The sequence below is a fragment of the Metaplanococcus flavidus genome, assembly GCF_042675885.1.
Taxonomy (GTDB): Bacteria; Bacillota; Bacilli; order Bacillales_A; family Planococcaceae; genus Planococcus; species Planococcus flavidus.
Genome location: NZ_JBHTKI010000019.1, coordinates 1 through 55,875, shown reverse-complemented (window position 1 = coordinate 55,875; position 55,875 = coordinate 1). Strand labels below are relative to the sequence as shown.

Genomic DNA, 55,875 nt, shown 5'->3' with positions numbered 1-55,875 from the left:
CCATAAATTCAAAACTGGCCATAGCGCTTTCGGATTCTTCCGTTACTTCCTCCACTTTTTCCGGTGCCAATTCAAGAAAACTTTCCACCTGCGTTTGAACCGTCGGCCCGAAGAAATAAAAAGCGGATGATAGAATGATTGCGATTACGGTAAAGACAATGGTGATTCCTGCCAGTTTTGGCACATACCGGCTCAACAACTGTACAAACGGACGCAGCAAGTAATAAAACAGCCCGCCTATTAAAATGGGTGCAAATAATGTAGTAATAATGACTTTGAACGGCCACAATGCATAATCGATTTTCCCCAGAAAAAATACGATGATCAAAATCAATATTGCAGCTGTAGCATATTCAAAAAATGGCTTTCTGATCCACAAACGGTGTCTCTCCTCTCATTAAATAAGTCCGGCAAAAAGAGCGAAAGCAAGACTTCTCTCAACTTCCGCTCCAAGAATTTGTTCCTTATTTATCTTTATCCAATTCGTCCAGATCTCTGTGCGTTTGGGGGAATGCATTGGCCTGCCATTCATCGCGGTATGCTGAATCCAGTTGAGTCAACCCTTTTTCTGCAGAATCTACATCCGCTTCGACACTTTCACGCTGGTCTATTTCTTTGCTGTTATGCATATCCACGTCTTTCGCCAAAGCTTCTTTTTTCGCTTTTTCCTGGTAGGCTTTATAGACAAATATTCCGGCAACCGCCGCAAAAGCACTGCTCCATACTGTAATCATTGATGATTTCTTCATCGAATCCCTCCAAAATAGAAACTAATTTAACGTCATATAGTTTTGTATACCCTTAAAATAACTTTTTAACTAGAAATAATTAAGATTTTTCGTACCGACACTCATCCCTTCATTTCACGAAGCGCATTTTCTTCTGCCGGAATACGGACAAACAGCAGCAATAATGCGTTTGCTACCGTAAATACCAATGCCGTTCGCCAGGCACCGAAAATCATGGGCAGAGAAGCGATTTCAAGTGCCACCACCATATAATTCGGATGAGGCAGCCAGCGGTAAGGCCCTTTTTCTACCTTGTCAGCTCCGGGCAGCACTAATATTTTGGTGTTCCAAAATCGACCGAGCGAAGCCAATGCCCAGACACGTAAAATCTGTGCCACTACAAAAATTACTAAGAATATCCACCATACGCTGCTTCCGCCGATATCAAAATACAGCACCTCGGCAAGCAGTGCAACAAAGAACATGATGTGAAGAAGAACAATCCATTTATAATGTCCGGCTCCTGATTCGACGGCTCCTGCTTTTCGCATGAGTTTTTCGTTTCTTTTGGCATATGCCATTTCCGCCAGCCTCTGCAGGATGACAAAGAGGAAAAGAAGGTAAAAGAATAACCTCATCCGCTCTTCTCCCTCCATTCCAGCCACAGCATCTCTGAACTGAATCCGGGGCCAAGAGCAGTCAATAATCCTTGCTCACCTTCGTTTGGCTGTTGTTCCATGAACTCTTTCAATACATACAGCACTGTCGGAGAAGACATATTACCGAAATCCCTTAATACATTCCTCGGAATTTCTGTCTCTTCGCTTCCCATGGCCAATGATTTTTCATAAGCAGCCAGCACTTTTTTTCCTCCTGGATGAGCAATGAAGTGCTTAATGTCCTCGGTTTTTTTATCCAATTTCCTTAGAAATTGATCAAGATTCGGCTTCAGCCAACTTTCAATTATTCGAGGGATGTCACGCGAAAAAATAACATGCAGCCCTTCATCCTTAACATCCCATCCCATTACGTCTTCCGAATCAGCCATTAAGGTCGATTGAGTTTCATGAACAAAAAAACCTGTATCATCTCCATCAGCATCTTCCCCGGTAACAAGTGCACATGCCGAGCCATCCGAGAACAGAGAAGTACCGATCAAGTTACTTTTGGAAATATCTGAGCGCTGAAAAGTCAGGCTGCATAATTCCAGACACAGTACCAGTACCTTTGCCTCCGGATAAGCTTTGCAATAATCGTGAGCGCGGCTGAGACCCGCAGCTCCGCCTGCACAACCAAGACCCCAGATCGGCAGCCGTTTGATATGCGGCGGCATTCTCAATTCATTCATGATCCGCGCGTCTATCGTCGGCGTTGACATGCCGGAACTTGATACAAAGATGAACGCATCCACTTCATCTTTATGCGTTGCCGTCTCCTTCAGGCAACGGTCAACTGCACGGCTGCCCATGCTGACGGCTTGTTCTATATACAACTTATTTTTTTCTTCCAATCCCCGTTCTTCTTCAAACCATTCGAGCGGTGCTGCGAAATACCGGCCTTCAATCTGTCCATTGCCGAAGACCCTCAACAGCCGTTCAATATCATCAAAATGGTCGCCGAATAAATTCCTGACGACTTGTACAATTTCATTCTGATCCACATGGTAAGGTGCATTTTCTGTAACGACTTTTCGGATAACGGACATTGCATTAACTCCTTTCCCTGGTCTGAGCCTTTAAAAAGCCATCCTTTTCATGCAGGAAGGCTTTCTGAGTTGTTATAAACGATTTCTGTCAGTTTGCACATCAAATTAAGTAAGAATGTAAAATACCTTTTCACTTCGGTTCAAACTTGCCGGATCGTTTCTAGCTGTGCCAGCAATTTTTTTGCAACGCCGGAAGCAGACGCCGGATTCTGTCCGGTCACCAGCCGTCCGGAGACGACCGTGCAGGGAGCCATAGGCACAGAAGCTTTTTTATAAAGTCCGCCGCGTTCTTTCAATACTTGTTCAAGTGAAAACGGAATATGCCTGAACATTCCCAGCGATTTCTCTTCCATATCCGAAAATCCGGTTATGACATGTCCGGAAATCAACAGCCTGCTGTTTGACAGCCGCACATTCTGTAAGCCGCTCGGTCCGTGGCAGACAGCTGAGACGTAGCCGCCCTGTTCATAAATATCCCGCGTCAATTTCTGCAGTTCCTCATTATCCGGAAAATCCATCATCGTCCCGTGCCCGCCTGTAAAGTAAATCGCGGCATAGTCTTCAGCGTTCACTTGTTCAGGGACCAATGGCTTTTTCAGCTGTACCATAAAGTCATCATCCATATAATATTCCCGTGTCTGCTTATGCGTGACAGCCGCAATCAGGCTCCTCGGATCGATTGGCACTCTGTCTGGTGCAGTACTGACAATATCCACCGCGTACCGGTCTTTTACTTCATGGTAAAAATCCGTAAGTTCCCTGAGCCACAGCCCTGTCTTCTTGCCTTTTTCCCCAAGCCTCGAGTTATTCGTCACAACGATTAAAATTTTATCCATGCCAATCCCCTTTCAAATAAAAAGCATGTTTTTACCATTATTCCCCTTTGAAAGAAGTTTACTCCTCAGCTGAAAATGAAAAACGATGGAACAGCCTTTTTCCGGCCATCTCCATCGTTTAATTTCCAATTATTTTTTCAATCAGTTCCAGCAGATTCGCCGTGAATTTTTCATTGTCCTCCGGCTTGCGCTTTTTCGGACCTTTCATCCTGCCGCCGCCCTGCCGGATTTTTTTTGCGATATGCCGGCCGTGCAGCAGCTGATCAATATTTTCTGCTGAATATAACCGGCCGTTCTGGTCAATTGGATAGCCCTGCTTAGCCAGCACCATCGCGGCCAATCCGTAATCCTGCGTAACGACAATGTCTCCTTTTTTCACACGGTTGACCAGCACAAAATCGACAGCATCCGGTCCTTTGGAAACAGTGACGGTTTCCGCGCCTTCGCGGTACATTTCGTGGGACGTGTCGCATAACAGTACCACTTCCAATTGAAACTTGCGGGCTGCAGCGATTGTCTGGTCCACTACCGGACAGCCATCTGCGTCTATCAACACTTTTACCATCAGCTCTCTTTCCCTCCCGCCATTTCATCGACCAGCAATTCTGCCGCCCGCCGGTATAGATTGCTCATATGGACAAGTGATGCGATAAGCAGCACTTTTTCAATTTCTTCCCGGTCATCTCCGAACGCCGTTGAATCGGCTTGCACTTTATTCACTTGCTGCTCCAGGTTCTCTTTAAAGAGTTCGCCGTTATATCGCTGGACTTCCAAATAGCTTTCATAAAAGCTGCTGAGATCCAGTTCTTTTTGCGCCGCCTTGTCATTGATGCCGGCCAGCACCCTTTTTACATCATTGATCGACAAGGAACTTTTCATCTGATAGATCAGGCTGATTAACATGACATGATTGCGGGAATATTTCTTATTGCTGACCGGATAGAACAATTTCCCTTTTGCGTAATTATTGATCATTGTTTTGGTCAGAATCTTTTCATCGGGATTTCTCTTCATCTCTGAAAATCCTGTATCGAATAATTGAATGACCTGATCGACATACAAATCAATTTTCGGAATCTCTTCAACCGAAATCTGCTTTTCCAAAGCCATCCTGTCGATAATCTTTTGGGCACGCGTCATGTGGGAACCCCTCCTCATTAAAACTATTGTTTTAATTTTATACCATGATCACAAATTAACCAAGCTTGACTAGGTGAATAACTATCTATATTATATTAAGTAGTTTCAATAACTACATAACACAGAGGAGATATTAAAATGAATTTATACTTCAGAGAACCCTTTAATGCTATATCCCACTTGATTGGAGCCGTTCTATCCATCGCCGCTCTTTTCGCAATGGTCCTCAAAGCGAGCTCTGAAGGATTATCGACGCTTCATATATTGTCCGTCATCATTTTCGGCGCCAGCTTGATCAGTTTATATACTGCTTCAACCGTCTACCATTCTGTAAAAGGAAAACCCGAAACCATCGCATTCCTCAGAAAACTGGATCATTCGATGATTTTTCTGCTGATTGCCGGCTCTTATGCCCCGTTTTGCCTGATTGCACTCGACGGTACACTTGGCTGGACAGTGTTCATCCTGGTGGCAGCTCTCGGAATCAGCGGCATCCTCTTTAAAATGGTCTGGTTCCATTCACCGCGCTGGCTTTCCACGGCCATCTACATCATCATGGGGTGGATTATCGTGTTCGCCGTCGTGCCGCTCGCTGAAAATCTTGCGGCAGTCGGCTTGTCGCTGCTGGTCGGTGGAGGCATCATGTATACTGTTGGCGGCATCATTTATGGCCTCAAGCCGAATTTCCTGTCTTTCAAATATGCCGGCTTCCATGAGATTTTTCACATATTCATCCTGCTCGGCAGTCTGTGCCATTTTCTCGCGGTCTATATTTATGTACTGTGAAGCTCCCTATTACAGTAAAACACGAAAAAACCAGCGGCTATTTTTATATAGCGGCTGGCTTTTTTCTTTATTTACGCCAGCGTTTCCAAGGCGCGCATGAGGTTGGCATGAACTTTGATGTCTTTGAAATCGATGCCGAGCGTGATGGCCGTTTGGGCGATTTCCGGTCGGATGCCGGACAGCACCGACTTGACGCCGATGATTTTCAAAGACGACATTACCTGAAAAATCTGCTGTGCCACCATCGTATCGATGATGGCCACTGCGGATAAGTCAATATAAAGTGTATGCAGTTGCTGGTTGGTGCTTTCTTCAAGGGCTGTTTCCAAAATGATTTTGGCGCGGTGCGTGTCGATGTCCCCGACCAAAGGGAGGATGCCCACCCCTTTTTTTATCGGTATGACAGGACTGCTGAGTTCATAAATCATCTGCTTCTGGTTTTCAATCATTCGCTGGTCAGCTTCGTAATGACGGAGAGCAAACCGTTCGATAATGTAATCGAATGAGTTATTCAACACTTCAGCCCAATTCAGGGCATCCTCGCTGTTCGCATCATTTTCCTTGAGGAAATATTTACGCACATAGCCCCAGTAGATCCCACGGAACACACGAATCTGTGAAATCACTTCATGCAACGGCACCGCCTGTCGGGCCCGTGCAGTCGCAATCGTTTCAACCCAGTTTTCCAGCGCTCCAAGAAACTCTTCTTCTTCTTCGCTGATAAATACTGAAGTCACAGCTTCTATAAATGCAGTATTCTGGTGCTTCAACTGCTCTGCAATTTGGGGTGACACATTGCTGGAGTACATGGAGCCGTCTTTCTTTTCCCGGCTGGCCAGCCACTCTTCTGTCATCATCTCTTTATTTTCCATTAAATAATTGTATAGTTCGGTACTTTTTTGTCCCATGAAAATGAAAGCTCCTTTTGATTGCATTCTATCTAACAAGTATAATGCATATTCCCCATTAAATAAATCTTTTCCCGGTTCAGCCTTTACCAGTATCGATTGTTCTGGAAGTGATCCATTTATAATAAATTCCAGTCAGCAGAATAAAAACCGCAAGGAACATATACAGTCCTGAATAACCAAGGAATCCGGCCATCACACCAAGTGAAGCCGCGCCGATGGCAATGCCGCTGTCATAAAACGCGAAAAACGTACCGGTCGCGTAACCGCTCCTGTGCTTTTCCGCAGCCTGAATCGCCAATGTCTGAAAGCTCGGCAGCAAAGTGCCATAGCCCAAGCCGATCAGCGCCCCTGAAAGCAGAAGCATCCATGATGACCCTGTGAAACTGAGCAGCAATAAGCCGAGAGCGAAAATAATCATCGAAGGAATGATGACATAATCCGGTCCCTTTCCATCGAAGATTCTTCCTGTAAATGGCCGGACCAGAAGCATCGCTACGGCATAGACCACAAAGAAAAAGCTGGCTGTCTGCAACAGGCCGAGTGATTCGGCATAGACGGAGATAAATGTGATGATGCTCGCATAAGCGAACGAAATCAAAAAGCCGACACTGGCAATAGGCATGCTTTTCGTTTCCAAAAAATTGCTGATGGAGAGTTTTCGGCGGACCGCTGCTTCCTTTGGAAACTGTTCCACCTGGACGAATAGCACGCAGATAAAACCGATTACCATGATTACACTGAAAACGATGAAAATCGTTTGTGAAGCTGCAAGCGGCTGCATAGTAAGAGCGATGAATGGACCGGCAACGACGGCCAGGTTCATCGCAATCGCATAATACCCCATTCCTTCCCCGCGCCGCGCCGGTGGAATGATGTCAGCGGCAATTGCTCCCGCTACTGTAGTGACCAGACTGAACCAGATTCCGTGGAAAAAACGCAGCAGCAACAGCATCGTCAGGCTTCCTACGAAAATGTAGAGGATAGTGCTGAACGTAAACATCAGCACAGAAAAGACAAGCACCTGTTTATTGCCGAATTTATCAAGGATCATGCCGGCAGCAAAACGCATAATGATGGCACTCACCAGGAATACGGAAGTTGCCAGCCCCCCTTCGGTCACGGTACCGTTCAAATCTTCCATTACATGGAGCGGAATATATGTCAGCAACGCATAAAATACGGTGAAAATAAAAAATGTGCTGATGGATATATTGATGAAACTTTTTGTCCAAATAGGGCTTTTCTCAACCATTCATTACATCCTTTTCATCGCGGGACGGTGATTTGATCTTTCTAAGCAATCCCTTCAATTGTTCCTGCTCTTCTTTGGTCAAATCCGACAGCATCGCATTTTCGCGCTCAATGATCCGTTCTTCGATTTCCGCAACTTTCGATTCTGCCTTTGGCGTCAAACAGACGATGCGCTGGCGCTTATCCGGACCTTCTTTTCTCCCGGCCCAGCCGCTTTCTTCCAGTTTTGCCAAAGTTCTTGTCACTGTTGGCGCCTCCACGTTCAGATATTGCCAAATCTCTTTTTGCGTCATAGGCCCGAATTGTTTCAGGCAAAACAAAATTGACCATTGTGAGCTGTATAATTCAAATTCCTTCAGAACTTCATTGGCTTCTTTGACAGCCAAACGGGATTTCTGATGAATTTCATGAAACAATAAAATCTTCATGCAAAACGCTCCTCCAAATTACTTACCTAAGTAAGTATATGGATCTTGCCTTGGAAAGTAAAGATTCGGCAGATCAATTGATGAAAGAACATTCGCTCATGCGAATGTTCCCGGGATGGTTTTCGCCTTGCGAAAACCATCCGCTGTTGTGGGGGAATTTGATCGAAATAGTCGTTGCGAAGGCTTTTAAGATGCTGGAATTTCCATTTTTTTGGATATACTGTCCGTTGTGGTGGAAATACTGTCCGGAATCATCCAAATACTATCCGGAACAGCCAAAATACTATCCGCAAACGAAATATACTATCCGCAACAAATTCCCCGACAAAAAACCGAAGATAAGCAATTCTATCTCCGGTTGGGTCAAGTTCTATGCTGTTGCGTTAAATGATAATCCCGTTCTTCTTCGCATCAAACATCAATTCTTCACGGAATTTCGGATGGGCGATGCTGATCAGGCGCTTCGCCCGTTCAGATATGGAGACACCGTGCAACCTGGCCATGCCATATTCCGTAACGATATTGTCGACGTCATTTTTGCCTGTAGTGACGACCGATCCCGGTGCCAGATTCAGCTTGATGCGGGACAGGGTGTCACCTTTGGCAGTAGATGGCATGCAGATATAGCCTTTTCCATTTTCGGCAAAACGGACGCCTCTGGAAAAATCGACTTGTCCGCCGCTCGACGAATAGTATTTTCCGCCAACAGTTTCAGATGCGCATTGGCCGAAAAGATCCACTTCCGTCGTTGCATTGATCGAAACGATGTTTTTCTCCTTTGCGATTTCCCGCGGGTCATTGACTGTACTGACCGGCAGGAATTCTACGACCGGGTTATTGTCGAGAAAATCATAGAGCTTTTTGGATCCATAGGCGAAAGTTGCAATCACTTTGCCCCGGTTCGTGTATTTTCGGGTGCCGTCGACCGCTCCGGCTTTAATCAGATCCACCACGCCGTCCGGCAGCATTTCTGTGTGGATGCCGAGGTGGCGATGGTCTTTCAACATGCTGATGACTGCGTTGGGCACCGAGCCGATGCCAATCTGCAGCGTGTCGCCATCCTTGATGTCTTCAATAATCGAAGAAGCGATCAATAAATCTTTGTCGCTGATTTCTCCACCTTTTTCTTCGGACAACGGTGCGTGATGCTCCACGAAGCCAGCAATTTGGCTGATGTGAATGTGGTTATGGCCGTATGTTCTCGGCATATTTTCATTCACTTCGAGAATAAAGGGAACTTCCCCGACAAACTCAGCCACATAATCAGCCTGGGTGCCGAACGTGAAATAACCGTGCTCATCCATCGGAGAAGCCACTGTCATAATCATCGACATTTTTGTCGTCTTTTTCAACATGCGAGGAATTTCATGGAAATTATTCGGCACCAATTCCATCTTCGCCTGTTGGTAGACTTTTCGCGTCGCGCCACTCAGAAAATATGAAACGTGCTTTAATTGTTCCAGTTCGCCTTTGATATAGCTGCGTTCGCGCAGAGCCAGCATCTGATGAATTTTAACGTCCTGCAACTGATCCGCTCCTTCTTCCAATATATCCAGCAATTTGACCGGTTCACCATTGGCAATCGGAATGATGATATCCGCGCCTTTGTCGATTAACCCTATAAGCTCTTCAGGATTCAATTTCTTTGTCATGCTCTTCACTCCCGTTTTGTCTGTTACCAATCACCTTATCATATATATTGCCTCGTCCCGTATTTGCAAACTTCCCGCGAAATTCACTCTTTTCTGGCAATAAAGAATAGCGATAGCGAGAGATGGGCCGCTGGAGTCTGGACAATAGAAAAGCGNAGAGATGGGCCGCTGGAGTCTGGACAATAGAAAAGCGACAGCGCCCGTTCAGCTCTGAAAGGCATAAGACGGATCAGCGGCGCGGCGTCCTTTGCCGCAAAGCTGAGCTGGCTTATGACCCGAAGAGATGGGCCGCTGGAGTCTGGACAATAAAAAAACGCAGACTATTGTCCGCGTTCCTGTTTGTTTTTTCTCACCGTGTAAAAAATGCCCCCCAGACCGAATGCCACCATCAATCCCCAGAGAAACAGCAGGACATAAGAGCTGGTGCCCGCGCCATTATTCAGGATTGAGTAGAGTTGCAGCAGAAAGAATGCGAGACTGAAAAAAGCGATCATGCCGAAATACAGCAATCTGGATCTGTAACTGAATTTATTCATAGCCAGAACTCCTTTCAATCAAACAAGTGTCAGCGAAAATATTGGATTGTTTTATATATGGTATACCCGAATTTATTTTCTGTACTACTCAAATTCACGTTTCGTCATGGTTTTTACGTTTTCTTATTTTATATGGAAGCTGGTTTTGCTGAAACCTTCCTTCGATTTTCTGACTTCCAGAATCGCCGGTATGGCTGCCTTCAGTTCCTGCACATGCGAGATGACGCCGATCATGCGGCCAGACCGTTGAAGATCGATCAGCGTTTCAATCGATTTGTTCAAGGATTCTTCATCGAGTGAGCCGAACCCTTCATCGATGAACATCGTGTCGATCGAAACATTGCCCTGGAAACTCTGGATGACGTCCGCCATGCCGAGTGCCAGGCATAGCGAGGCATTAAATTTTTCGCCACCCGACAAAGTTTTGACGTCGCGGGTCTGTCCCGTATAAGAATCATAGACGTCAAGGCCGAGGCCGCTTTGTTTGCCTCTCGCTTCCTGACGGTCGCTGCGTATCAAATAGAATTGGCCGTTCGACAGATTCCTCAGCCGCTCATTGGCTGCTTGGATAATCTGTTCGAGATATTCGATCTGCAGGTAACGTTCAAAGGAAATTTTCAGGCTGTTCTGCCCGCGGATCATGTCGTGGAGATCCGCCACACGGTTTAATTGTGCTTCTGCTTCGGCCGCGCCTTCCACAGCCTCTTTAATCTGGACAATCAATGCTTCGCCTTTTGCAAAGCATTCCTTCGAATGGTTCCATTGCGACAGCGCCTGTTCGTAATCCGTCTTCAATTGTTCCAGTTCCGTTTCCACCAGGGACAGATCTTCGTTTTTTCGGCCGGCAAGAAGTTCAGCCAATTCGCTGATCTGCTGTTTGAGCGTGTGGCGGTCCTGGTTGAAACGCGTGATTTGCTGTTTCAGTTCTTCTAATTCGGAGTCGCGCATTTTGGCCCGTTGATAAGCGTCTTCGGTTTCGAATTCTGATTTCTCCAGTGCTTCCCGGAATTCCAACTCCGCTTTTTGGCGTTTGACGGTCACTTCATCTGCAGCCGTTTTGGAATGCTGCAAGGCCATAGCCGCTGACGCCAAACGTTCTTTCGCTTCCTGGAATTGCTCCTGCGCTAAGGCCCATGCTCTTTCCAAACCATCTCTTTTGGTGATGGCCTGCCGAATCTCTTGCTCCAAAACAGCAAGCACTCGCAGCTCTTCCGGAATCGACTCCAGTTTTTCGGCCAGCACCGCCTGCGCCGACTCGAAAGCGGATTTCCTGTCAGTCATTTCGGTCAGCAGGAGCGCACGGCTTTGCTCTGATTCTTCCGTTTTCTTCACCAAATCCGTAAGCTTCACTTTGGCTTTGCGAAGTTGCGCTTTCCAGCTCTGCAAAGTCTGGACGTCTTCTTTCAGCTGTGTTTTCAGCTTCTCCAGGACAGCAACTTCTTTCTCGGCATCGCCTTCTGCAACTCCCTGTTCTGCCGCTTCTGCCTGTTTTCGTTTCCATTGATCTTCCAGCGAAACAAGGCGGGCGGCCGCATTGCGGTAATGGACGTCAAGCGTGTCCAGACGTGATTTCTCCTGGTCGAGCTGCTCTTTGGAAACAGCCGGCTCCGCCGCCCCCTGCTGTTTCAGCGGATGTTCATGGCTGCCGCATACCGGGCAAGCTTCGCCGTCGCTCAATTGCTCAGCCAACAGATGCGCCTGGTTAGCAAACCAGCCCTCTTCGATCTCTTTATACACAGCCAATGCATTTGCATAGGCCGTTTCTTTCTGTGCTGCCTCATTTTTCTGGCTGTCCATTTCCAGTTGCATGGCCACCAAATCTCCGGCAACACGCAAACGGTTCTCTGCCACCCGCAGTTCTTCGGGTTTATTGTCAAAGCTTTCCGTCTGTTGTTCCAGACCAGCCACTTCTTGGGCAACTGTCTGTTTTGCTGCTTTTTGGGCAGCCAGTTCCTTTTCTTTCGCTTGAAAACGCTGGTCCGCTTCCTGGGCCGATCTGTTTAAAACGGCCAATTCTTTTTCTTTCGCAGCCAATTCCTGCACCTGCGGCAATAAATGCTGCAGGCGAATCACGTGATCCTGGGCAGCCGACCGCTCGCCACTGCGCGCTTGTTGTTCCAAAAATTTCTCTTCAGCCTGCTGCTTCGCCCGTTCGGCCAGCTGTTCTTCTTCTGTCGCCAGTTGGAGTAATTTGTGTTTTTCGGTTTCATTTGCCTGAAGTTCCCGGAAAAGCTTCTCGATATTGGCAATAAATCCTGCCCGCTCGGCCTGTTGCACTGCTTTTTCTTTTTCAGCGATGGCCGGCAGCTGTTCCGTCACAGCGTTGTAACGCTGTTCTTTTTCCAACTTCTCATCAAAACGGCCGTTCCACTTTTTCGCTTCGTGGTAGCCTTCCCATTTTTTATTATGCTTATTATAGAAAGCATCGTAGCGGATATGGTCATCGTCAATTTTTTCTTTATAAAATGCCGTTTCCAGTTGGAGTGCCGCCAGGATCTGATGAATATTGCGCTGTTCTCTGCCCAGCACTTCGAATAATTCCGATTCCCGCTCAGGTAACGCGGCGATGTCCTGGATGCGGCTGTTCAGCACCTGCTCTTCCAACCCGTAAGCATCTTTTGCCGCGTCGCGCTTTTGCTTCAGCCGTTCACTGATCATTTTATACGGCTCGGTTTTGAAGATGCGGCGCAAGATCTCTTCCTTATTATCTGTTTCAGACGTCAGTAACTTCCGGAATTCCCCTTGCGGCAGCATAACAATCTGGCTGAACTGATTTTGTGTCAGCCCCAGAATTTCTTCGACGCGCTGATTGATTTCCGAGACGATCTGCCGTTCGACACACGGCTTTTCGCCGTCTTCATGGATTTCGAAAAATTCATAGCGTTCTCCTGTAGGGCTTTTATTGCCTTTTTTGATGTGGGACATCTGACGAAGAATCCGGTACATCTGATTATGTATCTCAAATTCCATTTCGACACAGGTATGAACGGCATCATCCGCAAAATCACTGCGCAGGTTACGGGTTTCACTGCGGTCCGAACCGCTTGCCGCACCGTACAGTGCAAACGAAATGCCGTCAAAAATCGTCGTCTTGCCGGAACCCGTGCTGCCCGAAATCACGAACAGCCGATTTTCCCGCAGATCATTAAAATCGATTTCTTCCGTTTCTTTATAAGGTCCGAATGCCGTTAGCTTCAGTTTTAAAGGTCTCATGCTTTCACCTCTTCCTTCTCAGCAGGCTCTTCCTGCAGGAACTCCTGCAGCACTTCTTCGAAAATCGCCGCCGTTTCCTCCGTCGCTCCTTCGCCCTTCACTTCTTCATAAAACGCATGGAATAAAGAAAGTGAATCCATTTTACGTCGTGACTGCCCGTTGCCATCAGTCTTTTCACGAATGAAATTCTTCCGTTCGACATGCATCGCGTTCGGGTAGACGGAACGGACTTTCTCCATCGGAAACAGCACGGGTGCATCGTCAAGCAAGGTCACGAACACAAAGTCCTCGCTGATTTCATGACGGAGAATGTCGTCAATCGTCCCTTCGACTCTGCGCATATTGCGGCGCGGTTCCAATAACCTTTTTTCAACTGTCACTTCTCCAGCACTATCCAAATCAATCACAAGATATCCTTTTTGATGATTCTCTTCTGAAATCGAATATTTCAGCGGCGATCCCGCATAACGGATTGTTTCATTCCGCACAAAATGGGCTTTGTGCAAATGCCCGAGTGCCGAGTAATGAAAATCTTCCAAATGTGCGGCGCTGACATGTTCCGCTCCGCCAATCGCCAGCGGACGCTCCGAGTCGCTCGTGTTTTCTTCCTGTTCGCCGTATGAAGTAACAAACGCATGGCCAACGAACACATGGCGCGCTGCCGGATCCCACTTCGCTTTGATGCCATCGGTAATCGCTCCTAATGCATCGTCATGTGTGCGGATTGCCGGGTCATCGAAAATATAGCGCACCATTGACGGATCGGTATAAGGCACGAGGTGGAAATGAACTTCGCCGTGTTCATCCGCGAGCACGACCGGCTGCGGATCTTTCCGGACGTGGCCCGCGATGTGGATTCCCTTGTCCTTCATTAGGCGGCTGCCGAAATTCAGGCGTCCCGGACTGTCGTGGTTACCGGCAACTGCGAGTACCGGCGTCTCGAGTTCAAGGACGATCTTAGCCAGCAATTCATCGAGCAAATTGACAGCGTCTGTCGGCGGCACTGCGCGGTCGTAAAGATCACCGGCGATAATCACCGCATCCGGCTTTTCCGTTTTGATGGCATCTATAAATTGCTGCAGTGCGTAACGCTGTTCTTCTGTCATGTAAATCCCCTGGATGAGCTTCCCTAAATGCCAGTCGGCTGTGTGAAAAATTTTCATGGTTTTGCTCCTCTCCCTGTTTCAAAAAGAATATATGTTCGTTCCATTATACACGATTCTATTCAGTTGTTTTAGAGGGTAATTTGATTTATAATAAGAACAAACGTTCTATTTGTTATTATTTCCTTACTCGATATTCCGCAAAACAGCTTCGCTTGCCTGGGGGCTCGCGCTGAGCTAACTCGGTCTCGTTTCACTTCGTCCGAGTGGATCTCAGCACTTCGCTTGCTCCCCTGGGCGTCTTCGCTGTTTTGCTCCATATCTTAGAAAGTCGATCCACCAAAGTTAATCACCCAGCGATGGCGCGGCTCAAGGACGGGGCGAAGCAATAAGACGAGTGATTTTCTCGGCTTATTGCGGGAGGCAAGGTGCGCCATGAATTTGCGGCGCCTCCTTTGCGACGAGCAGTGCGCAGGAGCATAATCTTTGCACTGTCCAAAGCGCCGAAGCGTTGTGTGAAAGTAGATTTTAAAACCATTATAAGACCTAGGGAGGGAATAGACATGAAAGCACAGATCCTGAAAGCTTTTAAGCATCAGCAGCTTGTCGATATGATGTATATGGCGAATGATGGAAGCATCAGCAAACGCCGGGTGAAGATTTTGAAAGTGAGCGGCGAGTCGTTTCAGGCATATTGTTTTTTGCGGAAGGAAAAGCGGACATTCAAAATGGAGAATGTGCTTTCAGCCTATCCCGTCATCAAAAAAGAGCGCATGATTGTCTGATTCCAAACCTTTTTTCAAAATATGATACACTGGAAGAAATGGGTTTTGGAGGGTGAATCATGAGACTGACCGTTTATCTTGCAGGAGAAATTCACAGTACGTGGCGCGACGAAATTAAAAAGAAATCCCTGGCACTTGATTTGCCGGTCGATTTTGTCGGACCGATGGAAAATCATGACCGTTCAGACAGTATCGGCGAAGAGATTCTCGGCGAACAGCCGGGTGCGGTATACAAGGACGCCGCCGCTTCAAGCTTCAATAATTTACGGACGAGTGTGCTGATGCATAAGGCCGATCTGGTCATCGCCTTATTCGGCGAACAATACAAGCAGTGGAATACAGCGATGGATGCCAGTGCGGCACTTGCAGTCGGCAAACCGGTCATCATCATCCGTCCGGAAAAGCTGCATCATCCGCTGAAAGAACTGTCCGCTAAAGCGAATGCGACGGTGGAAACGTGCGACCAGGCGATCAAAGCCTTGTCCTATATTTTCGAATAAGATATCCAAGAAATTTAAAATGGAGAAAAGTTGCTCTTGCCCGAGCTTCTTTTCTCCATTTTTATTTGAGTCGATACTCTTCAATGATGGCTTGGACTGGTGCAAATCGGGTATAGGTAGTTAAATATTCCATCAAAGAGGAATCCCTATTGCGAGAAAGGAGAATTCGATGACGATGAATCCCCCAAGCTCGTCATCCTTCGGGAATACGGGCAACCAGGTTTTATACAGCCGGCGGAATTTTTGGACTGGAATTTTATTCGGTATCGGCTTGATGGCTTTTATTGATGAAGTGGTGTTTCACCAATTATTGCAATGGCATCATTTTTATGATCTGTCGACAACCAGCATCGGAATTTTCTCCGATGGCTTATTGAATTCCTTCGCCTGGTTTGCAGCGATATTCTCACTTTTCCTGGTTGCCGACCTTCGCAGGAGAAATGCGTTCTGGCCAAAAAGATGGATTGGTGCTGTCTTTTTGGGAGCCGGCATGTTCCAGCTTTTTGACGGGTTAATTAACCATAAAGTATTAAATCTTCACCAGATCAGATACGGCGTCGATCTGCTGCCTTACGATTTGGCTTGGAACATCGGCGCTGTGATTCTTATATTGATTGGTCTGTTCATCTTGTCGCAGACCCGTAAGCAAAAGAAAGCGGGCAACAGCCATGCATGAGCATCCCTCTGTACAGAATGCAGGCGAATTCCTGCCGTTTTTTCTGTTCGTGGTATTTCTGGCCGTTGCTCCCTATATCGCTGCTGTTTTCCGAAGCAATCAAAAATACAGCGATTGGCCGCTGTACCGAATCGTATTTTGGTGCCTCGGCGCAATCAGCGCAGCAGCAGCCATTACTGGTCCGCTGGCGGAACAGGCCCATGTGGATTTCCGGATGCACATGGCGATCCACCTTCTTCTCGGCATGCTCGCGCCACTCCTGATCGCTATTTCATGTCCGATGACATTATTGTTGAGGACAGTGAGCATATCTGCTGCCAGAAAGATGACTGCTTTGCTGAAAAGCTGGCCTCTCCGTTTTTTGAGCAATCCGACAACAGCAGCCACGCTCAATATCGGCGGATTGTACGTACTTTATATGACGGATCTATTTCATTTGATGCACGAGTCACCTCTTCTTTATGCATTGATTCACCTGCACATCTTCCTGGCCGGCTATCTATTTACGATTTCCATTGTTTACTTCGATGTGACCCCGCATCGCCACAGCTATTTATATCGTTCCGTTGTGCTGATACTTGCTTTGGCGGCGCACAAGATCCTGGCGAAGATGCTTTACGTGAATCCTCCGGAAGGTGTTTCGCGAGCTGAAGGTGAAACGGGCAGCATGCTGATGTATTACGGCGGTGATGTGATCGATGCATTTCTGATTTTCTTACTGTGTTATCACTGGTACAAATCGACAGCTCCGCGCCGTATACCCGCAGCTTGAAACTTTTACACTCTCCACCCTTCTTCGATAGTCCGCCGCGAATAAAAAATTGAGGTGTATGGATGATGGGATTAGAACTCGGGATATTGCTATTCTTAATTTTGCTCAATGCTCTTTTTGCTGCGTCTGAAATTGCTTTGATTTCCTTAAATGACCGCAAGATAAATAGAATGGCCGACGAAGGCCATAAAAAAGCCCGGCTGATCAGCGAGATGCTATCGGAACCCAGCCAGTTTTTAGCGACCATTCAAATCGGCATCACCTTTGCCGGATTCCTGGCCAGCGCTTTTGCTGCAGACAGTTTTGCCGATGAACTCTCTCTTTATGTGCAACAAACAGCGATACCGATTTCAGCAGATGTAGTCCACGTAACTTCCCTTGTGGTGGTCACTATTATCCTTTCGTACTTCACACTTGTTTTCGGTGAACTCGTTCCTAAGCGACTCGCGCTGCAAAAAGCGGAAGCGATTTCCATGATGATGATTCAGCCGTTGCGTTTTCTGGCAAAGATCACGAGCCCTCTTGTCAAACTATTATCCGTATCCACCAATGCCGTTATCCGCATCTTCGGGATCGATCCAAATAAAGAAGACCCTGACGAAGCCGAAGAAGAAATCCGGTTGATACTGGATCTTGGGAAAGAAAAAGGCACCATCAAAAAAATGGAGCAATTCATCATTACGAAAGTTTTTGAGTTCAATGATAAATATGCAAAAGAAATTATGGTCCACCGCACGGATATGGTTGCCATTTCCACTGCCCAGAGTCCGGAAGAGATCATCCGAATTGTAAAAGAGCATCCTTTCTCGAAATTCCCTATCTATAAAGAGGATGCAGATCATATTATCGGCACTTTGAATATAAAGGATTTGTTCCGTTACAGGGAAGATGAAAAACCAGAAAACTTCAATATCCATGACATCATCCGGAAACCGCATTTTGTTTTTGAGAAGGAAAAGATAGATAAAATCTTTCTGGAAATGCAAGATATGAATATCCACTTGGCAATCGTTCTGGATGAGTTTGGCGGCACATCGGGTCTGATAACGCTGGAGGACCTGATTGAAGAGCTGGTCGGTGAGATTAAAAGTGAGTATGGAACAGAATAAAAGATTTTCGTTTTTCTTAATGAATGATAATTAGAGTGTTTCTGCTTGTTCAATCGAACTTTCTGTCCTCACAGAGAATTGATCATCGGGATACCTGTTTCCTCATTATGCGGGTACAGGCAGAAATCGCCCGCCTGAGAGGAACTGCCCTTCCGACAGCGATATATGAAAAAGAAGCCTGTAAGATCAAAATATGATTCTTATCGAATCATTTTAACAAACGAAATCATCGGCAAATATTTCCTCCTAAAATAAATTATTTGAATATTCAGATATAAAAAAGGTATTTCTACTGTTTTGCAGAAGTACTTCTTTAATATACGATTAAAATCTGAGGAGGAATAAGAATGACTTTGGAATACAAACAGATTCTGGTGGCGATTGACGGTTCAAAAGAAGCGCAGTGGGCATTTAAAAAATCGATTGAAATCGCCAAACGAAATAAAGCCGCGCTGAATTTAATCCATGTAGTGGATACCCGTTCCTATACAGCCATGACCAAACGCGTACCGGCTGATGATGATGCAATTTTTGCGGATGGGAAAAAGATTCTTGAAAAATACAAAGAGGAAGCGCAAACAGGCGGCCCCTCGGAGGTAAATGTATTTGTCGTTCCCGGTTTGCCTAAAAAGGTCATCGCCCATGACTATGCCAAAAAGCTGGATACCGACTTGATCATTTGTGGCGCCCAAGGTCTGAATGCTTTTCAAAAATTCCTCATGGGCAGCGTATCTCAACATATTGTAAGCAACAGCCCTTGTGATGTGTTGGTTGTCCGCAGAGATCTCGACATGATCAATGAAGATAACGAAAGTGGTGCCCACCCAGAGCCCATGTGATGAAGTTTTCAAGTTACTGCCAAAATTCCACAGAAAGCCCAGTCCGCTTTGCTTCAGTCGGACTGGGCTTTTCTGGTTCTTCTTAATTTTGATTGTTGTGAGTCAATTAAACCGAAGCTTTTAGATATAGAGTGCTCAGCTTTGTTTTTCATTCTGTATTATTGCTGCTTCCGATAACATATCATATGTTAACTAGACTTTTTCATAACTGAATTTCTATTGATTCTTCGGAAACTAACCTTTGAATAAGGAACTGTTTAGCTTGTTACATAAAATTCAGTAGAATCTTTTGAAACTACAGTCCCGACCTGTTTGCCTTCAACGATTCTCTTCATTTCTCCTTGTTTATCAAAGTTAAAGATATTGACTGCTATATCGAATTCTTTTGCCAGGAGAAGTGCAGACTGATCCATGACTTTGATGTTTTCTTTTAAGATATCGTCATAGTTCAAAGTGCGGTACATTTTCGCATTAGCATGCTGATTCGGGTCATAATCAAACACGCCATCCACCCCTTGCTTTGCGACAAAGATAGCATCACAATCCGTCTCAATCGCCCGCTGTACACTTGGATAATCAGTCGTTACGAACGGCTGCCCATTCCCTCCACCAAAAATAACGATAGATCCTTTCTCCAAATGCCGTTTCGCTCGCAACTGAATATATGGTTCAGCAACAGATGGAACCGGTATGGACGTCATGACCCTGATTTCCTTATCTGTTTTACTTTTCAAGACTCCTCGCAGCATTAAGCTGTTCATGATTGTCCCTAATGTCCCGATGTTATCGGCCTCTACTCGGTCAATGTTCCATTTTTCCGCTAAACCCCCGCGGAAAATATTACCGCCACCTATCACAAGTGCCACTTCAATCTCCATACTCGTTATTGAAAGAATTTCATCGGCTATATGCTCCAGTTTCTGGTGATCAAAACTTCCCCCCTCTTTACTAGCTAATGCACCACCACTTAATTTGATTAGTACTCGTTTGATTGTTTTCATAAACAAATCCCTTCAATTATATTCATGATTAATTTCGCCTATCGATTCTATTTAATTGCTATACTCATTATAAGGATGACAAGACTTAATAAAAACTGACACTTCTGAACAGAAGTGTCACCTTTTGAGGTGAAAAATGAATCAACTTTTATTAAAGGTATGGCAAGCCTTGCCAGATGGAGAAGTTAAACAAGTAGAAATCGCTCAAATCCTTAACTTGTCTAAGAGGCAAACCAAACGATGGCTGGAACGGTGGGATGATGAGAAATGGTTAAGCTATCAACCAGGAATAGGACGAGGTAGGAAAACCAGAATAAAGTGGTTAGAAAATGTAGAAGAAGTATTTGTGGATACCCTCATTCCCATGTTTTTGGACAATCCATTACAAGATATGGTTGAATACCTGGATTGGGAATGGTCAGAATCCGCAAGAAAAAGATTAGAGAAACAATTTTCAAGAAGATTAGGGGATCAGACTGTCTCTAATCATCGCTTTATTTTTCCAATGAAATATCCTTTTTTAACCTTTCACCCATTGCAAGCGATCGATTTAAACAGCGTTCACATTTGTGATAATTTATACAACCGACTTTTCACCGTAACTGAAGAAGGCAAAGTTCGAGGTGAACTGGTTCAATCTTGGGAAATTTCAAATCGGAAAATCCTTCTATTTTTAAAGAATCACGTAAAATTTCATGATGGATCCACATTGAACAGTACTGATGTCATGGATTGTCTAACACCCTTTTTTAACCATCCACACTATCAAGGCATGGCTTCACAAGTTATTTCAGTTCTAGCTCCTCATCCATTGGTTGTAGAAATCGAGTTAAATGCTCCTTGTTCATACTTATTGCATCTATTGAGTATTACTCAAGCGAGCATTTACAAAGTGAAAAATGACAACACAATAGGAACAGGTCCATTTTATGTAGAAGTTTCGGAGAAAAAATTAACCAGGATAAAGGCTCATGAAGATTACTACCGAGAACGTCCTTCTATAGATACCATCGATTTTCTTAAAGTAAATTCCGACACAGAACTAATTTATCGGACCAATACAAGTGAACTGGTGAGTGATCCACAAAAAATAACAAGTGAATCTGGATTTGGGGCATTAGTCTTCAATCTTTTTCGGGATTCTGATATCCAAGAAAAAGAGGTGCGAGAATATATCCATTATCTTGTGAGAAATGGGATTGATTCATTGCTAGACATTGTAAAAAATTCCACAGAGAATAACCGAGGGTTTTTACTGAATGAAAGTATTTCCTATAAAGTGAAAAAAGCAACACTCCCTCCCCTTAATCAACACTTGATTTTGGCAACAAGCCGCTTCACGTTAGGCTTGGCAGAACGGCTAAAAGAAATACTAGAAGCTGGCGGGGTGTCAGTAGATTTAATAATGATGGAGCATGAGAAGTATGTAAGTGTAAAGACCAGAGAGTTGGAGGCTGATTTATTCATCAGTCGAGAACACTTCTCTCTTGACCAAAATCTTTCTTTTTATCAATATTTTAAAGCAGGGTATTCACAGATTTCAGACCTTATGGAGAAAAATGAAATAGTTACAGAAGTTTTATCATCATACGCTGAGACACCTGTAGAAAGTTGGCTTCCACTGCATTTAGAGATTGAAAGAGAAGTCATTTCGAATTCCTGGCTGATTCCTTTATATTTCAACCAACGTAAAATTGCTTATCCACCTGAACTGATGGGAATCAGAACAAAGAATTACGGCTATGCCGATTACTCGACGCTATGGATTAAGCCTAAGTATTAAAAATGTAGGTATCTTCTATCTTTGTGAAAGATAGAAGATACCTACATTACTGTTCATGCATTAAATTAAGTGCTTCCGATAAACTCATGATATGTAAACCAAATGGCGAAAATATTAATCAGGAAAATCTATATACAATATCTGGGCTGTAACTTCTTCAAAATCAAGTTAAGTTCATTTTTTAAAAATTCCTACAAAGACCCCTCCTTTAAATTTATCTCTCGTACACTTTCATCCAAATTTATATGAGTTACAACAATCGTTTAATGTTTTCGCAACTACTCAAAACTTAGGGCTGCTATTTCCTTATTTTTTTCTTTCTTTTTACGTCTGAATCTTTCGACCCCAAATTTAGTGAAGAATATAACTCCAAAAGGGACCCAAAAATAATTTCAATAAGTAGAAACATCAGTTACTACTGAAATCTAAATTGGTCGGCTGTGCCGGAAGATTTTCCTCTGAAAGCATGTTCGTTGTAGGAACTTTGTCCGTCACGACTTCAAAACGGAAGCCATCCGCCCAAACTTTCCCCTTCCCGATCAGTAGGACACCGAAATGGATAGAAGCACTATCTTCTGGTACATCTAAAACCAGTGAGTAATGGTTCCAGTCTGTCGTCCCTTGAATGGATCGATTATCCATATTATCGAACTGGACTGTGTCACCATTACCATTATCAATCCGAAGCCAAGCTCCGCATTTACTCGCATCTTCTGTTTTTAGGAAGCATGACAGCTTCAATCGCTCCCCTTTATACTCATGGGCTTGGAATCCTTGCATCATTGTAGCGAATTGCTGTTCATTTGCATCTCCCTTTGCATATAGCAATCCTGATTGTGTTCCTGTATGGCAGACAGTTGAATCTGGAACTAGTCCATATAATTCCGGATTAGACCCACTTAAACTCCAACCTTTAATCTGTTCACTTGTATTCATCTTTTTCTCCTCCTCACTCATTTTTACAATCTTCATCAGTTTTCGGTATTTTCCCGGCGGTACGGCGTATACTTCCTTAAAAGATCTGGTAAATGCCTCCTGGGATTGAAAATGAAATAGAAAAGCAATCGTCAATATCGTTTCGTCGCTATGTAATAGAAGTATTGCAGCCATCGTCAATCGACGCAGACGAATGTATTCACCAATCGACTTACCCGTCTCTTCCTTAAAAATACGAAGTAAATGGAACTTTGAATAACCAATCACAGCCGGGAACGTATTGAGTTGAATTTCTTCCGTCAAGTTACCTTCAATATAGGAAATGGTTTTCTGTGTAACTTCACTATACTGCATTCTGTTCACCTCAAAATCATCATATCGCATACAATAGGCATTTTTTTGATTGTTCTTGCTAACATTATAAATCCTTTGATTGATCTATTTAAATTTCTTTGATCTAATTACAAGCGATTCATTAAGAACTGGAAGGTTTCTCCCTTATTTACCTCAAGCATATCACTCAATGACATAAAGCTGTTTTTGATTCCTGTAAAACATTACGATAGAAAAAAAACCGTTCGTAAAAGTACACTTCTGCGAACAAAAAAGAAAAACTGAGCAACTAACTAACAAGTTGCTCAGATTTTGCTTCGATCTGTTCAGATATGCATCTAGAAGATTCAATGCCTGCTATAATTCTTCCTTTTTTTTCTCCCTGTACTTCTTCACTTTTGAAATCGTTCCGCACGCTCTTCCGTGTGGACTCTTCGCATTCATGCTGCACCATTTTTTGGTCGCGCTTTTTGACTGGTCAAAAAATGCCCATTTACAGTCCGGACAAATCTTGATCCTATGGAATGATTTGGCTTGAATCAGTTGTAAAACATCAACTAGCACCTGATTGATTAAGCTATCGGTTTTGGAGTAAAACCTTACTTCAGCAGCCGCCCCCTCCCCATTTTCTTTGATGGTGAAATCAAGGTCCCTTTCGCTTATCCAGGTATTGATTTCCTCCTTTTTACTTACTTCGATTGCGCTTCTGAGTCCCGTTCGGAAATTTAGAATCTCTTCCAATAAATCGTCGCTTTGTCGATCCGGATAAACTGCGTTCATAAAGTGGGCGAGATCTGTGGTTTTCTCTAAATGCTCCTTTGGCGTTCGTTCTTTATTCGGTATTTCCCATGTATTTAAGAAGGACACCACGCGTTCAGCTGTCTCCATATTGTAACCACCTATTCATTTTACTGGTTGCTTTTCTTTCCAGTATAGCATATGATGACAATAATTAAGTAACCTTCTAAAATTTTAGATGGTTACAAGAGGGGCGTGCACCTAATGAGAACTTCGTTATCCATTTTATTATTATCAGCTTTTTTAATGAATTTGGCCGGATTCGCCGTTATTTCATTTTTGGCTGTTTACCTATCCAATACGTTGCATTACTCGGCAGCTCAGACCGGGACAATATTGTCTATCATGATTTTATCTTCAAGAGGGCTTCCGTTGCTCACAGGCATCTTAGGTGATAAATATGGTTATAAGAAACTGATGGGCGTGGGATTAGTAACGAGAGGAACAGGGTTTATCCTGTTGGCATTTGCACCGTCCTTTTTCTGGACAGCTATCGCAGCCCTTTTAGTAGGGATAGGTACGGCTTGCTACGAACCTTCCGCGTTGGCCTTTTTCTCGTCAGAACCACATGAAAAGAAACGGAAAGAAGCCTTTACCTATCTCAACTTCGCCTTAAATGGCGGGGCAATTGTCGGTCCCTTGCTTGGCGGATTACTCTTATTGTTCGATCCTCGGTACCCTTTTCTGATCAGCGGCTTGGTTTTTTTCTTTCTCTTCTTCATCCAATTGTCCATGATCCAGGAAAAACGCACGCCTAATCTAATTCAACGGTCGATTCGGTCGGATCTTAGCCAGTTATTTTCAAACAAGTCTTATTTATATTACTGTTTCTCAATGATTTTCTTCTGGTTTATGTTTGCGCAATTAACCGTAGCTATCCCCTTACATATGTTCGTTATTTCAAAAAGTGAAAGTCTTGTCGCCTTGACGATTACCGTAAACGCTTTATCGGGTCTTTTGCTTATGTTGCTGTTCCGGAAACTTTTTCTCTCCGTTCATTCTTTCCGATTGATAAAGGTAGGAATGCTTGTAATGGCAAGTTCATTTCTTTTCATCAGCTTTAGCAGCTCCCCTTACTGGCTTCTTGTGTGCATTGTCGTATTCACAATCGGGGAAACGCTTGTATTGCCGTCTTCCGATATTGCCATTTCGGAGTTTACAAACGGAAATTCTCCTGGAATATACTATGGTTTCTTTGAGCTTTCGTTTGCATTAGGTGCTACGTTGGGCAATTACACAGGGGCTTATTTTATAAATGATTCTTCGACGACCTTTTGGCCATGGACAATATTCTTTATCATCGGACTAGTTGGTTCTATTTTGGTTGGCAGACTCAAGGTGCTCGAACGAACAAAGGAACTGTCGGAACACTTTCAGCACCAATCCTAAAATATAGGTGCCGTTGCATAATAGATCTCTTGCGCAGCATCCCTTTTCAAACCGTTCGTAAAAGTACACTTATATGAATGAAAAAAGGAAGAGACTTTCTATAAAGTCTCTTCCCTACCGATAATTCCTCATATGTAAATCAAAATTATAACTAAGCTTGTGGTTTGAAACTTTAGAGTAAACCCTTTTGAATGTATCTTTTTCTCTAACATTATTAACTTCATTTAACTTTCTGACGTGATCAATATGGGGGCCTGCCAACCACTATATGGGGTTTAACAACGATCAACGATTCACTTTGCCATTTCAGTTCCCCAAAAATCTGGAGTATGCATTTGCTTCTCCTTCCACCAGTAGTTTATTTACAATTCGTATCCCTTCCCATAATAGCCTTCACTGTACAATCGAAATCCTTCGACGCGATGAACGCCCTTTAACAACGCTGTTTTTTTCCGGCTGGGTATCTTTTTTGGAGTTTTTCCTGCTAAAACACAGCCTCATAGTTTTGAGCATGAATCTGTTCAAGTGAACGGTCTACTAGCTCCAGAATAATATCCTTTGCGAAAGGAGAAAATTCTAGTAAAAAGGGTATCGCATATAAATGAATAAGTTGCTTGAATTCCTCAAACTTCGCTTCAGTAAATTCTAAGAGAAAAAATGAGTGGAATCCATAAAATACAGGTAGTAAATCGGGAAACATTTGCTCAACAACCGGACCAGCATGTTAAAAGGTTAAATAGAGCCACCAATAAATCGGTGGTTTTTAAATATATTAAAACGTAAAGTTAACTTTACTTATAGTTAACTTTACTTTACTATAAGTCAAGTAAGGTTAACTAAGGAGGAGGACATAGTGAGTGAAAATAAGGTTTTATCAAATCGCATACGCATTTTAAGGGCTGAAAAAAAAATGACGCAAAAGGAATTAGCTGAAAAGGTTGGCGTTAGTAGGCAAACTATTATTTCCACAGAAAAAGGAAATTACACGCCATCATTAATTTTGGGGTTTGATATAGCTAATGTATTTAACGTAAGAGTTGATGAAGTTTTTCAATATGAAAAAATAAAGGAGGACTTATAATGTCTGTCTTAATGGAAACAAGTATTTTAGTATATTTCTTGATTTTTATGGCATCTGTTTTTTATAGTTTAAAATTTCAATTTGGAAAGGAAAGTAAGGATGAACGAGGTAAAGGGATATTAAATACTTCATACGCATTTGCTTATCCGATAATTATTTTTGGTTGGTTGTTTATTACATTAACAGATGAATATATGAATCCCTTTTCTTTAGGGGACTATAAAATAGCTATGTTGTTTTTATTGTCTGGGACAAATATTATTCATGCAATTATTCTATTTAGTTTAAAAAAGTTCTTTTGATGTCTCAATAATAGGGTGTGAATGTGAATAAATTTTATTTACCTTGTTGAAGTAAAAAGGTGCTTTAGTAAAAAGCGGACATCAAAATAGAATGGGCTTGGAGATACATTTCCAAGCCCATTTTTATATGCATTTATTTTTAAAAACATAGTCTGGAAGTTTAGCTTGTCTGCGGTTTTCCATGTTCCATGAACGCTTGCCAAGATAAGCATTCGCTTTTACTTCCGATAGACTCATGATATGTAAACCTCAAATTAGAAACGGATGGATCCTTCATATGAAGCTTAAATAAGACAACTTATATCCTTATTAAACCAAAGCCTTTCAAGACTATCACTTAAAGTAGAGACAAGTACGTTGGTTTCAATACATTGACTAAGGGATTACGATGCAAACGCTACATCCTTATCTTCTCGCTTTGATTTTTTCGCGAACTGTTCCACCAACTTGATTTTCACTTCTTGAAAACCTTTCCGTTTAATACCTTTCGCTGCGCTTGAATCGCCTGAATGATTAAATTGATTCGTTCCACAGTATCTTATACGATTAACGAAAATTATATCCTTTATTTTTTTAGTTTATTATAAAATTCTACTAATTGTTTCTTAACTAAAAGTAGATTTTTTGATAGAAACATTTTCTGGATATTGCTCTTCAATATCTTGTAGATTATACAACATTGATTTTAGTAGTGTTTGAGCTTCTACACTAGTTTCAAGTGTATCAGGTAAATACATTTTAATTAAACCATCCTCTTTCTCTATTTCTACTTCTTTATTGCATATTCTTATAATGGAGTTGATAGTTCCGATTGTTAAAGTTGAAATGCTCGCACAGACAATATCCTCGCCGTAGTTTGAGAATAAGGCGTGTCCTTCGACCGTAAATCCTTTAATATTTATATTATGAAATACAAATTCTACTAGTATCAAATCAAATCTCCGACTTTCGATGAATTTTTTTGAGGTTCATAACAAATTAGATGAAATGACCTTATGTATAATATTAACAAAGATTACCACCAATCCGATGGAAAATAAATTGCGGAATCCTACTTCTCAATTTTCTTCAAAGCTTTCGTAAAAGTACACTTCTGTAAACAAAAAAGAGAAGAGACTTCAAATGAAACTCCTTCTCTTGATAGGTATTGATATGTAAAATATGCACTACACACCGACTCTAAAGCCATATCGAATAGTCTTTTGAATGTATCATTTTTTTAACGATTTCAATTTCTCTTCGTCTTTTGTTCAAGTCAATGAAATGGAGGTTCTGAATGTAACTTAATTATACTTAAGTTACATTCGCATTCTTTTCTTGTAAATTCTTAAAAGTCAAACTATTTCCAAAAAAAATATTTTTAAGAATTATGTGTATTTTAAAAAAATATTTAATTTACTATATTTACAAATTATACAAGTTATACAAGTTATAGTAACTTAATTATAACAAATGGAGGAGGGTGAAAATGTACAAAAAGATTTTAATATTATTATTGGCAATAGTTACCTCGTTTGCTACAGTCAGTGCTGCTTCTGCTTCAACAGTCGGCATTAATTCTGTTACACCGGGCGATGGAGGGAATGGGTATCCGTACAAAGGAGCTAAAAAGACAGAAACCATCTACGTTACAGCAAGTAATCTAATGACAGTGGGGGGTTTGCCAGCTGCTGGGCAAGCTGTTAGTGGTGCTAAAATTAAAGAAGCTGCTATCAAAAAACTCGGGAGATCTCATCCCTATATCTTAGCGGCTTCGGGACTCTCATTCCTGACAGGAGCTTACGCTTCATTGACAGGTTATACAGGATACAGAATATCACTTACTTACACATATCAAGTAAATGAAAGAGTTTTTGATGGAACTCATTGGGTCAATTACACTGGTTGGGGAGTCCCTAGACATTCGGTTACACGTTATTGATAAAAGAGCAGCAGAACAGGTGGTATCACCTGTTCTGCTGCTCTTTTGAATATTTAAAAGAAATAAAGTACAAAACAAAAGCTAGGGCTCCGGAAATCATTATTAAAGCATTAGACCTTTCTTCTGAAGCGACAAAGAATAGGTTGTATAATAAATAAATAAAAATAATTGCTCCTATTATTCTGATAATAGTCCTCATCGTAAAGCCTCCTCTATGTCTTTTTCAATATAACTTATTTTTAAATTTTATAACAATTAATGGTTTCTGGAAAGAATGATTTCTTTTCAGAGAAGAGCGTTTAATATCGAGCTTTGATTTGAACTAAAAATCCAGTAATATTCTTTGATTTCCCTAGTCCTATGGTGTAATAGTCATCTCCCATGCGCTCGTTGTAAGAAGAAGCAACCCCCCACCGTCGCCATCCTCTCTCACTTTCTTATTCTTTCCTTTTACTGAGTAATCATTTGAATGTAACTTAACTGCACATAAGTTACATTCAAAACCTAGTCTTTGCCCCAAAACTTCCGTTTGGATTTTGCCGGGGCTTTTTTCAATTCGTCGAGATCGGTTTGCAGCTGCTGGACGATGGCCAAAAGCTGTTCTTCTCGTTCCTGGCTCTTTTCTAGTTCAGTTTTCATGTCCGCAAGTACTTCGGTATGATCTACGGGATTTGGCAACTGATTTTTTGGCTGCTGTTCCATGAGTTGCTGCAGGTCGCGGATTTTTGATTCTGCCCCATAAGCAACTCGACAATCTGATTAAGGGATTGCGGAGCAACCACCAAATCAGTATCCATCCGTTTTACTTCTCCCCCGAACCTTTCCAGCAACTTGGCCTCTACTTCTTCAAAGTCCGTCCGTTTGATTCCCTTCGCTCGCTGTCTACTCATTGAAATGACGGCTCATATCAGAAAAAACTAGTGAGTTTTCGTTTTATTCGCTACGAAAACTACTTCAAGTACACTATTCATCAGGTTAATTCTACTTTCCCATTCCACTATCTCTGACGACCTATTGCAGGAAGCATTCAAATTATCATCGTAACGCAAGCCATTAACTCTAATAGAACCTAATAGCGAATCTGTTTGAAAAACTAACAGCGGCCACTCCGCATCCGTCATAGAATAGGAATCATTTGTATGTTTATTTATCACCTGAAGCGCATCCCGACTCATGCCAGCAGATCCAGCCGTGATATCGACATCAAAATTACAAAATGTCGAAAAAACGCTATTTGCTACTTGCTCCGTTTTTTTCCATGAAGTTGGATGTGTATCAAAAGCATAGTCTGTCCTACCAATAATGATGTAGTCAGCATTCGATGCAAACAGACTCTCCTTTAAGGCGATTAATTCACTTGGATGATAGGTAGCCCAAGTCAAAAGCCGGTCCAAATCGCAATAATGAAAATGAGTGTTTTCGCTCACTTCGATCGCGATTTTCAATGCACTTCTCCTGGCGTGAGCCACCCCTTTTTTCTCGATTTTAAAAACCTTAAAATCCAAATCCATTAGACTTTTCTCTACTTGAGAATCTGTAACATTACTAATCACTGCAATTTTTTCTAGATAGCTTTGTTCTATAGTTTCTTGGGATTCGTATATTTTCCTGATAAATAATGGATCGTGGGATGGTTTATGCATAATGGTCACTAAAGTCAGTTCACTGATTCTCATATGATTTTTACCTCCAAAGAAATTTATATAAGGAGAGAATTTGCATTATTTATAACTTTAAAAGCATGCCCCAGCACCTTCCCCTTTATCTATAATTGATGATATGTAAAACTAAATTCACTATTGTATTAATCCGAATAACGAGCCACTATGGACTATTCCTTGCCACACTCTAAACACCTGCGATCACTGTCATTCTCCCCATAAATCCTAAGTTCTTTTTCTCGTCCACAAACCTGGCAGCTTTCGAAATAGATCTGCGGTAAAATTCCCGCAGTTGCTAACGGAGCCCACTCATTTTCATATAGCTTTTTCGTCATCCCGTAATCAATCAGAATCAGTTTTCCATCTTGATCCAATCCATAGTTGCCACTGTCAAGAAGATCAAAGCCGTCGTATTTTTTATCTATTTCTTCTATTACCTCTCTCAGTTCATTTGTCGAACGGTCATCGGTTTCAAGTTCGATATTATACGTTTCGCCATTCTTTAGAGGCAATGGCTCATAAAAGGGTTGAATAGACAGTTTTTCGTCTGTATGTAATACAGGCGCTAAATATTGGGTCATTCCTTTTAGATTCAAATCACGGAACATTTCTTGTTCTTTTATGCTTTGCAAGTGCCCTATTTTATGCAAATTCTTTTTAACGACTAAATTTTTGTATCTATAAACTTTTCTTGTAGATCCTATTCCTATGAAGTTTTGACTGGTCATTATTTCTGATACTTTACTTATTACTTCTTCGATTTGATTCATCTGATTTTATTCCCTCCTTGCTCAATTCAAAAATTTATTTTATAAATAAGAATATTTTGATTTTATTAATTTTAACATAATTTCCCTTTACTTATTTTCAACAATAAAAAATAAGTTTTATAATAACCGTTCGTAAAAGTACACTTTTACGAACGCCCCAAAAGCACCCAAAAAATCATAAAATGAACGTTCGCAAATGTGTCAAAGCACTTTACGAACGTTCATTTTATTCCATACACCTTTACGAACGGTTTTCTGCAAAAAAAAAGCCCCGAAGGACTTTTTTTCTAGACTCCAGCCGCCCAGCTCTTCGTGCATAAGCCAACTCGCTGATCTGTCTTATACCTTTCAGAGCTTAACGGGCGCTATCGCTTTTCTCAGTAATACCAGCTTCCGACAATCGGGTAGCTGAAATACTCGTCGTTCAGGGCGGAAATGATTCCGAGAATCGGAATAACTACGGCGACGATGCCCAACACGATCAACAGCGGAATACCGATCAATATGATGACGAGCAAGCTTGAAACGAAAAGCAGTACCCCCATCACGAGTTGGAACAGCAAAGCCTGGATCGACAAACGTTTGACGTCTTTGTCTTCTGAAATCAGGAATACGATAAACGGCACAAGAAACGGAGCAAAAAACGCACTGGCGTGGACGAGGACTTTCAAGCCTTTGGTTTCCATCATGCATTACCTCCAGTATTGGTAGTTCTTATACTCCTTAATACGGATGAACTGCAGCCAGGTTTCAGATTATTGGTTGATCCGTAAAATTACTTTGCCGAATTGCTTGGCACCTTTCAAATAATCGAACGCTTCCTGCGCTTCTTCCAGTTCGAAAACTTTGCCGACAACCGGATGCATCTCATATTGCTCCATATGGTTGAGCAATTCACGCAATTCGTCACGGCTTCCCATCGTTGAGCCGAAGAGCTGATACTGGCCATAGAAGAATTTCCGCAAATTGAAATCGACGACATCATCGGTCGTGGCACCGAAAGTGACGATGCGGCCGCCTTTTTTCACGATATCCAATGTACGGTTGAATGTCGCTGCCCCGACGCTGTCAATGGCAAGATCGACCGTTTCGTTTTCCAACTTTTTTACCCAATCACTGTCAGTCGCAATAGCCAAATCGGCGCCGAGTTCTTTGGCATGCGCCAATTTGTCTTCGCTTCTCGATGTAACAATCACCCGGGCACCAATATTTTTCGCAAACTGAATCAGGAAAGTGGCGACTCCGCTCCCCGCTCCCGGGATGAACAGCGTATCTCCTTTTTTAACCTGCCCTTTTGTAAACAATGCCCGATAGCCGGTCATAGCCGGCAGCGCCAGGCCGCCCGCTTCTTCCCACGTCAGATGCGGCAGCTTCTTTTCGACCTGTTCGGCAGACAAAGCGATTTTTTCTGCAAATGTGCCATGATCCGGCATGCCCAGAATATCGAATTCCGGCGGCGGCGCGTCACTATTGGCAAACCAGCGGAGCGCCGGATTGATGATGACTTCGTCTCCGACCGAAACATTCGTAACGCCTTCCCCCACTGATTCCACTATTCCTGCGCCGTCAGAACCGATGATGAGCGGTTCGGGTTTATTGCCATGGCGCTTTAATAGATTCAAGTCGCGATGGTTGATGCCCGCAGCTTTCAACGCCACTACCACTTCGCCTTTTTGCGCCGTTGGTTCTGGCATATCCGTTATTTTCAGTTCTCCTTGTTCAATCACAAATGCTCTCACGCTATTCCTCCTTCAAAATTTTCACTGAATAATTTCAATTGATCCATACTGATAATGTCCTGCGAAAACAGTGGAATGTATATCAGCTGCTGTTTCGGGAATGTTTCCTTGATCAATTCCATGTATTTCTTTTCGTGTTTTTTGCGTTCCATCAAAAAGTCGCCGTCCGCCTCTTCCGGCAGCACTTTATTGATAATCAGCGTTTTGACATGCAAATGGTATTGATGCAGCAATTCCAGCGCTTTTTTTGTCTCCAGGATCGGCAGGCGTTCCGGATTCAATACAAAAATAAAACCGGTCTCGTCTTCATTCAATAAAATATCGCGCGCTTTTGAAAACCGCTCCTGGCGCTCCCGCAGCACATCGTAAATTGGATCTTCGCGCGGTTCACCATCATTCAGATGCGCCGAATAATTTTCGTTCGTCTTGCGCCGCTTATCAAGCAGTCCTTCAATCCAGACACCCATCAATTCGGGCAGCGTCAAGAGGCGGATTGTGTGGCCGGTCGGCGCTGTATCAAAAACCAGTTTATCGAAATTCTGGCGCTCTTCCAAAATGATGTGGATGAGCTTATCAAACAGGGCCGCTTCGTCCGCACCCGGAGAAGCTTTCGCCGTATCGAGCTGGCGGTTCACTTCCTCCATCATGCTTGTATGAACCGTTCCTTTGATATTGTCTTTTACGCCTTTGATGTATTTTTCGGTTTCTATTTCGGGATCAATTTCAAGTGCATACAGATTCTTGGCAATTTCTGTCGTATTGCCCCCGATTTGCTGATTGAAGATATCGCCAACGTTATGCGCCGGATCTGTCGAAATCAGCAAAGTTTTAAAGCCGCTGTCAGCGGATTTCGAGGCGATGGCGGCGGCCGACGTCGATTTGCCGACGCCGCCTTTGCCCCCCACAAAAATGATGCTTTTTGATAAGACGTCCATTCATATTCCTCTTTTCATTGAAATCAGCAGCAGCGGATTCCGGATAGCGGTGATTTTTCCATGCCCATACGCAAATGCCAGTCGTGGAACTCCTCGATCATATAAGGATACAGTTCGAGCGTGTAGTAATAGGCGGGATTGGGGATTCCCAGCATTTCCGAATAAAGCATCAGCAGAAACAAATCATCTTCTGCCCGCAGCTCCCGCGCGATTTCCGTTTTATGCGGATGTTCCAGCACTGCTTCGTACCATTTAACCAGTTTTACCAGATTGTCGTATACCGGCATTTTTAACACCTCACTTATTAATAAGAAATGCGACAGTGCCCGTTAAGCTCTGCAAGGCATAAGGCAGACCAGCGAAGTGGCCTTGGCCGCCCAGCTGGACTGACTTATGACCCGAAGAGCTGGGCCACTGGAGTCTGGACAATAAAATGCGAAAGGGATCACATTTAGTATGATCCCTTTTTCGCGAATATTCTATTTATTAGTCTTCGAGATTTGCTGGATTGTCTTTACTGGCCAGAACCTGGATAGCTGTAATAATGATCCATAAGGCGAAGACAAAGATGATCGCTCCGAACACGAACAGCAGCATATTGGGAGCTGCAGCGTACCATGCCCATTGCAGGAACACCTGCTGGAACATCGCCCAAAGCGTCATGAACATCAGGAAGATCATCGGTATGATGGTGATCGTGTAGTTTCTGCCAAGTTTTCTGAGCCAAATGGAGACCAGCAGCAAACTGATTCCTGCCAGCAGCTGATTCGCTGTTCCGAATAACGGCCATAGCAGGTATCCACCGGAACCGAAACCATTCGGGCCTTCAGGAATCAATACAAGTGCAGCACTCGCTACAACAGCAATTGTAGTGGCAACATGTTTTTTCTCCAATGCTGGAATCTTATACTCAGCACCCAGTTCCGAGATGATATAGCGCATCAAGCGGACAGACGTATCAAGTGTTGTTGCCGCAAAGGATACAACAATAACCGAAACGATTGTTGAAGCGACGGCAGTAGGAATCAATAAGCCAGTAGCCAATTGGGACGCACCTTGGATAAATGACCCAAGACCGGATCCACTTGAAGCAGCAAAACTGCTGTAAGTGGCCAGGAATGCCTCGCGGTCAGGGAAAAATGTGATAACGGCAATAATCGAAATCAATGCCAGGATTCCTTCCCCGATCAATGTAAACATAGACCATCAACACGATAATCCAGATAAAGAACGCTGTCGAAATCGCCCCGAGACCGAACAGGCCGGCAGCATCTTCTCCGCCCATATAGCGAACAAGGTCAATTTGAAGAAATTCGTATTGGCTTGAGAAAATCGCAGCACCATACATAATTACCAAAGCGATTAGAGAAGGCACAAGCATTTTAATGTTCTTCTTGTACACGGCATAACCGATCCAGATTGCAAGCGGAATCTGGATAAATACCGGAATGACACTTGCCGGGAACGAGATGAACAAGTTCGCGATAACCCAGGCAAACACGGCATTAACCATAAGCACAAGAATCAGAATGATGAATAGAAATAAAATTTTCCCGCGTTGCCCGATCAAACGGTGAGCAAGCGTTCCGACCGATTGTCCTTTGTTGCGGACAGACAGGACAAGTGTCCCGAAGTCATGCACGCCGGCAGCAAAAACTGTACCGAAGACTACTCATAATACGGCAGGCAGCCAGCCCCAATAGACGGCAATGGCTGGTCCAAGAATCGGAGCAGCTCCGGCTACGGATGTAAAATGGTGACCCCACAAGATAAACTTATTGGTCGGAACAAAGTCGACATCGTCTTTAAATTTATGGGCGGGTGTTACATAATTCGGATCCAGACGGAAAATTTTCTCTGCTACAAATTTAGAATAAAAGCGGTAACCTAGCGCAAAGATGAAAAGTCCGATGGCGGCAAGAGCATTCAAATCTCTCAACTCCTTTTCTTTCTATAATAGGCAAGCGCTTTTGTGCTTGCCCATTAATAATAGATTAATGAAATAATTTTTTAAATGTTCCGTCAATTAAAAGTGAAGTGAATTATTTACAGTTTTTTCGTAAAGCTTCAATTTGGTGTAAACCGTTTCAAGAACAGGAACTGCAACTTCCAGTTCATGCGCTTTTTCCAGCAGATAGCCTTGCAGATGGTCCGCCTCAATCGGAACGGATTTTTCGGCATCGCGCTGCATCGAAGATTTCATCCCTTCTCCCATACTGTTGAGCTTATCCAATAGTTTTTCGGAGATACCGGGTTCAACTGGCGCACCGAATTTCAACATCACTTCTTCAAGTTCTTTCAGCAATGCTGCAATGGTCCGCTGACCGGATTCGAGTTGCCGGATGGGACCGATTGGCTGTTCGAACAAGGTGGTGATGCCGGACATTGTGGTGATGAACAGGTATTTATGCCACATCTCCTGTTCAATGTTACCGCTCAAAACAAAATCCGCTTTTGTCCCATCAAAAGACTTTTGGAGGCGCTTGATCCTGTCGATGGATTCACCGCTGCGTTCGCCGTATACCAGCTGATTCATCGGACTTGCCTGGACAATCGCCCCTTTTTCGTCGAGGGTCGCTTCCACAAAACACAAACCGCCGATGACTGATTGCTCACCGAAAGCTTCAACCAATTGATCGACATGCGCTATTCCATTCAGCAGGGGCAGCACCATCGTCTCTTTTCCGACAAATGGACGCACATCTTCGATAGCTCCTGCGAGCTGATAAGACTTTGTTGACAGCAACACCACGTCATATTCCTGCGCCTTGCTGTTTTTAGTGATCAATGGCGGTGTCAGCCGGCAATCGCCATTTACGCTTTCAATGTTCAAGCCGGTTGATTCGAGTTCTTTCTTTCTTCTGTCGCGTACAAGAAACGTGACATCTTCACCTTTTTCAAGCAGACGGCCGCCAAAATAGCCGCCGATTGCCCCAGCACCTACGACTAGTATCTTCATTGCTGTCCCCTCCTTTGGAGTAACTCTTTATTTTAAAACTCTCACCTATCGTTATAAATCATTGTTAATTCTATGGTTTCAACACCAATTTCCCGATTGTCTTGCGGCTTTGCAGCATGCGATGAACTTCAGCGGCATCCGAAAGCGGATAGCTTCCGCCGATTGTCAGCTTCAAATCACCACTTGCCATATAACCGAGTAATTCTTTAAAGCTTTGTTGGAACAGCTCCGGTTTTCGCATGATCTGTGGCAGGAAAAAACCGATGACCGATTGATTCTTTCTCATTAACTGGCCTGGATGAAACTCTGCCTGTTCTCCGCTGGCGGCACCAAAAATTACGAGTCGGCCAAATGGAGCCAGGCATTTCAAGGTTTTATTGAATACTTCCCCGCCGACCATTTCCAGTGCCAGGTCGACGCCTTTGTTATCGGTGATGTTTTTCACTTCATCGACCCAACCCTCTTTCGAATAATCCACCAAATGTGTAGCGCCCATCGCTTTGGCGTGTTCCAGCTTCTCAGCGGAGCTGGCCGTCGCAATGATTTTCCCGGCACCAAATATTTTTGCGAGTTGAACGGCAATCGCACCGACACCGCCTGCTGCCGCATGGATCAGCACCGTTTCACCTTTTTCCAGGCGGCCCATCGTTGTCAAAACGTGATATGCGCTCAAACCCTGCAATGGCAACGCCACAGCCTGTTCAAAATCAACGTCGTCTGGAACAGGGATTAAGACATTCTCATCAACCGTCACAAAATCCGCGTAAGCGCCGGATTCGATTAGTGCCGACACCCGCATCCCTACTCCAAATCGCTTCACATTGCTGCCAATTTCAGCGATGACGCCTGCCACTTCCGAGCCCGGAACATATGGCAACGGGGTCGGCACGACATATTGGCCTTCACGCCGGGCTGTATCCGCGTAATTGACGCCAACCGCCTTCACTTCCACAAGCACTTCGTTGTCACCGGGTGTCGGCCGTTCTTCTTCTGTATATTTAAGAACCTCCGGCCCACCGTATTGTTCGAATTTGATTACTTTCATCATTTTTCCCCCTAGCTAATATAATGTTCTGCTTCCAGCACTGCTGCCGCTATTCTCCGTTTTGTCGCATTGCTTTCTTCCGCGTGGAGGCGGTTCAGTTCATTGCTGATAAGAGACATGCTGTCTTTTAACGCACGTCCCCCTGAAATTCCCTGCAGCATTTTCCGGGCAGACATTTCGACATGCAGCAATGCATCATCCAGCAGCGCTTTCGTCAAATCGACTTTCAGCGTTTCTTTTTCTTCCCCATTTTTATCGAGGGCTTTCTGTGTCCTCAGCACTGCCGATTCTGCCGCGTACAGCTGGATGCCGATGTCCGCCAGTTTCATCAATGTTTCCTGCTGTTCCGCCAATTTTTCTCCGAATGCCTCGAACGCCATACCGGCAGACAACAGGAAAACACGGCGGATTGCATGAACCGCTTCTATTTCCCGGGAAATAATTCCGATGGACCCGACTTTCGGGTTGTTGATTTCGGCGACTGCCTGCGCAATAAACTCCCCTAACGGCAGACTCCCTTTCCCTGCCTTTTTCAGTAATCCACCGGGTATCAGCAATCGATTCACTTCGTTGGTGCCTTCAAAAATGCGGTTGATGCGCGAATCCCGGTACATCTGTTCAACTTTATAATCTTTGATGTAGCCGTAGCCACCATGCAATTGCAAGGCTTCATCCGCAATAAAGTCGAGCGTCTCCGAACCGTGGACTTTGCAGACGGCGCATTCTGTTGCGTATTCCATCAGCCTCTTCGCGATCAGTGCATGGTCTTCGCTGGAGTATAAACCGCCAAGTGCATCTTCCAGATAGCCGGCTGTCCGGTATTGCAGCGACTCCGATTCATAGATACGGACCGCCATCAACGCCAATTTCTCCTGTGTCGCCGGAAAATCCGCAATAGCTTTTCCAAATTGCTTCCGCTCTTTCGTATAGGCCACAGCCAGATGAAGCCCATATTTTGCAGCTCCCATGCAGGCAGACCCCAAATTAAATCGGCCCAGGTTCAGAACGTTCAAAGCGATGACGTGCCCTTTGCCGACTGATCCCAACAAGTTTTCCACCGGCACTTCGCAATTGTCGAAATTGACCGTGCGCGTAGACGAACCTTTGATGCCCATCTTTTCTTCTTCGGCGCCAAGTGACAGTCCCGGAAAATCCTTTTCCACAATAAAAGCCGTAAAAGCTTTGCCGTCCACTTTTGCATAGACGATGAAGGTATCCGAAAAGGCCGCATTGGTGATGAACATTTTACTGCCGTTGAGTAAATAATGGGTGCCTTCCCCGTTCAGCACCGCTGTCGTTCTGGCTGAAAGTGCATCAGAGCCTGCTTCCGGTTCTGTCAGGCAATAGGCACCGATAAATTCACCGGATGCCAGTTTCGGCAAATAATATTCTTTTTGCGCCGGTGTGCCGAAATACGTAATTGGCAGCGTCGCAATGCAGGTATGATTGGAATGCGCGACACCATAGCCGCCGGCGGATCCCAGTTTTTCACCAACGATGCCTTTACTGATTTTATCGAGGCCCAGACCGCCGTATTTCTCGGGTACACTATGAGCCAGCAAGCCAAGATCTCCTGCTTTTTGCATGAGTTCTCTGACCAGCGTGAAATCCTGTTGTTCGATTTTTTCATTGTTCGGCCGGATCTCCGTTTCCAGAAAACGCTTGGCCGTTTTGCCGATCAACCGGTGTTCGTCACTGAGGTCTTCCGGTGTAAACACATTCTCCGGGTCAGCCGGCTGATAAAAGAAGCCCGCGCCCGGATAGCTTAAAGTTTCATTATTCATTGGCTATCGTCTCCTTCACCAGATGTTTTTCAAGCACGCTGCGGAGATGATCCGGAATTTTTTCGGATTTCTGCTCCTTAAAGTCAAAGTACACGGCACTTGCTTCACCGTTTGCGATCAGTTCGCCATTTTCCGCGTCTTCAATCCGGTGGACAATCGTAAAACTGGATCGCCCGAGTTTCAATACTTCAGAAACCACTTTCAATTTTTGGTTGTAATAACCCTGCCGCACAAAATCGCATTTAGCGGAAGCCATGATGACTTTCCAATCTTCCAAATCCGCACCAAATCCCAAGTCAATGAAAAAGTCGGTACGTGCTTCCTCCAGATAAATGAAATAACTGATATTGCTGATATGCCCGAGTGCATCCGTTTCGCAAAAACGCACTTTCACATTTGTTTCATAAGCCATTTTTCCACCTCATTCTTCATTTCGTGTATGGATTCCGTCCAATACAATGCTGCTGTAGATTTCAGCAAGTTCGTCTGCTGTCAGTTCACCTTTCGCATTGAACCATTGATAGGTCCAATTGGTGATGCCGAGCACCGCGAGTGCCGTTATATCCGGACGCAATTGCTTCCGGAATTCACCGCTTTCCGCCCCGTGCCGAAGGATTTCTTCTATATTATGACGGAATTGCTCGCGCCTTTTCTTGATATCGGTCGCGTTGTCTTCAGTCAGATGCCGCATTTCACGAAAAAATACTTTGCCGCTGTCGCCGTTTCTCGCGATATCGGAAATGAGCAAATGGATGACGCTTTTAAGCTTGTCCTTTTGGCTCCCACCGCTGTCGATGATTCTTCGCTGACGCTGCAGCAAGTCATCGATGTATTCTTTATGGATTTCCATCAGCAATTGTTCTTTGCTGCTGTAATAATAATAGAAAGTGCCTTTCGTGACATTCAATGCTTCGACGATGTCCTGAATCGACGTTTCGCTGAAGCCTTTCCTCTCGAACAGGCCGATGCTTCGCTCTTTGATCCTGTCTTTCATTGCCATACCTCGCGTTTCCTAAAGAGTATGCATGCCTCCGTCAACGACGACCACATCCCCTGTAATATAATCTGATGCTTTGGAAGCCAGGAATAAAGCGGCCCCTTTTAAATCTTCATCGCTGCCGAAGCGATTTAACGGCGTTTGTTTCAAAAATTGCTCCCGGCCGCGTTCAATGAGAACCTCAGACATTTTCGTCGGGAAGAATCCCGGTGCAAGGGCGTTGACGTTAATATTATGCTGTCCCCATTTTGCAGCAAGATCTTTCGTAAAGGTGATGACTGCGCCTTTGCTCGTGTTGTAGCCGATGGTGTCCATCAAGTCGGGATGGATGCCCCCGAGTCCGGCGACAGATGAGATATTGATGATTTTTCCGCTCTTTTGTTTGATCATCACCTGGCCGACAGCCCGGCTCATCAGAAATGTTCCGGTCACGTTGACATTCATCACTTTCTGCCAGGCCTCGAGCGGCATTTTTTCCGCAGGTGCTCCCCAGGTAGCTCCTGAATTATTGACCAAAATATCCACTGTGCCGAACTCTTCCACCGTTTTTCGGACTACGTTTTCCACGTCCTGTTCGTTTGTTACATCACATTTCATGGCAAGAGCTTTGACCCCAAGCTCTTTCAATAGTTCCGCTGTTTCTTCACACGCTTCCAGCTTTCTTGAGCAGACGACGACGTTGGCACCCGCTTCCGCAAAGCCTTGTGCGATTTGAGCCCCCAGTCCACGGCCTCCGCCGGTGACAATTGCGGTCTTTCCTTCCAGTTTAAAAAGATCCATTACATGCATATTAGTCCCCTCCAGTTATTTAGTTTCAACATACCTACCAGTTGGTATGTTCAGAATACTTAAACTTCATTCTACCTTTGTGATTTGGCTATTGCAATAGAGAAAAGCGACAGTGAAAGATGGCCCAAACTTTTCGGGCCCATCTTTTGCGACGAAGCAGCGCAGCGATGCAACGCACTTTCATGTTTCGAAGCTAGCGAAGCGGTGCAGAAACAGGAGCAGCCTTTATCTCGATTAGCTGATCTGGCTTATGACCCGAAGAGTTGGGCGGCTGGAGTCTAGACAAAGAACAGCGACAACTCCCTTGTTCCATAAAAAGCCCCGGTGATTGTTGAATCACCGGGGCACCGAAATTATTTATCATCTTTTTTCTTTTCATCTTTTTCCTTTTCGTCGTTTTCCTGTCGCTGTTCTTCTCCAGCTTTGTCAGCTTTTTTAAAGTCTTCACTGTAATGGACTTCCTGAGCACTTTTTAACCCGTTATTGTCATCTGTCAGCTTTTCATGCGGTTGTTTGTTGTCTGCCATTACGATCCTCTCCTTTACTTATCGATTAATTTTATTTACACCATTCTTTTTCCCGTCATGTGAACAGCTAAACATCTAAGAAGGGAGGCAGTTTTGAAGCTCCAGCAAATCGATATTCCCACCGGAAAGGACGACGCCGATTTTCTGATTTCCTTCTCCCGCCTTGCCGGAAAGAACTGCGGCAACTGCAACGGCTGCGGATGGTTCGATCAGCTGTTTCGTGCGTTCAATCACGAATTGCATCGCGTATTTGATTTCTTCTTCCGTTACCAATACGATACCGTCAATATATTGCTTAAGGATCGGAAATGTCAGGTCGCCCGGCTGTGAGGTGCGGAGACCATCGGCGATTGAAGAGCTGCCCGCAACTGCAGTGATCTTTCCGGATTCCAGGGAAAGAAAAGTGTCATTGCCCGCTTCCGGCTCTACACCGATGATTTTCACTTGCGGTTTTATTGTTTTGACTGCTGTCAGGATGCCACTGATCAAGCCGCCACCTCCTACCGGCACGACAATTACATCGATGTCCGGCAATTGTTCCAGAATTTCGAGGCCGACTGTGCCTTGCCCGGCAATGATGTCGGGATGGTCATAAGGCGGGATGTAGACTCCGCTGTTGTCCTTTGCCAATTGTTTGGCTCGCGGGATGCGGTCGGCGGAAGTGAAACCGCAATATTCGATTCGCCCGCCATAAGCTTCGATGGCAGCGACTTTTACACGATTTGCGTCTTCCGGTACGACAATAATAGCCGGTATTCCCAATTTGCCGGCAATATACGCGACTGCCTGTCCGTGATTGCCGGACGAGGCTGCGGTTACGAACCGGGCTCCTTCACGTTCCGCTTTTATCACCGCATTGGCTGCGCCTCTGATTTTAAACGAGCCCGTTTTCTGCAAATGCTCAGATTTCAAATAGATCTGCCGGTCGGCTTGTTCATTTAATAGTTCGGAAACCAATATCGGCGTCTCGTGAATCAGTCCATTGATTTCCTTGCGGGCTTTTTTGATATCCTGTAAATTCACCATCTGCTTCACTCCTCTTTGCCTGACATTTTATCATAATAGTTTCTTTTTGTTTGATTATTCCGTCAATAAAATGCAGGTACTTTGTTCTGAGTATTAAAGGAAGAAGGAGTGAGGTAAACTGGAGATACGAAAATTTAGCAGCAAGAGGTGAGAAGATTGTTGAAACGATTGGTGGTCACCGGTTATAAGCAGCATGAACTGGGCATTTTCGATGATAAGAATCCTGGAGTCGGATTCATAAAAAAAGCGTTGGAAAACCGATTCCGAGCTTTGATTGACGAAGGTCTCGAGTGGATCATCGTCAGCGGCCAGCTGGGTGTGGAAACGTGGGCGGCTGAAGTTGCCATTGAAATGAAAGAGGAGTTTCCGAATTTGAAGTTTGCGCTGCTCACCCCTTTCCTCGAGCAGGAGAATAGATGGAATGAAGCAAATCAGGAAAAGTACAAGGAAATCATCCGGCAGGCAGATTTCCACCGAAGCCTGACTAACCGGCCATATGAGGCTCCCTGGCAATTCATTGAGAAAAATAAGTTTTTCCTGCGAAATTCTGACGGCATCCTGATCGTCTATGACGAGGAAACCGATGGGTCGCCGAAATTCATCAAGAAAGAAGCGGAACAATATGCGGAAAAGGCGGACTATCAAGTGATGCTCATCACAGCTGACGACTTGCGGGTCGTCACTGAAGAAGAGCAGTATGCCAGCTGGGAATAAGGTATGCATAAATCAGGACGGACAGGGTATGGATGTAGGGAGATAATAAATTCGGAGGTGCAGCAAAATGGAAGAACCGACAAATGCAATAATTCAAAGTTCACTCGATGCGCTATTGGAAGATGAAAGTTTTCTGCCATCACTGACAGAACAGATGCGGCAGCAGGCTTTCAATTCACTCAGCTCCATTCTATCAACACCGAATAAAGTCCATAAATCCTATTTGCGTGTCCCACTCGACGACGGCAAAGTGGTACGCATCCCTTCATATCGCATTCAGCATAATGATGCGCTTGGGCCTTATAAAGGAGGCATCCGTTTTCACGAAAGCGTCAATGAAGAAGAAGTCATGAACCTGGCATTCCTGATGACGCTGAAAAACGCGCTTCACAATGTGCCGTTCGGCGGAGGCAAAGGCGGAATTGTCATCAACCCCAGAAATTATTCCGAAAAGGAATTGAATATGATTTCACGGAAATATGTACGCTATTTCGCGGATGTCATCGGACCGGACAAAGACATTCCTGCCCCTGATGTGGGATCCGGTGAACGGGAAATGGATTGGATGATGGCAGAATTCAAGAAAATCCATCACGGCACTCCATACCTTGGCAGTTTTACCGGTAAATCGGTCGCCAATGGCGGTTCTTTGGGAAGACGCGAAGCCACCGGCAAAGGCGTGTATTTTTCATTCCGTTATATGGTCCACGATTTCCTGAAAGAAAAAGAGGAATTATTGTCCTCTACTGATAATGTTTTTGCCAAAACGACATTGGCCGCGGCACACCGTCCCCTGAAAGTGGCCGTGCAGGGCTTCGGCAATGTCGGTTCCGTGACTGCACATGAAGCGTATAAATGCCCACTGGTCGACAATACAGTGGTGGCTGTCAGCGACCGTAACGTAACGTTATACAATGAAGACGGTTTGAATATCCCTGCGTTGATTGGATTCTCCTCGAAGAATATGGGAGATCTTCCGACAACCGAAGAACAATTGGCGGAAGCCGGCGCGAAAGCTGAAATCCGCGGACGTGATGAACTGCTGACACTCGATGTGGATGTATTATTCCTGGCGGCGCTGGAAAACCAGCTGCACGAAGGCAATATGGAGGACATCAAAGCACAGATCATTGTAGAAGGGGCAAACGCTCCGACGACACAAGAAGCGGATAAATATTTAAGTGATAAAGGCGTCGTCATCATTCCGGATATCCTAGCCAACGCCGGCGGGGTTATCGTTTCGTATTTCGAATGGCTGCAAGGCCGCGAAACCCGTTACGATTCAGAAGATGAGATTTATCAGAAACTCGTAGCACAGATGAAGAAAACGTTCGATATGATTCTGCCGCAATTTTACGGCGATCCGTTCCCGCTCCGTCAAAATTGCTATATCCACTCGGTGTCACGAATATCGAATGTGCTTTATAAGCAAGGGAAGCTTTATTAATCAGAAATGCGACGGCGTCCGCTAAGCTCTGTAAGACAAGAGAAGCTGTTTTGCGGAATATCGGTTACGACTTTTCTTTCTTAACAAGCTAAAAAAACGCTGGAGTCCATTCGGACTTCAGCGTTTTTGTTGTTTTTCCATGTTTCTTCTTTGGTAGGAAACCGCGTATGCCGGGTTGCGGAATTGCAGAATGGGGTCATCCGTGCATTCGATGCCTTCCGGCAGAACCGTGGGATCAAACAGCAAGTCTTCCGCTTCGTCAGTCTTTTTTCTCAGCTGCAATCGTCCGATTTCCACTTTCTCCCGGTCATCCGGCCAATCTTTTGTCGGGTCACCAACGGGATCGCCCGCTTCTCCGATTACCGCAACCAGCCGAAATCCAAGCTTTCCTTTAAGTACCCGTTCTTCAAGCTCTTTTTCGAAATCCCCTTTTTCCACAGAAGCTGCTTGAGCCGGAGTCAGCGATTCCACACCGGCTTCCGGTTGCCATTGAAACTTTACAGGCTGGCGCTTGCCAACTCCATTGACCAGGTAAAAGGCGTGGATGGCATGATAAAGTCCCGTCGCAAAGCTCGCCGGACTCTGCATTTTCCGGATGATGCGGATCGATGCCCGGCTTTCCGGATATTTGATGAATAGCGTAATGAGATCCCACAGCCGCGGCCGTCCCTTTTTAAATGATTTCGCAATGTCCAGCATTTCCGTAAAAACTTCAGGTGTGCGCGTAAAGAATATGGGTGATGTGACACCGACGCTGTTCATTACTTGCCCATCCGGAAGTTTGAATTGCACCGCCATGCCTTTGACCGGCGATAAATTATCCGTCCAAAAAGGATCGGGCGAACTATGCGAGAAACGGACGATGGCTTCCGTCGTGCCTTCTCTGAAATGCGGAGCAACCGTCCAGGCCTTTCCTTCGCCGGTCGCTGTGAACACTGCATCATAGCCTGTCCCTCTCGAATGCGCTCGACGGTAGGTCGGGTGTTCCCCAAAAGTTTTCTCGATTTTATTGACTGCGGTTTCAGCAAGTTTTTCCTGTGCCATCCAATCACCTCACGCTATTTATTTATTAATCTTCTCTTTCTATACCCTTATTGAATATTTTTAAAGATAAAGGGAATACACTTATATAGAGGAAAAAGGAGGCAGAAATTATGGATATCAAACATGATAACAATAAATTCTTTGTTGAAAGAGACTCAGAGGAAATGGCTTCACTCGCTTATACGCCGAATGGCGATGTGCTGACAGTGGACCATACCGAAGTATCACCCGAACTGTCCGGACAGGGCGTTGGCAAGCAATTAGTGAGCGAAGTTGTGCAGTATGCCCGCAATGAAGGCAAAACAATCGATGCACAATGTCCATTTGCACGTGGCGTTATCGATAAAACTCCGGAATTCCAGGATGTACTGAAGAATTAAAACCAAAAGCATATCCGTAAAAACGGGTATGCTTTTTTCCGCTCCTTGTCGCTTTGCCACCCGTTCATTCTTTGTTGAAAGGAAGTGCAGGCATGGATATTACACTGGAAGAGGCAATCCGTAAATTCGCACAGCCCGTTAATAACCAGGATGATTTGGCTCCACTGATTGAAGCCATCGGCGATGCAAAGATTGTTTTATTGGGGGAATCCACCCACGGAACTTCTGAATTTTATCGGTGGCGCGCGGACCTCTCCAAACAGCTGATCAACGAAAAAGGGTTTTCGCTGATCGCGGTAGAAGGCGACTGGCCCTCTGCTTATCCCGTACACCGATATATCAATAATTATGATGCAACAAGTGAAAACGCCCGGAATGTCCTGGCACAATCATTTACCCGCTGGCCAACCTGGATGTGGGCCAATGAAGAAGTTGCTGAATTTGTTGAATGGCTGAAGCAGTATAATGCTTCAGAAAATAAACAGACCGGATTTTACGGAATAGATGTTTATAGCTTGTGGGAGTCGATGGATGAAGTCATTCGCTACCTGAATGATGTGGATCCAGCCGGCGGTGACGCGGAATTGGCAAGGCAGGCTTTTTCCTGTTTCGATCCGAGCAATCGGAATCCGGAAAAATATGCCGCTTCTTATGCAACTTTTTCGGCATCGTGCATCGATGAAGTCACCAGATTATTGGCTTCGATACGAAGCAACGCCGACCTTTATTCGAATAAAGAAGAAGCGGACCTTAATCTCCAAATCAATTCGCTGGTTGCGAAAAACGCAGAACAATATTACCGGGCGATGATTCAAAGTGGTGCAGAGTCCTGGAACGTCCGCGACCGGCATATGGCTGAAACCGTAAATGAATTGCGAAAATACCACGGTCCGGAGGCCCGCATTATCATCTGGGAGCATAATACGCATATCGGGGATGCCCGTGCCACGGATATGAAAGACGACAAAATGATCAATATCGGGCAATTGCTGCGTGAGCAGAATGCACCTGAAGATGTATATGCAATCGGTTTCGGCTCTTATGAAGGGACTGTCATCGCCGCGGAATCGTGGGAGGCGCCGTCTGAAGAAATGCACTTGCCTCCAGGTGAAAAGAACTCATGGGAAGATTTGCTTCATAAGACCGGCGCCTATGATAAATTGCTGGTATTCGATGACAGCAATCGCCACATGTTCGATCGTTGGGTCGGACACCGCGCAGTCGGCGTCGTCTACAATCCTGAGCATGAATCGTATGGCAATTACGTGCCCTCAATGATCTCGCAGCGTTATGATGCCTTCCTGTTCTTCGACCGCACAAAAGCATTGAAGCCATTATAGAAAGCAAAAAGCCAGTAAAGGAATAACTCCTTCGCTGGCTTTATTGAATAAATTAAATTTAACGGAACTCGCCGTCCACGACATTATAAAGGAAATTCCAGTTGTCCGCTTTGTACAGTTCATGGAAAGTCAGGCGGTCGCCGTTGCCGAGTGTAACTTCGTCACTTGAGATTGCCACTACCATAGCAGTCGAAGCATCATCCAAATTCAGATACACATCGCCGATGGATGGGCGGATGGCGTCGCGCTCACGGATTTTATCAATCAATTCCTGATCGGATTCCAGCTGCGCAGCATCGACTTTTGACTTATCAAAATAAGCGATGTCTCTGCTGCCTTCCGCTTCACCTGATTCCATCACAAAGAATTCTCTGAATTTCACTGTATTCTGTCTGGTAGTCAGCACATTCTTGCCTTCCACGGATTCCACTTTTTCAAATTCATTGAGGGAATAATGATCCATGTAATCCGGGTCGGGCTTGCTGATGAGGATATAACCGCCTTCTTCCGGCGGTATATCGTCGCGCAATGTGTAGCGGCTGCCGAAGAACAGGAACGAATCGAGATGCTGCGGCTTGTAGAAAGAAACTTCATCCGCTTTACTGGCTACTTGTTCCATGTCCTTTATGCGGAACATCAGAACCGATTTTTTGGCCAGCGGTTTTACTGAATAAACTTTGTGCAATTCGTTATTATAATAGACGAACTGCCCTTTTCTAACTTGAATTAATTTCATGTTTTTCCCTCCGATACTATCATACGTCTTGAGTTAAATTCTAGAGTATTATTTAATAGAAGTCCATGCATCCATCTATGTTCTTAGTAAATTAAAGTATAAGATTGCTTATAAGGAGTTGATAAGTATGGAATTTGAAAATCGTGATGAATTCATCATCAAAAAATATCAGCAGGATGAGGCGGCAATGATCCAGGTATTTGTAAATTGGGCGGTGCGCAATCAATTGGATCCCGTCCAGCTGTATCAGCGTGCGTATCCGTCACAAATCAAAAATGAAGCTCTGTTCCTGGCTGTGGAAGAAGCGGAACCTTTCGATATGGAAGTGGACGATGAATCGCTTCTCGAGCTGCTGCAAATGTTCGGGAACGATGACCTGGCATTTGTTGTTTCCGAAGAAATGGAGAAAATAGGACGAAAATAAAGAGCGGAACTTGGAGTGCGCATTTCAGACAGTACAAATACATTTAACGTCTTCCAATCCTTCCGCTCCCGTCGTTTTTACTCAGCAGTGTTAGTTTCAATGAAGTACTCGCTTGGCGATCATGAAATTATCTTTACCGATCATAAATGGCGTTTTACCGATCATAAAACTTCTTTTGGCGATCATAAAACTTCTTTTGCCGATCATAAAACTTCTTTTGCCGATCATAAAAGACGATTTGCCGATCATAAAACCCCATTTGATCGAAAATCGACCTATTTTTGCCTTCATTCGTTTTGAGTTCATTGTCCCTGAAAAGGTATTTTTAAAGATACACCTGCTCATCCAGCATATTTCTAGAGATAATCCACTTTTTATCTTCTTTTTTTCCGCAATTCTTTCGCTTTATTCTCTATATAGCTGGTCCGAAGGTTTTCAAAGCGATTGGAAGCCACATTGCTGTAGATTTTACTGAAGCGGTTTGTTTCGTTCTCTTCTTCGACCGGCTCTTCAGGCTCGGCCGGTTGCTCGGCCGGTTCTTTTGGTTCTTTTGGTTCTTTTGGTTCTTTTTCTTTTTTCGATTCTTTCGGTTCTTTGGTTTCTTTCTTTTTTTCCATTTCGGCTTTTTCGGGAGTCTCACGGACTGGTGCTGCGTCCGCCGGAACTTCTTTTGCTGGAGTTTCCGCTATTGGCGTTTCCGGTTGGCTTGTCGGTTCTGCCGGCACTTCTACCGGTTCCTCCGGTGTTTCCGTCGGAGGCTCCGCTGGCACTTCTGTCGGCTGTGTCGGTTCTGCCGGCACCTCTACCGGTTCTTCCGGTGTTTCCGTCGGAGGCTCCGCTGGCACTTCTGTCGGCTGCGTCGGTTCTGCCGGCACTTCTACCGGTTCCTCCGGTGTTTCCGTCGGAGGCTCCACTGGAACTTCTGTCGGCTGCGTCGGTTCTGCCGGCACTTCTACCGGTTCCTCTGGCGTTTCCGTCGGAGGCTCTGCTGGCACTTCTGTCGGTTCTTTCGGTTCTTTCGGTTCTTCCGGAATCTTTACCGGTTCTTCCGGTGTTTCTTCTATAGATACTGAAGTTTCGGCATCTTTCAATTCCACTTTTTCGGCCTCTGTCAATTCATCTTTTCTTTCCATTAATGCTCACTCCTCCCGTTTCTCTTTCTGTAAGTCTGTCTCATGTGAAAAATTCCCTAAATATTGATTCATTAAACCAAAAACGGCCCCTATGCTTAACTGGGTCCGTTTTGTGCAGTGTTACACTTTTATTCCCACCGGCCGGCCATTCTGCCGATGTTCTCGAGCGTAATTGACCCCTTTTACAGCGGGGGTGGACAGGATTTATTGAATTCATGGATTTTGTCGTTAATCCTGGATATACGCAGCGGCAAATCCCTCTTCTTTCCCGCTTCCAATTTTTCAATTGTTTCATGAATTCCGTCCCGTATTTCTTGCTGGAGTTTCAGCCAATGCGGTTTATAGCCCTGTTCGTTCGCGATCCGCTGAAATTGCTGGAACAGGTCTCCCGAAAAGTATTCTTTTGGCAACGGCTTGCCGGTTCCGGGCAAATTGTCCATCCCGCCGGTCTTCTCGTATTCCCGAAGAATTTCTCCGATGAGATCTGTCCGAACTTCCTGTTTTTCTTCCGCCATTTCCCCCAGCCCCTTAGAAACTCATTTACCGAATGACGATGGCATAACAACCGCTACAACGGTTCCGGTTGCGCAGACTGTTCCATCAGCAATGACTTCAATAGTTACTTTGAATTTCTTCGGATGGATTTCTTCCACTTCGCCGAAAGCTTTTAAAGTGACGCCCTGAGGAGTCGGCTTCAGGTAATCAACATGCAGGGAAGCCGTCACGAAACGCGGTGGTTCCTCACCGCTGCCTGGTTCAAAACCATTTTTCCGGTGCAGCGCCAATGAAGCAGAGCCTGTGCCGTGGCAATCGATAAGAGACGCGATCACTCCGCCATAAACGAAGCCGGGAATAGCTGTATGTTCACTGGCCGGTTCATATTCGGTATACGTCTTCTCCCCCTGCCAGACTGTACGGAATTGATGGCCATCCTTGTTCAAACGGCCGCAGCCATAACATTGGGCAAATTCTGCCGCATACTCATCCTGTATTGCCGGAGTTCTTGTTTCACTCATATATTTCCCTCTTTTCTTTGAATACTTTTTTTATACCAGATATTCCCTCTATTTTATCACAAGGCTTACTGAAAGGACGAAGTATTCTGAATTTATCTGTTCCAATTAATAGTTTAAAACAATATATGGCGGGAAAAGAAAACTAGATCCCGAAAGGAGTTTGATACGAATGAAATGTTATAGTGTAGCACCTGACCAGGACGCAACCCGCTGGATCGTCAAACTGGAGGATGTGGCTCCAACTGAGTCATTCCCGAGCAAAGACGGAGCGATTGCAGCTGCTGAAGAACTCGCTAAAGACAACACGCCGAGCAAACTTCAGATTCTCGATAAAGACCATAATGTAGTCGAGGAAAGAGAATATTAAAGAAACTGAAGCGGATCGCAAAAGCGGTCCGTTTTTTTTCGAAAAAAATTGGACAAATAGAAAAGCGCAACCCTTTTCATCAGGTTACGCTTTCCCTTTTGCAGCTTCTCCACTCACGGAGAAGTTTGCACGCGGAAAATTTGTTATGATACTTCTACAATCTTATAAAGGTTGACGAATGTTCTGATCCCGTCAATACAGCTTCTTGCACTGTCTGCATCTTTAGACTATTCTCGCATATACCTCTCAGCGAATCCGATGTTCTGCAGTCAGATATTCAGTTGCACTTACACAAAAAACTTACCAAACTTTGTTTGAAGCACTTTCTCTTCAGAAAACATTACAAACTTGGTACCCGACGAGATGACAATCGTCAGTTGAAGCAAATTTTCCGCCAAGGCTGTGCATGTCCTCGTCTGGAGGCGATTGTAAACAACTAAACTGTTTACTCGTTTCTCCCTACGGTGGTTCCGCCTTGTAGTATCTGTATACCACTCGAATATTTTTTTAAACCTTTTTTTAAGAATTTTTTAATTAATTTGATAAATACTTTTTACTTTTTTCCACTTGCCCGCTATACTTGAATTAGTTCGATAACCGTAATAAAGAGAAACTTCATTCAGAGGGTTCTTCCTCTGAATGTTAGTTGATCCAATCGGGTTTTTACGGTCAGTTGTTTTACTGACCGTTAATACGGGATAAAAAGGAGAGAGATAAATGGTCAAGAGTATGCCCGCACGTTCAGAAGTAAACATCAATGAAACATGGGATTTGAATTCTTTGTTCACATCCGACGAAGCTTTTAACGATTCCCTTTCCACCATCGAAAAGGACGTGGAAGCATTTGAATCAAGCTATAAAGAAAAAACAACAGATGCAGCTTCAGTCAATGGATTATTGAAAGCCTACGCTGAAATAAATGAAAAACTTATTCCGATAGGTACATATGCAAACCTGAAGCTCAGCACGGATCAGACAGATGACGAAGCTCAGATGCTGGCGAGTAAGTTCGGCTCAGCTGCAGCTAAGATCAGCAGCCGCCTTTCATTCGTTACCAGCGAATTATTGGAATTGCCGGAAGCGACGCTCGAACAGGCAATGCAGGAGTCGGATGAGTTCAAAGTGTATTTGGAGAAACTGATTCGCCAGAAGCAATACCAATTGCATCCGGAAGTTGAAAAGACACTTGCTGCCTATTCATCAACTTTCAATGCGCCATACGGCCTTTATAACACGACAAAAATGGTGGATATGTCATTCGACGATTTTGAAGTGGACGGCCAAAGCTACCCATTGAGCTACGTCTCTTTTGAAGGCGACTGGGAAGCGGAAACGGATACAAAGAAACGCCGGGCTGCCTTTGATGCATTCTCGACGAAACTGAAAGACTATCAGCATACGACTGCGAAAACCTATGACACGCAGCTGCAGACAGAAAAAACGACTGCCGACCTGCGCGGCTATGATTCTGTTTTCGACTACCTCCTGTTCAACCAGGAAGTGGACCGTTCACTTTATAACCGCCAAATCGATTTGATTACAAGCGAACTCGCACCACATATGCGTAAATACGCTAAATTGCTGCAAAAAGCGCACGGTCTTGAAAAAATGACGTTTGCCGATTTGAAGATTTCGCTTGATCCGACTTACGAGCCGGAAATCACAGTGGAGGAATCGAAGAAATATGTCAACGATGCACTCGGAATAATGGGCGAAGATTACCTCGACATGATCGAACGCTCTTACTCGGAGCGCTGGATCGACTTTGCACAGAATAAAGGAAAGTCCACAGGTGCTTTCTGCTCGAGCCCATATGGTGTCCACCCTTATATCCTGATTTCGTGGACCGGCCGGATGAATGAAGTATTCGTTCTTGCTCACGAACTTGGACATGCGGGACATTTCTATAACGCCAACCGTGCACAGAATGTTTTCAATGCGCGTCCGTCTCTGTACTTTATCGAAGCACCGTCAACGATGAATGAAATGCTGATGGCGAATCACCTGCTTGAGAATTCAAAAGATCCGAAATTCAAACGCTGGGTCATCTCTTCAATCGTGGCCCGCACGTATTACCATAACTTCGTTACCCACCTTCTCGAAGCGGCTTATCAGCGCAAAGTTTATGAGCGCATCGATTCCGGCCAAAGCGTCAATGCCGGTATTCTCAATAACCTGAAGCGCGGTGTGCTCGAAGAATTCTGGGGAGATGCTGTTGAAATTAATGAAGGTGCCGAACTTACATGGATGCGCCAGCCACATTATTATATGGGCTTGTATCCATACACATACAGCGCCGGCCTGACCATCTCAACTCAAGTATCAAAACGCATCCTCGACGAAGGCCAACCTGCTGTCGACGAATGGCTCGAAGTATTGAAAGCCGGCGGTACAAAATCACCGGTTGAACTTTCGAAAATGGCCGGCATCGACATCACGACCGACCAGCCGCTGCGCGACACAATCGCTTACATCGGCGACCTGATCGATGAACTGGAAAAACTGACAGAAGAAATTGAAGGCGAAGTCACCACTAATTCTTCAAAATAAAAAAACGTGCCGCATCTCACCGATGCGGCACTTTTTTTTATTTCTTTTTCTTTCTCCAGATCAGCGCCTGTTCGAGAATGATCGCGATGATCGTTCCTGTGATCAAGCCGTTTGATAGGGTCGATGCCAGGACGCCGGGCAATTCCGCCATGCTTTCCTGCGGCACGAACATAATGCCGACGCCGATCATCAGGCCGAATGCCGAAACTTTATAAGCCTGCAGACGGTCTTCTTCCTCTTCCAATTCCTTGAATGCCATTTCCACCATTTTTGTGAAAATCGCAAAAATAACGGCATAAGCGACCGGCGCCGGCAATGCGGCGAGCAGCGCCATGACGTTCGGGAACAGGCTGATGGCAACAACGATAAACCCGCCGACGATGAACGGTTTCAACGATGGCGTCCGCGTTGCGCTGACAAATCCGGCTGCACCTGAAATCGGCACCGGTCCGATCGACGAGAACAATCCGGCAAGTATATGGTTGAGACCTGAAGCGACCGATCCCTGTTTGACTCTATCGGGCTGATGGATACCGAATTCATTTTTCAATAAATACTCCATCACCCTCATCGATGCCATCATATTGGCGATGAGCAGCAAGGTCAAAAACAGCGAAGTGACGAACATCCCGCTGTCCCAGATAATGGGTCCGAATACCAGCATCTGCGGCAAAGAAATGAAAGCATCACTGTTGAACGGTACGGCTTCCGTTTTCCCAATGGCCCAAAACAGGAGCCAGCCGGCGGCAATGGCAAACAACACGGAATATCTGTTGATCCACGGGACTTTATTGCCCATGAAATAAAAGGTTGCGATAACGACCGCTACGCCGGCGGCAAAGACGATCAAATCGACAGGTTCTCCCGGTGACACGATGCCAAATAATCCGGCCATGATCGATTCGCTGATCTGCAGCACCAACAACAACAAATAAACAAATGTGATCGTCGGGGTAAAGAGTCGGCGCATTTTCCCCACCAAGCCGGTATAGGCGAAAATGATGAACAGCACGCCACTGTATAGCATGCCGCTTTGGAGAGCCTGCAGCGCATTTTCCGCTGTGGCGTAAAGTGAGCCGACCAGTCCGGCATAGACGATGTAAATGCCCCACCATAAACCGGCAGGCCCTTCGTTGATCGGCATCTTATGGCCAATGAATGCCTGCAGCAACACAGCCACTCCAAGAACGAAGACGGTTCTTTGCACGAATAAGGCAGTGTCCGCCGTATCCATCCCGAAAACATTGGCAATGGCGATCGGTGCTGCAATGGATGAAGCTAACAGGAAGACAGCCCATTGCAGGCCGCCGAATAAATTTTTTGTCATACGTAAATCTCCAATTCTAAAAATATAATAATGCGGTCTTAGTATACACCTGTTTTACGCCAACAAAAAGAAGCCCTGAATTTTGTCAGGACCCCTTTTTACCGTTGTCGTCTTCAGAAGTATGTTCCACTTCATCTTTTTCCGGTTTGTCATCTATAGGCAGCTGTTTGTCGCTGTTTTTCATCTCGTAATTCACTGAGTAGCCCTGATCTTCCAATTGCTTAACCTGTTTCTTCGAAGCTCTGACCAGCAGCCAGATTATCAGCATCGACAGAATGAAGATAACAATTACGGAAATGATGCCTGGGATATACTCTGATTTATCTTCCGGAAAATATAGAAAATCCATCGTGTTTGCCCACCTTTATCTTCAAGATTCAATTCATTATACATGATTCATTTATGGATTGAAGAGAGGAAGGTGAACGTTTAGTGGCAATCAAGAAAAGCGGAAGCGCCTGTTCAGCTCTGAAAGGCATAAGGCGATTCAGCGAAGTGGCGTTCTTTGCCGCGTAGCTGGATTGACTTATGACCCGAAGAGCTAGGCGCTGGAGTCTGGACAAAGAAAAGCGACAGCGCCCGTTAAGCTCTGAAAGGCATAAGACGGATCAGCAGAGTGGCGTCTTTTGCCACGGCAGCTGAGCTGGCTTA

Annotated in this window: 62 protein-coding genes and 1 pseudogene (1 of these 63 only partly in view); 19 read left to right on the top strand and 44 right to left on the bottom strand. The window is 44.7% G+C overall.

Features of this window, described 5'->3' with window-relative positions:
• The 7 genes from ACFQ1X_RS12240 to ACFQ1X_RS12210 form a co-directional block, all read right to left on the bottom strand.
• Window positions 1-379 carry the 5' portion of an AI-2E family transporter gene (locus ACFQ1X_RS12240; RefSeq protein WP_144839288.1) on the bottom strand. It extends 710 nt beyond the left edge of the window, so only the first 379 of its 1,089 coding nucleotides appear in the window; the start codon lies at window positions 377-379; its stop codon lies off the left edge, out of view.
• A gap of 85 nt (window positions 380-464) precedes the next feature.
• Window positions 465-749, bottom strand: coding sequence for a hypothetical protein (locus ACFQ1X_RS12235; RefSeq protein WP_144839290.1), 285 nt, complete (start codon window positions 747-749; stop codon window positions 465-467).
• 101 nt (window positions 750-850) lie between these two features.
• The gene (locus ACFQ1X_RS12230; RefSeq protein WP_144839292.1) at window positions 851-1,366 is read right to left on the bottom strand and encodes an isoprenylcysteine carboxyl methyltransferase family protein; all 516 of its coding nucleotides are present in this window, start codon (window positions 1,364-1,366) and stop codon (window positions 851-853) included.
• Window positions 1,363-2,433 (bottom strand): type III polyketide synthase, encoded by a 1,071-nt coding sequence (locus ACFQ1X_RS12225; RefSeq protein ID WP_144839294.1) that lies wholly within the window; start codon window positions 2,431-2,433, stop codon window positions 1,363-1,365. The genes ACFQ1X_RS12230 and ACFQ1X_RS12225 overlap by 4 nt, the downstream gene beginning before the upstream one ends.
• A 140-nt stretch (window positions 2,434-2,573) precedes the next feature.
• Entirely contained in the window at window positions 2,574-3,269 is a 696-nt protein-coding gene (locus ACFQ1X_RS12220) for a type 1 glutamine amidotransferase domain-containing protein (RefSeq protein ID WP_144839297.1), read from the bottom strand.
• A gap of 118 nt (window positions 3,270-3,387) precedes the next feature.
• The gene (locus ACFQ1X_RS12215; protein WP_144839299.1) at window positions 3,388-3,834 is read right to left on the bottom strand and encodes a YaiI/YqxD family protein; all 447 of its coding nucleotides are present in this window, start codon (window positions 3,832-3,834) and stop codon (window positions 3,388-3,390) included.
• Complete coding sequence (locus ACFQ1X_RS12210; RefSeq protein WP_144839301.1) at window positions 3,834-4,409, bottom strand: DUF1836 domain-containing protein; 576 nt, start codon at window positions 4,407-4,409, stop codon at window positions 3,834-3,836. Before ACFQ1X_RS12210 ends, ACFQ1X_RS12215 begins: the two co-directional genes overlap by 1 nt.
• Before the next feature lie 138 nt (window positions 4,410-4,547).
• Here ACFQ1X_RS12210 and trhA point away from each other — a divergent pair, with 138 nt between their 5' ends.
• Complete coding sequence (gene trhA / locus ACFQ1X_RS12205) at window positions 4,548-5,195, top strand: PAQR family membrane homeostasis protein TrhA (RefSeq protein ID WP_144839303.1); 648 nt, start codon at window positions 4,548-4,550, stop codon at window positions 5,193-5,195.
• Window positions 5,196-5,266: 71 nt separating this feature from the next.
• Here the strand turns inward: trhA and ACFQ1X_RS12200 are convergent, their stop codons facing one another.
• The 7 genes from ACFQ1X_RS12200 to ACFQ1X_RS12170 form a co-directional block, all read right to left on the bottom strand.
• The gene (locus ACFQ1X_RS12200; protein WP_379082739.1) at window positions 5,267-6,103 is read right to left on the bottom strand and encodes an STAS domain-containing protein; all 837 of its coding nucleotides are present in this window, start codon (window positions 6,101-6,103) and stop codon (window positions 5,267-5,269) included.
• A 79-nt stretch (window positions 6,104-6,182) separates the two neighbouring features.
• Window positions 6,183-7,358, bottom strand: a complete 1,176-nt coding sequence (locus ACFQ1X_RS12195) for an MFS transporter (protein ID WP_144839307.1) — start codon at window positions 7,356-7,358, stop codon at window positions 6,183-6,185.
• Window positions 7,351-7,785, bottom strand: a complete 435-nt coding sequence (locus tag ACFQ1X_RS12190) for a MarR family winged helix-turn-helix transcriptional regulator (RefSeq protein WP_144839309.1) — start codon at window positions 7,783-7,785, stop codon at window positions 7,351-7,353. The genes ACFQ1X_RS12195 and ACFQ1X_RS12190 overlap by 8 nt, the downstream gene beginning before the upstream one ends.
• A gap of 383 nt (window positions 7,786-8,168) precedes the next feature.
• Window positions 8,169-9,437, bottom strand: coding sequence for an acetyl-CoA hydrolase/transferase family protein (locus ACFQ1X_RS12185; RefSeq protein ID WP_144839311.1), 1,269 nt, complete (start codon window positions 9,435-9,437; stop codon window positions 8,169-8,171).
• A gap of 320 nt (window positions 9,438-9,757) precedes the next feature.
• A complete protein-coding gene (locus ACFQ1X_RS12180) occupies window positions 9,758-9,973 on the bottom strand; it encodes a hypothetical protein (protein ID WP_144839314.1) in 216 nt (71 codons plus the stop codon).
• Between the two features lie 123 nt (window positions 9,974-10,096).
• Window positions 10,097-13,186 carry an SbcC/MukB-like Walker B domain-containing protein gene (locus ACFQ1X_RS12175; protein WP_144839316.1) on the bottom strand — a complete coding sequence of 1,030 codons (3,090 nt, stop codon included), beginning with the start codon at window positions 13,184-13,186 and terminating at the stop codon, window positions 10,097-10,099.
• Window positions 13,183-14,349: an exonuclease SbcCD subunit D gene (locus ACFQ1X_RS12170; RefSeq protein WP_144839318.1), complete on the bottom strand. Its 1,167-nt coding sequence runs from the start codon at window positions 14,347-14,349 to the stop codon at window positions 13,183-13,185. The genes ACFQ1X_RS12175 and ACFQ1X_RS12170 overlap by 4 nt, the downstream gene beginning before the upstream one ends.
• Window positions 14,350-14,852: 503 nt before the next feature.
• Between ACFQ1X_RS12170 and ACFQ1X_RS12165 the strand changes: the two genes are divergently transcribed.
• The 6 genes from ACFQ1X_RS12165 (at window position 14,853) to ACFQ1X_RS12140 (ending at window position 18,970) form a co-directional block, all read left to right on the top strand.
• Window positions 14,853-15,074 carry a transcriptional regulator gene (locus ACFQ1X_RS12165; RefSeq protein WP_144839319.1) on the top strand — a complete coding sequence of 74 codons (222 nt, stop codon included), beginning with the start codon at window positions 14,853-14,855 and terminating at the stop codon, window positions 15,072-15,074.
• 59 nt (window positions 15,075-15,133) lie between these two features.
• Window positions 15,134-15,574, top strand: coding sequence for a YtoQ family protein (locus ACFQ1X_RS12160; protein WP_144839321.1), 441 nt, complete (start codon window positions 15,134-15,136; stop codon window positions 15,572-15,574).
• A 175-nt stretch (window positions 15,575-15,749) separates the two neighbouring features.
• A complete protein-coding gene (locus ACFQ1X_RS12155) occupies window positions 15,750-16,250 on the top strand; it encodes a DUF2243 domain-containing protein (RefSeq protein WP_144839627.1) in 501 nt (166 codons plus the stop codon).
• Complete coding sequence (locus tag ACFQ1X_RS12150) at window positions 16,243-17,022, top strand: cytochrome c oxidase assembly protein (RefSeq protein WP_144839323.1); 780 nt, start codon at window positions 16,243-16,245, stop codon at window positions 17,020-17,022. The genes ACFQ1X_RS12155 and ACFQ1X_RS12150 overlap by 8 nt, the downstream gene beginning before the upstream one ends.
• A 62-nt stretch (window positions 17,023-17,084) precedes the next feature.
• Window positions 17,085-18,131, top strand: a complete 1,047-nt coding sequence (locus ACFQ1X_RS12145) for a hemolysin family protein (protein ID WP_144839325.1) — start codon at window positions 17,085-17,087, stop codon at window positions 18,129-18,131.
• A gap of 347 nt (window positions 18,132-18,478) precedes the next feature.
• Complete coding sequence (locus tag ACFQ1X_RS12140) at window positions 18,479-18,970, top strand: universal stress protein (RefSeq protein ID WP_144839327.1); 492 nt, start codon at window positions 18,479-18,481, stop codon at window positions 18,968-18,970.
• A gap of 257 nt (window positions 18,971-19,227) precedes the next feature.
• Here ACFQ1X_RS12140 and pyrH read toward each other — a convergent pair whose 3' ends face one another.
• Window positions 19,228-19,971 carry a UMP kinase gene (gene pyrH / locus ACFQ1X_RS12135; protein WP_144839329.1) on the bottom strand — a complete coding sequence of 248 codons (744 nt, stop codon included), beginning with the start codon at window positions 19,969-19,971 and terminating at the stop codon, window positions 19,228-19,230.
• Window positions 19,972-20,107: 136 nt separating this feature from the next.
• Here pyrH and ACFQ1X_RS12130 point away from each other — a divergent pair, with 136 nt between their 5' ends.
• Window positions 20,108-21,754, top strand: a complete 1,647-nt coding sequence (locus tag ACFQ1X_RS12130; protein WP_144839331.1) for an ABC transporter substrate-binding protein — start codon at window positions 20,108-20,110, stop codon at window positions 21,752-21,754.
• Between the two features lie 408 nt (window positions 21,755-22,162).
• Here ACFQ1X_RS12130 and ACFQ1X_RS12125 read toward each other — a convergent pair whose 3' ends face one another.
• Window positions 22,163-23,044, bottom strand: coding sequence for a helix-turn-helix domain-containing protein (locus ACFQ1X_RS12125; RefSeq protein ID WP_144839334.1), 882 nt, complete (start codon window positions 23,042-23,044; stop codon window positions 22,163-22,165).
• A 336-nt stretch (window positions 23,045-23,380) separates the two neighbouring features.
• Entirely contained in the window at window positions 23,381-23,911 is a 531-nt protein-coding gene (locus tag ACFQ1X_RS12120; protein ID WP_144839336.1) for a CGNR zinc finger domain-containing protein, read from the bottom strand.
• A 114-nt stretch (window positions 23,912-24,025) separates the two neighbouring features.
• Between ACFQ1X_RS12120 and ACFQ1X_RS12115 the strand changes: the two genes are divergently transcribed.
• From ACFQ1X_RS12115 to ACFQ1X_RS12105, 3 genes are all read left to right on the top strand, one after another.
• Entirely contained in the window at window positions 24,026-25,210 is a 1,185-nt protein-coding gene (locus ACFQ1X_RS12115) for an MDR family MFS transporter (RefSeq protein ID WP_144839338.1), read from the top strand.
• An 853-nt stretch (window positions 25,211-26,063) separates the two neighbouring features.
• Window positions 26,064-26,291: a helix-turn-helix transcriptional regulator gene (locus tag ACFQ1X_RS12110; RefSeq protein ID WP_144839340.1), complete on the top strand. Its 228-nt coding sequence runs from the start codon at window positions 26,064-26,066 to the stop codon at window positions 26,289-26,291.
• A complete protein-coding gene (locus ACFQ1X_RS12105) occupies window positions 26,291-26,593 on the top strand; it encodes a hypothetical protein (protein ID WP_144839342.1) in 303 nt (100 codons plus the stop codon). Before ACFQ1X_RS12110 ends, ACFQ1X_RS12105 begins: the two co-directional genes overlap by 1 nt.
• A 605-nt stretch (window positions 26,594-27,198) precedes the next feature.
• Here the strand turns inward: ACFQ1X_RS12105 and ACFQ1X_RS12100 are convergent.
• A complete protein-coding gene (locus ACFQ1X_RS12100; protein ID WP_379082727.1) occupies window positions 27,199-27,525 on the bottom strand; it encodes a ribosomal-processing cysteine protease Prp in 327 nt (108 codons plus the stop codon).
• A gap of 536 nt (window positions 27,526-28,061) precedes the next feature.
• Between ACFQ1X_RS12100 and ACFQ1X_RS12095 the strand changes: the two genes are divergently transcribed.
• Window positions 28,062-28,514, top strand: a complete 453-nt coding sequence (locus ACFQ1X_RS12095; protein ID WP_144839346.1) for a hypothetical protein — start codon at window positions 28,062-28,064, stop codon at window positions 28,512-28,514.
• Window positions 28,515-28,539: 25 nt separating this feature from the next.
• On the opposite strand, the gene ACFQ1X_RS12090 is transcribed toward ACFQ1X_RS12095, so the two are convergent.
• The 18 genes and pseudogenes from ACFQ1X_RS12090 to ACFQ1X_RS12005 form a co-directional block, all read right to left on the bottom strand.
• Window positions 28,540-28,713 carry a hypothetical protein gene (locus ACFQ1X_RS12090; protein WP_379082724.1) on the bottom strand — a complete coding sequence of 58 codons (174 nt, stop codon included), beginning with the start codon at window positions 28,711-28,713 and terminating at the stop codon, window positions 28,540-28,542.
• Between the two features lie 305 nt (window positions 28,714-29,018).
• The gene (locus ACFQ1X_RS12085; RefSeq protein WP_379082722.1) at window positions 29,019-29,153 is read right to left on the bottom strand and encodes a hypothetical protein; all 135 of its coding nucleotides are present in this window, start codon (window positions 29,151-29,153) and stop codon (window positions 29,019-29,021) included.
• A 23-nt stretch (window positions 29,154-29,176) separates the two neighbouring features.
• A complete protein-coding gene (locus tag ACFQ1X_RS12080; RefSeq protein WP_144839348.1) occupies window positions 29,177-29,404 on the bottom strand; it encodes a hypothetical protein in 228 nt (75 codons plus the stop codon).
• Between the two features lie 27 nt (window positions 29,405-29,431).
• The gene (locus tag ACFQ1X_RS12075) at window positions 29,432-30,190 is read right to left on the bottom strand and encodes a hypothetical protein (RefSeq protein ID WP_144839350.1); all 759 of its coding nucleotides are present in this window, start codon (window positions 30,188-30,190) and stop codon (window positions 29,432-29,434) included.
• A 155-nt stretch (window positions 30,191-30,345) separates the two neighbouring features.
• Window positions 30,346-30,945, bottom strand: coding sequence for a protein kinase (locus tag ACFQ1X_RS12070; protein WP_379082718.1), 600 nt, complete (start codon window positions 30,943-30,945; stop codon window positions 30,346-30,348).
• Window positions 30,946-31,322: 377 nt separating this feature from the next.
• Complete coding sequence (locus ACFQ1X_RS12065; protein WP_144839631.1) at window positions 31,323-31,631, bottom strand: DUF4870 domain-containing protein; 309 nt, start codon at window positions 31,629-31,631, stop codon at window positions 31,323-31,325.
• A gap of 69 nt (window positions 31,632-31,700) precedes the next feature.
• On the bottom strand, window positions 31,701-32,684 hold the full coding sequence (locus tag ACFQ1X_RS12060; RefSeq protein WP_144839352.1) for a zinc-binding dehydrogenase: 984 nt from the start codon (window positions 32,682-32,684) through the stop codon (window positions 31,701-31,703).
• Complete coding sequence (locus ACFQ1X_RS12055) at window positions 32,681-33,619, bottom strand: ArsA family ATPase (RefSeq protein ID WP_144839354.1); 939 nt, start codon at window positions 33,617-33,619, stop codon at window positions 32,681-32,683. The genes ACFQ1X_RS12060 and ACFQ1X_RS12055 overlap by 4 nt, the downstream gene beginning before the upstream one ends.
• A gap of 23 nt (window positions 33,620-33,642) precedes the next feature.
• A complete protein-coding gene (locus tag ACFQ1X_RS12050) occupies window positions 33,643-33,906 on the bottom strand; it encodes a cory-CC-star protein (RefSeq protein WP_144839356.1) in 264 nt (87 codons plus the stop codon).
• Between the two features lie 199 nt (window positions 33,907-34,105).
• Window positions 34,106-35,549: pseudogene (locus ACFQ1X_RS12045) on the bottom strand (carbon starvation CstA family protein).
• Between the two features lie 96 nt (window positions 35,550-35,645).
• Window positions 35,646-36,578 (bottom strand): ketopantoate reductase family protein, encoded by a 933-nt coding sequence (locus tag ACFQ1X_RS12040; RefSeq protein ID WP_144839358.1) that lies wholly within the window; start codon window positions 36,576-36,578, stop codon window positions 35,646-35,648.
• A gap of 70 nt (window positions 36,579-36,648) precedes the next feature.
• On the bottom strand, window positions 36,649-37,623 hold the full coding sequence (locus tag ACFQ1X_RS12035) for a quinone oxidoreductase family protein (RefSeq protein ID WP_144839360.1): 975 nt from the start codon (window positions 37,621-37,623) through the stop codon (window positions 36,649-36,651).
• Window positions 37,624-37,634: 11 nt separating this feature from the next.
• Entirely contained in the window at window positions 37,635-39,407 is a 1,773-nt protein-coding gene (locus tag ACFQ1X_RS12030; protein ID WP_144839362.1) for an acyl-CoA dehydrogenase family protein, read from the bottom strand.
• Window positions 39,400-39,819: an acyl-CoA thioesterase gene (locus ACFQ1X_RS12025; RefSeq protein ID WP_144839364.1), complete on the bottom strand. Its 420-nt coding sequence runs from the start codon at window positions 39,817-39,819 to the stop codon at window positions 39,400-39,402. The genes ACFQ1X_RS12030 and ACFQ1X_RS12025 overlap by 8 nt, the downstream gene beginning before the upstream one ends.
• Window positions 39,820-39,828: 9 nt before the next feature.
• Entirely contained in the window at window positions 39,829-40,401 is a 573-nt protein-coding gene (locus ACFQ1X_RS12020) for a TetR/AcrR family transcriptional regulator (RefSeq protein ID WP_144839633.1), read from the bottom strand.
• Window positions 40,402-40,419: 18 nt separating this feature from the next.
• The gene (locus ACFQ1X_RS12015) at window positions 40,420-41,193 is read right to left on the bottom strand and encodes an SDR family oxidoreductase (protein ID WP_144839366.1); all 774 of its coding nucleotides are present in this window, start codon (window positions 41,191-41,193) and stop codon (window positions 40,420-40,422) included.
• A gap of 353 nt (window positions 41,194-41,546) precedes the next feature.
• Window positions 41,547-41,720, bottom strand: coding sequence for a YfhE family protein (locus ACFQ1X_RS12010; protein ID WP_144839368.1), 174 nt, complete (start codon window positions 41,718-41,720; stop codon window positions 41,547-41,549).
• A 75-nt stretch (window positions 41,721-41,795) separates the two neighbouring features.
• A complete protein-coding gene (locus tag ACFQ1X_RS12005) occupies window positions 41,796-42,746 on the bottom strand; it encodes a threonine ammonia-lyase (RefSeq protein WP_144839370.1) in 951 nt (316 codons plus the stop codon).
• Window positions 42,747-42,902: 156 nt separating this feature from the next.
• Here ACFQ1X_RS12005 and ACFQ1X_RS12000 point away from each other — a divergent pair, with 156 nt between their 5' ends.
• Window positions 42,903-43,460 (top strand): SLOG family protein, encoded by a 558-nt coding sequence (locus tag ACFQ1X_RS12000; protein WP_144839372.1) that lies wholly within the window; start codon window positions 42,903-42,905, stop codon window positions 43,458-43,460.
• Window positions 43,461-43,527: 67 nt separating this feature from the next.
• Window positions 43,528-44,907, top strand: a complete 1,380-nt coding sequence (locus ACFQ1X_RS11995) for a Glu/Leu/Phe/Val family dehydrogenase (RefSeq protein ID WP_144839374.1) — start codon at window positions 43,528-43,530, stop codon at window positions 44,905-44,907.
• A gap of 117 nt (window positions 44,908-45,024) precedes the next feature.
• Here ACFQ1X_RS11995 and ACFQ1X_RS11990 read toward each other — a convergent pair whose 3' ends face one another.
• Window positions 45,025-45,951, bottom strand: a complete 927-nt coding sequence (locus tag ACFQ1X_RS11990) for a catalase family peroxidase (protein WP_144839376.1) — start codon at window positions 45,949-45,951, stop codon at window positions 45,025-45,027.
• 110 nt (window positions 45,952-46,061) lie between these two features.
• On the opposite strand from ACFQ1X_RS11990, the gene ACFQ1X_RS11985 reads away from it, so the two are divergent.
• Entirely contained in the window at window positions 46,062-46,331 is a 270-nt protein-coding gene (locus ACFQ1X_RS11985) for a GNAT family N-acetyltransferase (protein ID WP_144839378.1), read from the top strand.
• 92 nt (window positions 46,332-46,423) lie between these two features.
• Window positions 46,424-47,671 carry an erythromycin esterase family protein gene (locus ACFQ1X_RS11980; RefSeq protein ID WP_144839380.1) on the top strand — a complete coding sequence of 416 codons (1,248 nt, stop codon included), beginning with the start codon at window positions 46,424-46,426 and terminating at the stop codon, window positions 47,669-47,671.
• Window positions 47,672-47,729: 58 nt separating this feature from the next.
• Here the strand turns inward: ACFQ1X_RS11980 and ACFQ1X_RS11975 are convergent, their stop codons facing one another.
• Window positions 47,730-48,407: a hypothetical protein gene (locus tag ACFQ1X_RS11975; protein WP_144839382.1), complete on the bottom strand. Its 678-nt coding sequence runs from the start codon at window positions 48,405-48,407 to the stop codon at window positions 47,730-47,732.
• Window positions 48,408-48,534: 127 nt separating this feature from the next.
• On the opposite strand from ACFQ1X_RS11975, the gene ACFQ1X_RS11970 reads away from it, so the two are divergent.
• On the top strand, window positions 48,535-48,831 hold the full coding sequence (locus ACFQ1X_RS11970; protein WP_144839384.1) for a hypothetical protein: 297 nt from the start codon (window positions 48,535-48,537) through the stop codon (window positions 48,829-48,831).
• A gap of 96 nt (window positions 48,832-48,927) precedes the next feature.
• Here the strand turns inward: ACFQ1X_RS11970 and ACFQ1X_RS11965 are convergent, their stop codons facing one another.
• The 4 genes from ACFQ1X_RS11965 to ACFQ1X_RS11950 all read right to left on the bottom strand — a co-directional run bounded on the left by ACFQ1X_RS11965 (window position 48,928) and on the right by ACFQ1X_RS11950 (window position 50,980).
• Complete coding sequence (locus ACFQ1X_RS11965; RefSeq protein ID WP_379082705.1) at window positions 48,928-49,122, bottom strand: hypothetical protein; 195 nt, start codon at window positions 49,120-49,122, stop codon at window positions 48,928-48,930.
• A gap of 83 nt (window positions 49,123-49,205) precedes the next feature.
• Entirely contained in the window at window positions 49,206-49,964 is a 759-nt protein-coding gene (locus tag ACFQ1X_RS11960) for a hypothetical protein (RefSeq protein WP_379082703.1), read from the bottom strand.
• Window positions 49,965-50,146: 182 nt separating this feature from the next.
• On the bottom strand, window positions 50,147-50,479 hold the full coding sequence (locus ACFQ1X_RS11955) for a DnaJ family domain-containing protein (RefSeq protein WP_144839388.1): 333 nt from the start codon (window positions 50,477-50,479) through the stop codon (window positions 50,147-50,149).
• A 21-nt stretch (window positions 50,480-50,500) separates the two neighbouring features.
• The gene (locus ACFQ1X_RS11950) at window positions 50,501-50,980 is read right to left on the bottom strand and encodes a PaaI family thioesterase (RefSeq protein ID WP_144839390.1); all 480 of its coding nucleotides are present in this window, start codon (window positions 50,978-50,980) and stop codon (window positions 50,501-50,503) included.
• 169 nt (window positions 50,981-51,149) lie between these two features.
• Here ACFQ1X_RS11950 and ACFQ1X_RS11945 point away from each other — a divergent pair, with 169 nt between their 5' ends.
• A complete protein-coding gene (locus ACFQ1X_RS11945) occupies window positions 51,150-51,347 on the top strand; it encodes a DUF2188 domain-containing protein (RefSeq protein ID WP_084243217.1) in 198 nt (65 codons plus the stop codon).
• A 717-nt stretch (window positions 51,348-52,064) separates the two neighbouring features.
• Window positions 52,065-53,897, top strand: coding sequence for an oligoendopeptidase F (gene pepF, locus ACFQ1X_RS11940; protein ID WP_144839392.1), 1,833 nt, complete (start codon window positions 52,065-52,067; stop codon window positions 53,895-53,897).
• A 37-nt stretch (window positions 53,898-53,934) separates the two neighbouring features.
• Here the strand turns inward: pepF and ACFQ1X_RS11935 are convergent, their stop codons facing one another.
• Window positions 53,935-55,224: a purine/pyrimidine permease gene (locus ACFQ1X_RS11935; protein ID WP_144839394.1), complete on the bottom strand. Its 1,290-nt coding sequence runs from the start codon at window positions 55,222-55,224 to the stop codon at window positions 53,935-53,937.
• 85 nt (window positions 55,225-55,309) lie between these two features.
• Window positions 55,310-55,573 (bottom strand): hypothetical protein, encoded by a 264-nt coding sequence (locus tag ACFQ1X_RS11930; RefSeq protein WP_144839396.1) that lies wholly within the window; start codon window positions 55,571-55,573, stop codon window positions 55,310-55,312.
• Window positions 55,574-55,875: the final 302 nt, after the last annotated feature.

Bases quoted from the DNA above. Each gene is read 5' to 3' on its own strand.
- ACFQ1X_RS12235 (WP_144839290.1), bottom strand. From the start codon at position 749: ATGAAGAAATCATCAATGATTACAGTATGGAGCAGTGCTTTTGCGGCG.
- ACFQ1X_RS12230 (WP_144839292.1), bottom strand. From the start codon at position 1,366: ATGAGGTTATTCTTTTACCTTCTTTTCCTCTTTGTCATCCTGCAGAGG.
- ACFQ1X_RS12225 (WP_144839294.1), bottom strand. From the start codon at position 2,433: ATGTCCGTTATCCGAAAAGTCGTTACAGAAAATGCACCTTACCATGTG.
- ACFQ1X_RS12220 (WP_144839297.1), bottom strand. From the start codon at position 3,269: ATGGATAAAATTTTAATCGTTGTGACGAATAACTCGAGGCTTGGGGAA.
- ACFQ1X_RS12215 (WP_144839299.1), bottom strand. From the start codon at position 3,834: ATGGTAAAAGTGTTGATAGACGCAGATGGCTGTCCGGTAGTGGACCAG.
- ACFQ1X_RS12210 (WP_144839301.1), bottom strand. From the start codon at position 4,409: ATGACGCGTGCCCAAAAGATTATCGACAGGATGGCTTTGGAAAAGCAG.
- trhA (WP_144839303.1), top strand. From the start codon at position 4,548: ATGAATTTATACTTCAGAGAACCCTTTAATGCTATATCCCACTTGATT.
- ACFQ1X_RS12200 (WP_379082739.1), bottom strand. From the start codon at position 6,103: ATGGGACAAAAAAGTACCGAACTATACAATTATTTAATGGAAAATAAA.
- ACFQ1X_RS12195 (WP_144839307.1), bottom strand. From the start codon at position 7,358: ATGGTTGAGAAAAGCCCTATTTGGACAAAAAGTTTCATCAATATATCC.
- ACFQ1X_RS12190 (WP_144839309.1), bottom strand. From the start codon at position 7,785: ATGAAGATTTTATTGTTTCATGAAATTCATCAGAAATCCCGTTTGGCT.
- ACFQ1X_RS12185 (WP_144839311.1), bottom strand. From the start codon at position 9,437: ATGACAAAGAAATTGAATCCTGAAGAGCTTATAGGGTTAATCGACAAA.
- ACFQ1X_RS12180 (WP_144839314.1), bottom strand. From the start codon at position 9,973: ATGAATAAATTCAGTTACAGATCCAGATTGCTGTATTTCGGCATGATC.
- ACFQ1X_RS12175 (WP_144839316.1), bottom strand. From the start codon at position 13,186: ATGAGACCTTTAAAACTGAAGCTAACGGCATTCGGACCTTATAAAGAA.
- ACFQ1X_RS12170 (WP_144839318.1), bottom strand. From the start codon at position 14,349: ATGAAAATTTTTCACACAGCCGACTGGCATTTAGGGAAGCTCATCCAG.
- ACFQ1X_RS12165 (WP_144839319.1), top strand. From the start codon at position 14,853: ATGAAAGCACAGATCCTGAAAGCTTTTAAGCATCAGCAGCTTGTCGAT.
- ACFQ1X_RS12160 (WP_144839321.1), top strand. From the start codon at position 15,134: ATGAGACTGACCGTTTATCTTGCAGGAGAAATTCACAGTACGTGGCGC.
- ACFQ1X_RS12155 (WP_144839627.1), top strand. From the start codon at position 15,750: ATGAATCCCCCAAGCTCGTCATCCTTCGGGAATACGGGCAACCAGGTT.
- ACFQ1X_RS12150 (WP_144839323.1), top strand. From the start codon at position 16,243: ATGCATGAGCATCCCTCTGTACAGAATGCAGGCGAATTCCTGCCGTTT.
- ACFQ1X_RS12145 (WP_144839325.1), top strand. From the start codon at position 17,085: ATGATGGGATTAGAACTCGGGATATTGCTATTCTTAATTTTGCTCAAT.
- ACFQ1X_RS12140 (WP_144839327.1), top strand. From the start codon at position 18,479: ATGACTTTGGAATACAAACAGATTCTGGTGGCGATTGACGGTTCAAAA.
- pyrH (WP_144839329.1), bottom strand. From the start codon at position 19,971: ATGAAAACAATCAAACGAGTACTAATCAAATTAAGTGGTGGTGCATTA.
- ACFQ1X_RS12130 (WP_144839331.1), top strand. From the start codon at position 20,108: ATGAATCAACTTTTATTAAAGGTATGGCAAGCCTTGCCAGATGGAGAA.
- ACFQ1X_RS12125 (WP_144839334.1), bottom strand. From the start codon at position 23,044: ATGCAGTATAGTGAAGTTACACAGAAAACCATTTCCTATATTGAAGGT.
- ACFQ1X_RS12120 (WP_144839336.1), bottom strand. From the start codon at position 23,911: ATGGAGACAGCTGAACGCGTGGTGTCCTTCTTAAATACATGGGAAATA.
- ACFQ1X_RS12115 (WP_144839338.1), top strand. From the start codon at position 24,026: ATGAGAACTTCGTTATCCATTTTATTATTATCAGCTTTTTTAATGAAT.
- ACFQ1X_RS12105 (WP_144839342.1), top strand. From the start codon at position 26,291: ATGTCTGTCTTAATGGAAACAAGTATTTTAGTATATTTCTTGATTTTT.
- ACFQ1X_RS12095 (WP_144839346.1), top strand. From the start codon at position 28,062: ATGTACAAAAAGATTTTAATATTATTATTGGCAATAGTTACCTCGTTT.
- ACFQ1X_RS12090 (WP_379082724.1), bottom strand. From the start codon at position 28,713: ATGAGGACTATTATCAGAATAATAGGAGCAATTATTTTTATTTATTTA.
- ACFQ1X_RS12085 (WP_379082722.1), bottom strand. From the start codon at position 29,153: ATGAAAACTGAACTAGAAAAGAGCCAGGAACGAGAAGAACAGCTTTTG.
- ACFQ1X_RS12080 (WP_144839348.1), bottom strand. From the start codon at position 29,404: ATGAGTAGACAGCGAGCGAAGGGAATCAAACGGACGGACTTTGAAGAA.
- ACFQ1X_RS12075 (WP_144839350.1), bottom strand. From the start codon at position 30,190: ATGAGAATCAGTGAACTGACTTTAGTGACCATTATGCATAAACCATCC.
- ACFQ1X_RS12070 (WP_379082718.1), bottom strand. From the start codon at position 30,945: ATGAATCAAATCGAAGAAGTAATAAGTAAAGTATCAGAAATAATGACC.
- ACFQ1X_RS12065 (WP_144839631.1), bottom strand. From the start codon at position 31,631: ATGGAAACCAAAGGCTTGAAAGTCCTCGTCCACGCCAGTGCGTTTTTT.
- ACFQ1X_RS12055 (WP_144839354.1), bottom strand. From the start codon at position 33,619: ATGGACGTCTTATCAAAAAGCATCATTTTTGTGGGGGGCAAAGGCGGC.
- ACFQ1X_RS12050 (WP_144839356.1), bottom strand. From the start codon at position 33,906: ATGCCGGTATACGACAATCTGGTAAAACTGGTTAAATGGTACGAAGCA.
- ACFQ1X_RS12040 (WP_144839358.1), bottom strand. From the start codon at position 36,578: ATGAAGATACTAGTCGTAGGTGCTGGGGCAATCGGCGGCTATTTTGGC.
- ACFQ1X_RS12035 (WP_144839360.1), bottom strand. From the start codon at position 37,623: ATGAAAGTAATCAAATTCGAACAATACGGTGGGCCGGAGGTTCTTAAA.
- ACFQ1X_RS12030 (WP_144839362.1), bottom strand. From the start codon at position 39,407: ATGAATAATGAAACTTTAAGCTATCCGGGCGCGGGCTTCTTTTATCAG.
- ACFQ1X_RS12025 (WP_144839364.1), bottom strand. From the start codon at position 39,819: ATGGCTTATGAAACAAATGTGAAAGTGCGTTTTTGCGAAACGGATGCA.
- ACFQ1X_RS12020 (WP_144839633.1), bottom strand. From the start codon at position 40,401: ATGAAAGACAGGATCAAAGAGCGAAGCATCGGCCTGTTCGAGAGGAAA.
- ACFQ1X_RS12015 (WP_144839366.1), bottom strand. From the start codon at position 41,193: ATGCATGTAATGGATCTTTTTAAACTGGAAGGAAAGACCGCAATTGTC.
- ACFQ1X_RS12010 (WP_144839368.1), bottom strand. From the start codon at position 41,720: ATGGCAGACAACAAACAACCGCATGAAAAGCTGACAGATGACAATAAC.
- ACFQ1X_RS12005 (WP_144839370.1), bottom strand. From the start codon at position 42,746: ATGGTGAATTTACAGGATATCAAAAAAGCCCGCAAGGAAATCAATGGA.
- ACFQ1X_RS11995 (WP_144839374.1), top strand. From the start codon at position 43,528: ATGGAAGAACCGACAAATGCAATAATTCAAAGTTCACTCGATGCGCTA.
- ACFQ1X_RS11990 (WP_144839376.1), bottom strand. From the start codon at position 45,951: ATGGCACAGGAAAAACTTGCTGAAACCGCAGTCAATAAAATCGAGAAA.
- ACFQ1X_RS11985 (WP_144839378.1), top strand. From the start codon at position 46,062: ATGGATATCAAACATGATAACAATAAATTCTTTGTTGAAAGAGACTCA.
- ACFQ1X_RS11980 (WP_144839380.1), top strand. From the start codon at position 46,424: ATGGATATTACACTGGAAGAGGCAATCCGTAAATTCGCACAGCCCGTT.
- ACFQ1X_RS11975 (WP_144839382.1), bottom strand. From the start codon at position 48,407: ATGAAATTAATTCAAGTTAGAAAAGGGCAGTTCGTCTATTATAATAAC.
- ACFQ1X_RS11970 (WP_144839384.1), top strand. From the start codon at position 48,535: ATGGAATTTGAAAATCGTGATGAATTCATCATCAAAAAATATCAGCAG.
- ACFQ1X_RS11965 (WP_379082705.1), bottom strand. From the start codon at position 49,122: ATGAAGGCAAAAATAGGTCGATTTTCGATCAAATGGGGTTTTATGATC.
- ACFQ1X_RS11960 (WP_379082703.1), bottom strand. From the start codon at position 49,964: ATGGAAAGAAAAGATGAATTGACAGAGGCCGAAAAAGTGGAATTGAAA.
- ACFQ1X_RS11955 (WP_144839388.1), bottom strand. From the start codon at position 50,479: ATGGCGGAAGAAAAACAGGAAGTTCGGACAGATCTCATCGGAGAAATT.
- ACFQ1X_RS11950 (WP_144839390.1), bottom strand. From the start codon at position 50,980: ATGAGTGAAACAAGAACTCCGGCAATACAGGATGAGTATGCGGCAGAA.
- ACFQ1X_RS11945 (WP_084243217.1), top strand. From the start codon at position 51,150: ATGAAATGTTATAGTGTAGCACCTGACCAGGACGCAACCCGCTGGATC.
- pepF (WP_144839392.1), top strand. From the start codon at position 52,065: ATGGTCAAGAGTATGCCCGCACGTTCAGAAGTAAACATCAATGAAACA.
- ACFQ1X_RS11935 (WP_144839394.1), bottom strand. From the start codon at position 55,224: ATGACAAAAAATTTATTCGGCGGCCTGCAATGGGCTGTCTTCCTGTTA.
- ACFQ1X_RS11930 (WP_144839396.1), bottom strand. From the start codon at position 55,573: ATGGATTTTCTATATTTTCCGGAAGATAAATCAGAGTATATCCCAGGC.